General features: G+C 57.1%; 44 protein-coding genes. 24 read left to right on the forward strand and 20 right to left on the reverse strand.

What is annotated here, in order from left to right:
- Together TH5_RS25700 and TH5_RS21815 are read left to right on the forward strand one after the other, a co-directional pair.
- Positions 1–812: hypothetical protein (locus TH5_RS25700; RefSeq protein WP_114123650.1), on the forward strand; the 812-nt coding region annotated here is incomplete at its 5' end.
- A gap of 98 nt (positions 813–910) precedes the next feature.
- Positions 911–1,444, forward strand: a complete 534-nt coding sequence (locus TH5_RS21815) for a polysaccharide biosynthesis/export family protein (RefSeq protein WP_114109929.1) — start codon at positions 911–913, stop codon at positions 1,442–1,444.
- A gap of 42 nt (positions 1,445–1,486) precedes the next feature.
- Here TH5_RS21815 and TH5_RS21820 read toward each other — a convergent pair whose 3' ends face one another.
- The 4 genes from TH5_RS21820 to TH5_RS21835 form a co-directional block, all read right to left on the reverse strand.
- A complete protein-coding gene (locus TH5_RS21820) occupies positions 1,487–2,260 on the reverse strand; it encodes a metallophosphoesterase family protein (protein WP_167443627.1) in 774 nt (257 codons plus the stop codon).
- A gap of 83 nt (positions 2,261–2,343) precedes the next feature.
- Complete coding sequence (locus TH5_RS21825) at positions 2,344–3,147, reverse strand: SH3 domain-containing protein (RefSeq protein ID WP_114123652.1); 804 nt, start codon at positions 3,145–3,147, stop codon at positions 2,344–2,346.
- Positions 3,148–3,218: 71 nt separating this feature from the next.
- The gene (locus TH5_RS21830) at positions 3,219–3,638 is read right to left on the reverse strand and encodes an H-NS histone family protein (RefSeq protein ID WP_114123653.1); all 420 of its coding nucleotides are present in this window, start codon (positions 3,636–3,638) and stop codon (positions 3,219–3,221) included.
- A gap of 245 nt (positions 3,639–3,883) precedes the next feature.
- On the reverse strand, positions 3,884–5,383 hold the full coding sequence (locus tag TH5_RS21835; RefSeq protein ID WP_114123683.1) for a CoA-acylating methylmalonate-semialdehyde dehydrogenase: 1,500 nt from the start codon (positions 5,381–5,383) through the stop codon (positions 3,884–3,886).
- Between the two features lie 146 nt (positions 5,384–5,529).
- Here TH5_RS21835 and TH5_RS21840 point away from each other — a divergent pair, with 146 nt between their 5' ends.
- A complete protein-coding gene (locus tag TH5_RS21840; protein WP_114123654.1) occupies positions 5,530–6,417 on the forward strand; it encodes a LysR family transcriptional regulator in 888 nt (295 codons plus the stop codon).
- Positions 6,418–6,435: 18 nt separating this feature from the next.
- Here TH5_RS21840 and TH5_RS21845 read toward each other — a convergent pair whose 3' ends face one another.
- Positions 6,436–6,972 carry a 4'-phosphopantetheinyl transferase family protein gene (locus tag TH5_RS21845; RefSeq protein ID WP_147250161.1) on the reverse strand — a complete coding sequence of 179 codons (537 nt, stop codon included), beginning with the start codon at positions 6,970–6,972 and terminating at the stop codon, positions 6,436–6,438.
- Between the two features lie 140 nt (positions 6,973–7,112).
- On the opposite strand from TH5_RS21845, the gene TH5_RS21850 reads away from it, so the two are divergent.
- From TH5_RS21850 to TH5_RS21935, 18 genes are read left to right on the forward strand one after another with little or no spacing between them, the layout of a single operon-like run.
- Positions 7,113–7,514 (forward strand): hypothetical protein, encoded by a 402-nt coding sequence (locus TH5_RS21850; protein ID WP_063094806.1) that lies wholly within the window; start codon positions 7,113–7,115, stop codon positions 7,512–7,514.
- 8 nt (positions 7,515–7,522) lie between these two features.
- Positions 7,523–8,281, forward strand: a complete 759-nt coding sequence (locus TH5_RS21855; protein WP_114123656.1) for a beta-ketoacyl synthase chain length factor — start codon at positions 7,523–7,525, stop codon at positions 8,279–8,281.
- Positions 8,274–9,101: a lysophospholipid acyltransferase family protein gene (locus TH5_RS21860; RefSeq protein ID WP_114123657.1), complete on the forward strand. Its 828-nt coding sequence runs from the start codon at positions 8,274–8,276 to the stop codon at positions 9,099–9,101. Before TH5_RS21855 ends, TH5_RS21860 begins: the two co-directional genes overlap by 8 nt.
- Positions 9,076–9,339, forward strand: coding sequence for a phosphopantetheine-binding protein (locus TH5_RS21865; protein WP_007090636.1), 264 nt, complete (start codon positions 9,076–9,078; stop codon positions 9,337–9,339). Before TH5_RS21860 ends, TH5_RS21865 begins: the two co-directional genes overlap by 26 nt.
- A 2-nt stretch (positions 9,340–9,341) precedes the next feature.
- Complete coding sequence (locus tag TH5_RS21870) at positions 9,342–9,590, forward strand: acyl carrier protein (protein WP_062953537.1); 249 nt, start codon at positions 9,342–9,344, stop codon at positions 9,588–9,590.
- A complete protein-coding gene (locus tag TH5_RS21875) occupies positions 9,571–10,170 on the forward strand; it encodes a COG4648 family protein (RefSeq protein ID WP_114123658.1) in 600 nt (199 codons plus the stop codon). The genes TH5_RS21870 and TH5_RS21875 overlap by 20 nt, the downstream gene beginning before the upstream one ends.
- Entirely contained in the window at positions 10,167–11,855 is a 1,689-nt protein-coding gene (locus TH5_RS21880; RefSeq protein ID WP_114123659.1) for an ApeI family dehydratase, read from the forward strand. The genes TH5_RS21875 and TH5_RS21880 overlap by 4 nt, the downstream gene beginning before the upstream one ends.
- Positions 11,852–13,573 carry a glycosyltransferase family 2 protein gene (locus TH5_RS21885; protein ID WP_167443628.1) on the forward strand — a complete coding sequence of 574 codons (1,722 nt, stop codon included), beginning with the start codon at positions 11,852–11,854 and terminating at the stop codon, positions 13,571–13,573. The genes TH5_RS21880 and TH5_RS21885 overlap by 4 nt, the downstream gene beginning before the upstream one ends.
- A complete protein-coding gene (locus TH5_RS21890; protein WP_114123661.1) occupies positions 13,566–15,128 on the forward strand; it encodes an HAL/PAL/TAL family ammonia-lyase in 1,563 nt (520 codons plus the stop codon). The genes TH5_RS21885 and TH5_RS21890 overlap by 8 nt, the downstream gene beginning before the upstream one ends.
- Positions 15,125–15,532: an acyl-CoA thioesterase gene (locus TH5_RS21895; protein WP_114123662.1), complete on the forward strand. Its 408-nt coding sequence runs from the start codon at positions 15,125–15,127 to the stop codon at positions 15,530–15,532. Before TH5_RS21890 ends, TH5_RS21895 begins: the two co-directional genes overlap by 4 nt.
- Positions 15,529–16,164 carry a LolA family protein gene (locus TH5_RS21900; protein WP_114123663.1) on the forward strand — a complete coding sequence of 212 codons (636 nt, stop codon included), beginning with the start codon at positions 15,529–15,531 and terminating at the stop codon, positions 16,162–16,164. Before TH5_RS21895 ends, TH5_RS21900 begins: the two co-directional genes overlap by 4 nt.
- Positions 16,164–18,485 carry an MMPL family transporter gene (locus TH5_RS21905; RefSeq protein ID WP_114123664.1) on the forward strand — a complete coding sequence of 774 codons (2,322 nt, stop codon included), beginning with the start codon at positions 16,164–16,166 and terminating at the stop codon, positions 18,483–18,485. Before TH5_RS21900 ends, TH5_RS21905 begins: the two co-directional genes overlap by 1 nt.
- Positions 18,485–19,723, forward strand: coding sequence for an NAD(P)/FAD-dependent oxidoreductase (locus TH5_RS21910; protein ID WP_208638515.1), 1,239 nt, complete (start codon positions 18,485–18,487; stop codon positions 19,721–19,723). The genes TH5_RS21905 and TH5_RS21910 overlap by 1 nt, the downstream gene beginning before the upstream one ends.
- A gap of 56 nt (positions 19,724–19,779) precedes the next feature.
- Positions 19,780–20,358 carry a DUF3261 domain-containing protein gene (locus TH5_RS21915; protein WP_167443629.1) on the forward strand — a complete coding sequence of 193 codons (579 nt, stop codon included), beginning with the start codon at positions 19,780–19,782 and terminating at the stop codon, positions 20,356–20,358.
- A gap of 2 nt (positions 20,359–20,360) precedes the next feature.
- Entirely contained in the window at positions 20,361–21,590 is a 1,230-nt protein-coding gene (locus TH5_RS21920) for a beta-ketoacyl-[acyl-carrier-protein] synthase family protein (RefSeq protein ID WP_114123667.1), read from the forward strand.
- Positions 21,587–22,090: a hotdog family protein gene (locus tag TH5_RS21925; RefSeq protein ID WP_114123668.1), complete on the forward strand. Its 504-nt coding sequence runs from the start codon at positions 21,587–21,589 to the stop codon at positions 22,088–22,090. The genes TH5_RS21920 and TH5_RS21925 overlap by 4 nt, the downstream gene beginning before the upstream one ends.
- The gene (fabG, locus tag TH5_RS21930) at positions 22,087–22,812 is read left to right on the forward strand and encodes a 3-oxoacyl-ACP reductase FabG (protein ID WP_114123669.1); all 726 of its coding nucleotides are present in this window, start codon (positions 22,087–22,089) and stop codon (positions 22,810–22,812) included. The genes TH5_RS21925 and fabG overlap by 4 nt, the downstream gene beginning before the upstream one ends.
- The gene (locus tag TH5_RS21935) at positions 22,809–24,059 is read left to right on the forward strand and encodes a beta-ketoacyl-ACP synthase (protein WP_114123670.1); all 1,251 of its coding nucleotides are present in this window, start codon (positions 22,809–22,811) and stop codon (positions 24,057–24,059) included. Before fabG ends, TH5_RS21935 begins: the two co-directional genes overlap by 4 nt.
- A 48-nt stretch (positions 24,060–24,107) precedes the next feature.
- Here the strand turns inward: TH5_RS21935 and TH5_RS21940 are convergent, their stop codons facing one another.
- The 15 genes from TH5_RS21940 to TH5_RS22010 all read right to left on the reverse strand — a co-directional run bounded on the left by TH5_RS21940 (position 24,108) and on the right by TH5_RS22010 (position 38,873).
- Entirely contained in the window at positions 24,108–24,518 is a 411-nt protein-coding gene (locus tag TH5_RS21940; protein WP_114123671.1) for a RidA family protein, read from the reverse strand.
- Positions 24,511–24,942 (reverse strand): acyl-CoA thioesterase, encoded by a 432-nt coding sequence (locus tag TH5_RS21945; protein ID WP_114109895.1) that lies wholly within the window; start codon positions 24,940–24,942, stop codon positions 24,511–24,513. The genes TH5_RS21940 and TH5_RS21945 overlap by 8 nt, the downstream gene beginning before the upstream one ends.
- A gap of 1 nt (position 24,943) precedes the next feature.
- Positions 24,944–25,633 carry an ABC transporter ATP-binding protein gene (locus tag TH5_RS21950; protein ID WP_007090653.1) on the reverse strand — a complete coding sequence of 230 codons (690 nt, stop codon included), beginning with the start codon at positions 25,631–25,633 and terminating at the stop codon, positions 24,944–24,946.
- A gap of 2 nt (positions 25,634–25,635) precedes the next feature.
- A complete protein-coding gene (locus TH5_RS21955) occupies positions 25,636–26,385 on the reverse strand; it encodes an ABC transporter ATP-binding protein (protein WP_114123672.1) in 750 nt (249 codons plus the stop codon).
- Entirely contained in the window at positions 26,378–27,364 is a 987-nt protein-coding gene (locus tag TH5_RS21960; protein ID WP_114123673.1) for a branched-chain amino acid ABC transporter permease, read from the reverse strand. Before TH5_RS21960 ends, TH5_RS21955 begins: the two co-directional genes overlap by 8 nt.
- Position 27,365: 1 nt before the next feature.
- Entirely contained in the window at positions 27,366–28,283 is a 918-nt protein-coding gene (locus TH5_RS21965) for a branched-chain amino acid ABC transporter permease (RefSeq protein WP_114123674.1), read from the reverse strand.
- A 95-nt stretch (positions 28,284–28,378) separates the two neighbouring features.
- The gene (locus TH5_RS21970) at positions 28,379–29,518 is read right to left on the reverse strand and encodes an ABC transporter substrate-binding protein (RefSeq protein ID WP_114123675.1); all 1,140 of its coding nucleotides are present in this window, start codon (positions 29,516–29,518) and stop codon (positions 28,379–28,381) included.
- A 132-nt stretch (positions 29,519–29,650) separates the two neighbouring features.
- Positions 29,651–30,520: a tryptophan 2,3-dioxygenase gene (gene kynA, locus TH5_RS21975; protein WP_208638516.1), complete on the reverse strand. Its 870-nt coding sequence runs from the start codon at positions 30,518–30,520 to the stop codon at positions 29,651–29,653.
- Positions 30,517–31,710: a kynureninase gene (gene kynU, locus TH5_RS21980; RefSeq protein WP_114123676.1), complete on the reverse strand. Its 1,194-nt coding sequence runs from the start codon at positions 31,708–31,710 to the stop codon at positions 30,517–30,519. The genes kynA and kynU overlap by 4 nt, the downstream gene beginning before the upstream one ends.
- Positions 31,707–33,341: an AMP-binding protein gene (locus tag TH5_RS21985; protein ID WP_114123677.1), complete on the reverse strand. Its 1,635-nt coding sequence runs from the start codon at positions 33,339–33,341 to the stop codon at positions 31,707–31,709. The genes kynU and TH5_RS21985 overlap by 4 nt, the downstream gene beginning before the upstream one ends.
- 19 nt (positions 33,342–33,360) lie before the next feature.
- On the reverse strand, positions 33,361–34,518 hold the full coding sequence (locus TH5_RS21990; RefSeq protein ID WP_114123678.1) for an acyl-CoA dehydrogenase family protein: 1,158 nt from the start codon (positions 34,516–34,518) through the stop codon (positions 33,361–33,363).
- On the reverse strand, positions 34,518–35,330 hold the full coding sequence (locus TH5_RS21995) for an enoyl-CoA hydratase family protein (protein WP_082832698.1): 813 nt from the start codon (positions 35,328–35,330) through the stop codon (positions 34,518–34,520). The genes TH5_RS21990 and TH5_RS21995 overlap by 1 nt, the downstream gene beginning before the upstream one ends.
- The gene (locus TH5_RS22000) at positions 35,323–35,814 is read right to left on the reverse strand and encodes a MarR family winged helix-turn-helix transcriptional regulator (protein WP_244205002.1); all 492 of its coding nucleotides are present in this window, start codon (positions 35,812–35,814) and stop codon (positions 35,323–35,325) included. Before TH5_RS22000 ends, TH5_RS21995 begins: the two co-directional genes overlap by 8 nt.
- Positions 35,815–35,816: 2 nt before the next feature.
- Positions 35,817–36,575, reverse strand: coding sequence for an SDR family NAD(P)-dependent oxidoreductase (locus TH5_RS22005; protein WP_114123680.1), 759 nt, complete (start codon positions 36,573–36,575; stop codon positions 35,817–35,819).
- 3 nt (positions 36,576–36,578) lie between these two features.
- Positions 36,579–38,873: a bifunctional salicylyl-CoA 5-hydroxylase/oxidoreductase gene (locus TH5_RS22010; protein ID WP_114123681.1), complete on the reverse strand. Its 2,295-nt coding sequence runs from the start codon at positions 38,871–38,873 to the stop codon at positions 36,579–36,581.
- Positions 38,874–38,978: 105 nt separating this feature from the next.
- On the opposite strand from TH5_RS22010, the gene TH5_RS22015 reads away from it, so the two are divergent.
- The 3 genes from TH5_RS22015 to TH5_RS22025 all read left to right on the forward strand — a co-directional run.
- Positions 38,979–39,683 (forward strand): HNH endonuclease, encoded by a 705-nt coding sequence (locus tag TH5_RS22015; RefSeq protein ID WP_208638517.1) that lies wholly within the window; start codon positions 38,979–38,981, stop codon positions 39,681–39,683.
- A gap of 77 nt (positions 39,684–39,760) precedes the next feature.
- Entirely contained in the window at positions 39,761–40,597 is an 837-nt protein-coding gene (locus tag TH5_RS22020) for an alpha/beta hydrolase (protein ID WP_114123682.1), read from the forward strand.
- Positions 40,597–41,473: enoyl-CoA hydratase/isomerase family protein (locus tag TH5_RS22025; RefSeq protein ID WP_147250162.1), on the forward strand; the 877-nt coding region annotated here is incomplete at its 3' end. The genes TH5_RS22020 and TH5_RS22025, both read left to right, overlap by 1 nt.

A 41,473-nucleotide genomic window follows, 5' to 3' on the forward strand; every position in this document is an offset into this window, starting at 1 on the left:
CCGGGGCACTTGCCGTGGGCGTTGCTGCCGCAGCGGCCATCGGTGTTGCGGTCGCCATCGCCAGTAACAATAACAATCCTGGTGCCACCGACGGCAGTTATCTTACTCAGGATGAAAAAGATCTGATTGACAAGGCAACGGATGCAGCATCGCTGGCAAATGCCATTCAGCAAGTCACACAAGGTCGGATGGACGGCGCTAGCAGTGCGCAGAGCACGCGTGACAGCGCAATTGCCGAGGCCGTATCACGCGCGATCAAACGCAACCCGGCAGCAGCTGCAACAATTACAACCGTCGCGATCGGCGTTGCAAACGGTTCAAATGTAAGTATCGATGAACAGGGCAACATTGTTGTGACAGTTGTTGCCGCAGCAACGGCTTCTGCACCGGATCAGGCAGGTGCCGTCACAACCGCTGCCGTCTCGGTATCGCCTGCACTGGCTGCGGCCATTGCACAATCCGCTGCAACCGCGGCCCCGGATCGCGCAGCTGATATCACAACCGCCGCAATCCGGGTTAACCCGGGCCAGGCCGCAGCAATTGCAAAAGGTGCCGCAACTGGTGCCCCCACACAGGCAGCAGCCATCACCACGGCCGCAGTTGTCGCGGCACCGACGCAATCCACCGCCATCACCAGTCAGGTTTCAAGCGTAAGTGGCGTTAATGCAGCAGCTGTCCAGCAGGCCGCAACAGCCGCCCAAACCACCCAGACCGCTTCGAACAACACCAATGACGGTCAGGATCAGGATATCGGCAACACGATCAGCGTTGTGACAGAAGAAAACCCAGTTCCGGATGCCAGCCCAAACTAACCCGGGTTTTATCTGAGGCAATGCTGGCTACTGCTCTCTATAATGCTATAATCCTTTCGGGTTCCACCCGGAGGGATTTACGTTCTAAAGGTTTTATGATGCTGCGTTCTGTCGGTTTTCTTCTGTTGGCTCTATTCGCCCTGCTGGTATCGCAGGATGTCTATGCACAACAGCCAGTCTATACTCTTGGTTCGGGCGATAAACTTCGTGTAACCGTATTTGGCGAAGAAGACCTGTCGGGGGAATTTGAGGTCAGCGGCAATGGCCAGATCTCTCTACCGCTGATCGGAGAGGTCGACGCAGGCGGCAAAAACTTGCGTGCGCTTGCCGATGTGATCGAAGACAGGCTTCAGGAAGGCTATCTCAAGGACCCGAAAGTCAGCATTGATGTCCTCAACTATCGCCCCTTCTATATTCTGGGGGAGGTCAAGGAACCAGGCAGCTATCCCTATGTCAGCGGCATGAGCGTGCTTAACGCGGTCGCCCTGGGGGGGGGGTTCACTTACCGCGCGGACAAGGAAGACATCCTGATTATCCGGGGGGGGGATGAAAGCCGCAAACCGGAAAAAGCCACACCTGAAACCGTCGTTCTGCCGGGCGATATTGTTCGCGTTGAAGAACGGTTCTTCTAAGGCGCCCTGATTTTCCCAAAAGCCCGGTCAGTACCGGGCTTTTTACATGATTGAATATTTCTTTCCCTGCAATCGCAGGCATGTCAGGCGACCACTATAATAGGCCCCTGTGTCAATCCCTATGCGGTTTGGCCGAAATTCAGGTTCATCCGTGATCGTATGACCATGCACGATAATCTTTTCAAAGCCGCCTGCATGCGTCAGGAACGGCTCCCGTATCCATCGCAGGTCTTTGGGTAACTGTTTTTCCAAAGAGCAATCCGGATTTATACCCGCATGAACAAAGCAATAATCACCAATTGTCACGGCATCCTCAAGCTGCTGCAAAAAGACCAGATGCCCGCTCTCTTCCATCCGGGATCGAAGGTCCTCGGCGACTTTTGCAAGCTTCCCGGCTGAAAGCACGCCTGCAGGCATACCAACCCCGTAACTCAGCAGCGTCTCTGCCCCCCCATAGGATAGCCAGGACGTACCTTCTTCCGGATTATCAAGAAAACGCAGCAGAAATTCTTCGTGATTGCCGATGATTTTTGTCTGTATGGCACCGGCATTGTCCATCTCCCGAATAATATCAATCACTTTGCGGCTTTCGGGACCACGGTCAATATAATCGCCCAGATAAACAATTCTTTTCGCGATACCGCTATCGACCGGGTCCCGATGAATTGCAACAAGACACTTCTCGAGAAGATCCGCCCGTCCGTGAATATCGCCGATCGCGTACACGACAATGTTATCCGGTATCGATGTTTCTCCCAGAAAGACCGATTGCGACCTTTCGTCGCCCTTTTTCTTTCTGGCAAACCAGGAAAACACTATTTCCTCCCAAAGATTTTTATATCGCCCTGCCAGATAAATCAGGCGTTCATATCGTGCCATGAACGCCTGACAGTAAAAGCCTATCTGCTTTCAACCAGGGTCATAGCGATCCAGACACTGTAAATCTTGCCATTCGGGCCCGTGTAAGAAAACAGTCCCCACCCGTCCTGCTCCTCAAGAAGCTTCAATGGCGTTGCGGACGGCATCTGAAACGCAATCTTGTAATCTGTACCCGGTCCGATACGGGCGTTAACCGTATCAGAAGTACTGTACCAGATTTTCACTTCGTCATCGGGAAGGGGAACCGTTTTTCCGCCCGCCACACTTGCGACTTCTGTCACGGCGTCCGCATCATTTGCATTCTCGGAACCCGTTTCAGCTTCTTGCGGGTCGGAGGATGTTTCTGATGCCCCGACCTTATCATCGGCAGAAAATCCGGCGGCAACCTGTTCAACGGTTTCAACAGCTCCTTCTTCTGCCGTTTCGCGTTCGTTCAGGCCCTGCGCACCCCCCGAAATTCGCTCGATCGTACGCCCGTTAATGAGCAACTCATCCAGCCGCCAGCAATAACTCTGCGGATTATCTTCACAAACATAGGTAACCCGCCCGTAAAATGGCGGAGATACATTTTCTTTGCCCAGCGTGCCGCGAAAATCCCACTCGAATTCGCCAAGCCGGTTGCCAGGTACCAGCATCGTCAAACCATATCCATGCACATCAAGGGTCGGCTTCACGGCTTCGATAATACCGGCATAAATATCAGCCGGACTTGGAGAAAACTGGCCTTCCTGCTGTTTTTCCAATTCCAGTCGATGCTGATAATAGCCCCATCCCCCTGCCCCCGCGATGGCCAGAAGGATTAAAATGAATATCAGTTTCTTCATAAACTTGAACTCAACCCGCGTGCGCAATTAGAACGTCAGTAACATCAAAAGCTTCGTCGAGGCATGCGATGCTACTTCGAAAGTTCCTGCTTGTGCGTTTCATATTTCGGGTGATCAGGGTTCAAAAACGCGACATCATTTTTGATGTCATCAACACTGATGTTTCTGTCCTCGGCAATACGCAAAACCCAGTGAATTACCCGTCCGCGGCCTGTCCAGGTTTCTTCTGCATTATCGGGATTACGGTATTTCGGTACAACCTGCTGCTTTTCTACAGCTTCACGTTCCACTACTTTGGCAACGCGGTTTTTCGATAACTCGGGATAAAGATCATAAATAGAAAGACCTGCATCAAAAAGCTTCTGATCAATCTCTCCACGCAGATCGGAAATAAACTGGGATTTACGATTTTCGACTTCTCGTTCTGCGTCTTCCATCAAACGCTTTAATTCGGCATATCCAAGCTTGGAAATATCAATCCCGCTGATCATAAAATTTCTCACCTGTCAGGTTTTATTGGTCAAAGCAAAATACTCCGACCATTCGATTTACAATTTATATCGAAATTCAGATAAAACTACAAACAGCTGACTTATCAAATCCGCGCTAAATCAAAAAAATTTCCGGAATGAAAATCTGGGTCGGTTATTCATTCCAAACCGAATTGAATAATCCGGCAGCAGCCTCTCAGAGCCACCACCGGATCATTTTAATCATCAGTCAATTCTGAAAGAGATCACTTCATCGTCGGCATGACGAATTCCGCACCCTTGCGAATGCCCGTCGGCCAGCGCGAGGTGATGGTTTTAAGACGGGTATAGAACCGCACCCCTTCCATGCCATGCATGTGGTGATCGCCAAACAGCGATGCCTTCCAGCCACCAAATGAATGGAACGCCATCGGAACCGGGATCGGCACATTGATGCCGACCATGCCAGTCTGGGTGCGGTTGGCAAATTCGCGCGCGGTGTCGCCATCGCGGGTAAAGATCGCGGTACCATTGCCATATTCATGGCTATCAACAAGATCGGCAGCAGTTTCAAAATCATCGGTCCGCACGATCGACAGGACCGGGCCGAAAATTTCTTCCTTATAGATCGTCATGTCGGGTGTGACATTGTCAAACAGGGTCCCGCCAACGAAATAGCCGTCTTCATAGCCCTGCAAACGAATGTCCCGGCCATCGACAACCAGCTTCGCACCTTCTTCGACGCCCTTGTTGATATAACCGACAACCTTGTCGCGGTGCTGCGCGGTCACAAGCGGCCCCATTTCGGCTGCCGGATCTGTCCCCGGTGCAACGCGAAGCTCGTTAATGCGCGGGACAAGCTTTTCGACCAGCGCATCGGCCGTCGCCTTGCCGACCGGCACCGCAACCGAAATCGCCATGCACCGTTCACCGGCCGATCCATATGCCGCCCCCATCAAGGCATCAACCGCCTGATCCATATCGGCATCCGGCATCACGATCATATGGTTTTTCGCACCACCCAATGCCTGGCAACGCTTGCCCTGCGCGGTCGCTGTTTCATAGATGTATTTCGCAATCGGGGTCGAACCGACAAAGCTGATCGCGCTGACATCCGGATCAAACAGCAACGCATCAACCGCTTCCTTGTCACCCTGCACAACGTTAAAAACGCCGTCCGGCAAACCGGCTTCGCTCAGCCATTCCGCCAGCAGAAGCGACGCAGACGGATCGCGTTCGGATGGTTTCAGGATGAAACAGTTGCCACATGCAAGCGCAACCGGGAACATCCACATCGGCACCATGGCCGGGAAGTTAAACGGCGTAATACCGGCCACAATGCCAAGCGGCTGACGCACGGAATGGCTGTCAACCTTGGTACCGACATTCTCGGTGAACTCGCCCTTCAAAAGCTGCGGCGCGCCGGTGGCAAATTCAACAACCTCGATCCCGCGGGTGACTTCACCCAGCGCGTCCGAAAGCACCTTGCCATGCTCGGCGGTAATGGCTGCCGCCAGTTCTTCCGAACGGCTTTCAAGAATACCCAGGAATTTGTTGAGGATACGGGCCCGGCGAAGCGGCGTGGTATTGGCCCATTCGGCGGCTACCGACCGTGCGCTTTCGACAGCACTTCGAACTTCGGCCTTGGACGCAAGGTCAACGGTTGCACTCTGCTGACCGGTGGCCGGGTTGAACACGGCCGCTGTCCGGCCGGAAGTTCCGGCGACGCGTTTGCCGTTAATGTAATGGGTGATCTGGCTGGACATTCGGCTTCTCCCGATAATCGTGATGATCTTTTGTTGCGGATCATAGAAAACCGTCCGCAAAGTAAGTCGATTATGGATATGCATATGGATGCACATCAATTACCATTATTGCAAATTCGATGTGCAAATTTTAAAGTCGATAGATCATGGATTGGGACCGCATTCGTATCTTTCTGGCCGTCGCACGACAGGGGCAAATCCTTTCGGCTGCCCGTCAGCTTGGTCTGAACCATGCCACGGTCGGTCGGCAACTCACCGCGCTTGAACAGGAACTGGGCACCAAGCTTGTCGAACGGCGCACCACCGGCTCCGAACTGACCGAGGCCGGCAAGGCCTTAATGGGTGCCGCCGAAGCCGCTGAATCCGCGTTTCTTAAAGTCGGCACCGCCTTCCCCAGCCGCGCAGAAGGCATAGCAGGCACCGTGCGCGTTGGCGTTCCCGACGGGCTTGGCAACTATTTTCTGGCCCGTGAACTCGCGGGCTTTGCCGCGGGGCATCCCGATCTGGTGATCCAGCTGGTGCCACTGCCGCGCACCTTTTCCCTGTCCCAACGCGAGGCAGACATCGCCATCACCCTTGATCGCCCCAAACAGGGGCGGCTGGTGATCAAAAAACTGACCGACTACACGCTGAGCGTCTATGCATCCCAAAGCTACATCAAAAACTATGGCGCCATCCGGTCCGAACGCGACCTGACGGATCGGCTGTTTGTCACCCATATCGAAGACCTGATTTACAGCCGCGCCCTTGATTACGCTGCACGTCTGGGCAAACTGATGAAACGGCGTTTCGAATGCGGCAGTGTCGTGGCCCAGATGGAAGCGGTGCGCAACGGGCATGGCATTGGCATCCTGCATGATTACGCCACCCATGATGTGCCCGACCTGATCCGCCTGCTGCCCGATATCCGCTTTACCCGGAATTACTGGATGCTGCTGCATCCCGATACCAAGGACACCCGCGGGGTGGCTGCGGTCGCAGACCATATCAGTCGGGTCGTACGTACCGCACGCGACCTGTTCGTTGCGAACTAGAATCTGCTTCCGGGTGTGTCAAACCCGCGCCAGCGCCCCGGAAAATTCTTCGATGGTTTCAATCGCGATCAATGTGGCCTGTGACTGCATCACCGGGTCGGTTTCGCCCGTTGCCTTGAAGGCCGCCTCGTAATCACACCAGCCCTGATAAAAATCCCGGCCATCGGCATCGCCGTCAAACAGCCATCTTGACAGGGCCTTGATATCACGCTTGGGGTCGCGATATTCGATATCGATGCCGATCATGACATCCGGGTCTTTGGCAATCGCCACCGCCACAAGGTCGCGGCTGTGGCTGATGCTGGCACAATGGATCACGCCATTGACGATCAAGCCGGGCTGCCCCGAACTTTGCCGCACGGTTTCATATGTCCCATCCCCGTCTATATCCGGCCAGACATACCGTCCAAGATCGCCCAAAATCTGCCACGCTTGGGCCGAGCTTTGGCGGCGCTTTTCCGCGCGATCCCCCTTCAGATCATCGATCCGCTGCCAGCACCATAAAACGTCGCCCCCGAACGCGGTCTTGACATCGATGATTGCGTTTTTTTTCATATATCTGGCAAGTTTTGGTTGTGTTGTTGGCGACGGCTTCATTAAATCAGGGACGTCTGCCCGGCTCGGGCAATAAAAACGCGATAATTGATCCGATCAACCGGATCAATCGGATAATATCAATAAAAGGCAGGTTGGATATGCGCAGTTTGAAATTTGCAGTCGTCGGTTTGCTGGCACTTGTTGTTGCCGCGTGCCGCACCGCCCCGGTTCAGAATGTCAGCAGTCAGCCCTTCCCGGCTGATGCGTCAAAACTCAGCATGGCACAGATCGAAGAAAGCATCATCAAGGCCGCTGGCGAACGTGAATGGATCGTTCAGCGCAAGGCCGAAGGTGAACTGATCGCGACCTATTCTCCGCGTGATCATCTGGCCAAGGTTGAAATCGATTTTGACCAGTCCGAATTTTCCATTTCCTATGTCGACAGCACCAATCTGAACTATGATGGCACTTCGATCCATTATAATTACAATCGCTGGGTCAACAATCTGAGACAGGATATCTTGCGCGAGGTATCGGCAAAGGCCGTACTCGCGAACTAGGTTTGGATATGAGTTTGCTGCACGCCAGAATTTCGCACTGGGCGTTCTGGGAAGACCGCGATGATCGCGCGGTCCTGAAATCCGGAACAGCCGGGCATACCGAAATCCCGCATACCGCAATCCCGATTGACGATATGACCGGAGCCAATCTGGCGCGCAGCCTCAAACCCGTCTGGCGGCGGCGCCTGGACCTCTATGGTCGCGCCGCCGCCGAGGTGCTCGGCCACACCATCCGTGATGGCGATAATCCGCATATCGTTTTTGCCTCCCGCCACGGCAATATTGATCGCACGCTGAAACTCCTCCATCAGGTCGCAACAAACGAAACCCTCTCCCCCGCCGATTTCAGCATGTCGGTGCATAACGCGCTTGTCGGCGTTGCCTCGATCAACTGGTCGATCACCCAAAGCCACACCGCAATCTCGGCCGGGAATGACAGCCTGATCGCAGCGCTCACCGAAACATTATGCCAACTCACCAGCGAAGATGGCCCGGTCATCCTGTGCTATGTCGATCTGCCGCTGCCCGGCATCTATCAGGATCAGGACCCGGACGACATTTCCGGCACCGCCCTTGCCATCCGCTTTGACCAGCCATCGGAACCAGATGGCAAAATGTTCTGGTTCGATCCGATCCCCGATCATGATCCCGCCGTTCAGCCCCACCGGCAGGCACGCGCGATTGCCGCCTGTCTGGGGGCATCGTCAAAAGCCGGCCTGAACCTGCCGGGTCAATCCGGTGGCTGGGCAATGCAACCGCATGGCTGAAACACGGGAACGGCCGACAACGCCGTCAAAGGGCTTTAACTGGTACTGGCGATTGCTGGCGACCGGGTTTGCCTTTTCGGCGTTTGGTCTGGGCGGGCTTTTGATGGCCATCACCATCTTCCCGGCCATGATGATCATCCTGCGCAACCGCGCCAAACGCCGCAATTACGCCCAGTTTGTCATCTGTCGCGGTTTTCGTGTTTTCACATGGATGCTTGATGTCACCGGCGTGGCCGTCGCCCAGACCGAAAATATCGAACATCTGCGATCCGCGCGTGGTGCACTGATCATCGCCAATCACCCGACCCTGCTTGATGTCGTGATGATCCTGGCCCAGATGGATCGCTGCCAGTGTGTCGTCAAACACGAACTGTTTCGTAATCCGTTCATGGCCGGTGTGGTACGTGCGGCCGGTTTCATTCGCAATAATGATGATCCCGAAAACCTGATTTCACAGGCGCGCGATCATCTCGCAAACGGTGCCTGTATCCTGATTTTCCCCGAAGGCACGCGCACACCCAGCCGCCGCAAACTGGGCCAATTGCAACGCGGGGTAGCGAATATCGCGATAGAAACACAAGTCGACTTGATTCCTGTGGTTGTGCACTGTAATCACGATACCCTGAAAAAGGGGGTACCGTGGTATCGCATTCCGCCGTCGAAAATCCGTTTTCGCCTCGTGGTCGATGCACCGCTATCATTTGGGGACATTGCTGATCCGACATTAAGCCGTGCCAGACAGGCGCGTTTGCTGACCCGGATCATCAAAGATTATTATCTGGACAGACTGACGCATGACTTCGCTGGAAACAGAACTTAAAGCCTTCATTATCGAGACGCTTAATCTCGAAGACATAAGTGTCGAGGATATCGACAGCGAAGAAGCCCTGTTTGTCGACGGGCTGGGCCTTGATTCCATCGATGCCCTTGAACTTGGCGTTGCGATCCAGAAAAAATACGATGTCCGGATTGATGCCAAGAACGAAGATGTCAAAACCCATTTTGCATCGGTGCGCAATCTGGCGAAATTCATTCAGGCATCGGGCAAGGAGGGGTAATCATGCAAAGTCGCCAGGACGTTTATCAGCAGCTTCACGATTACCTTGTTGAACTTTTCGAAGTCCCGTCCGAGGATATCACCCCGGACGCCCGCCTGTTCGAAGACCTTGACCTCGACAGCATTGATGCCGTCGACCTGATCGTCAAATTCCAGGAAATCACCGGCAAGAAAATCCCGGCCATGGAATTCCGGTCTGTCCGCACCGTCGATGACGTCGTCGAGAAGATCCATGACCTGGTCAGTTCCTAAACGGATCGCGACCATCCTGCTTGCCATACTGGGTATCATCTATCCGGTTCTGGTTTATTTCGGACTGACGGTTTTTTCCCCGCAGATCATCCTGATCGGGCTTCTGATCCTCGTTCTGTTGCGTGCTGCTTCATTTGCGTTGCAAAAGCGTTATGGGGCGGCGGGTCTTGCGGTTCTGGTCGCAGTCATTGTCGCCGCAGGCGGAATCGCAAGCGAACTGGTTGCCATCCGGTTTTATCCGGTGATCGTCAGCCTGACCATGGGCACGATTTTTACCGTCACGCTGTTTACCGAACGCCCAATGGTCGAGCGCCTCGCCCGGCTTAAAATGCCTGATCTTGATGCCTATTCGGTTGCCTATACGCGCAAACTGACCAAAGTCTGGATCGGATTTTTCGCGCTCAACGCGATGATTGCCACATGGACGGCACTTTATGCGAGTATGGAAATCTGGACGCTTTATAATGGGCTTCTGTCCTATGGCCTGATCGGCATCCTGTTCATTGGCGAATGGCCGGTCCGCCGTTTCTTGCGCGCCCGCCATGATCGCAAAACCGGAAACAATATCGAAACCCCATGACCGGCTTTATCGCAAACCTGCATGATCCGAAAAACGCCGCCACCGCCCTTTGCGTCGAAGGCGGCCGGGTCTTCTGTGCGGGTGATATTCTGGCCGATATCGACCGGCTTTGCCCCACCTTGTGCCAGTCTTCGCGCATCGCCATCCATTGCCAGTCGGCCCGTCTGTTCCTGATTGCGATCACCGCGGCATGGCGGGCGGGGGCCACCGTGATTTTCCCGGCAACCGACCGCCCCGCCTATCTTGATGGTATCAGCAACCAGTTCGATCTGTATCTGGATGACGCCGCGATCCGCGAAAGACTTGCCTCGGCCACTGCGACCAATACCGGCAGCCACATGACATTGCCCGCCGCATCGGACTGCCGGGCGGTGTTCTTTACCTCCGGCTCGACCGCGGAACCCAAACCGATCCCTAAAACACTGGCCCTGATCGAAGCCGAAATCACCATACAGGAACCGCTTTGGCAGAAGCACATTCCAAACGGTGCGCGAATTGTCGGGCTGGTATCGCATCAACATATCTATGGCCTGATTTTCCGCATCGTCTGGCCGGTGATGACCGGGCGCATCTTTACCGCCGATCCCGCCCCCTATTGGGAAATGATGCAGGGCGATATCGGGGCGGGCGATGTCCTGATCACAAGCCCCGCACATCTTAAAAACCTGCATCCCGATCTGGCAGATGTGCCGCGCCCATCGCTGATCTTTTCATCGGGTGGCCCGCTTGATCTTGCCGCCGCAACCGAAACCACCGCCATGCTCGGCACCTGTCCGACCGAAATTTACGGCAGCACCGAAACCGGTGGCATCGCCCATCGCCAGCAGACCGGCGATGACTGCCCGTGGCGTCCCCTGCCGGGGGTCAAAGTGGCGCTGAATGATTCCGGATGCCTGCGCGTGCGTGCCGCCCATATTGCAGGCGATGACTGGTATCAGACCGAAGACATCGCCGTGATTGATGACGCAACCGGCACCTTCACCCTGCATGGCCGGGCCGACCGGGTGGTCAAGGTCGAAGGCAAACGCATTTCGCTGGGTGCTGTCGAACGCCATCTGCGCCAAAGTCATCTGGTCGAAGACGCCCTTGCACTCATCCCCGATGAAAATGACCGACGCCTCGGCGTGGTCGCCGTCCTGTCGCCCGCGGGCCGCGAAATGCTGTCCGATATTGGGCGGTTTCGCATGGGGCGGCAATTGCGGCGTGAAATCGCAAAATTCGAAGACGACGCTGCTTTGCCGCAACGTTGGCGCTTTGTCGATCGGTTACCATCCGACAGTCAGGGCAAACGCCCGCTTCATTTGCTGCGCGCGCTTTTTGCCGATATGGAACCCGTGACACCTGAAATCGTTATACAAAATCGCGATGATGACCTCGTCAATCTGGCGCTGCACCTGCCCAAGGATCTGTTTTATTTCCGTGGCCATTTTCCAGGCATGCCGATCCTGCCCGGCGTGGTGCAACTGCACTGGGCCGTGGATCAGGCCGCAGCGCTTTTTGACGTACCGGTCACCATCGGCGAAGTGACACAACTTAAATACCGAAAGCCGATCACACCCGGATCGACCGTGATGCTGGAACTTGATTGCGACCGCGACAAAGCAAAAATCAAATTCCGTTATCATTCCGACGCCGAAGGCGATCACAGCTCCGGTATTCTGAAATGGCGCGAGGCTGCCTCATGAAAATCTGTGCCGTCATCCCCACCCATAACCATCATGATGTCCTGGCTGATGTCGTGGCGCGCATCCGCGAATATGATCTGCCGGTGATCATCATTGATGACGGCTCGAACGTGCAAACGCATGATGTTGTGGCAGCCCTGCACGATCCCGAAAACGGGGTTACCTGTCAGCATCTCGATGAAAATGGCGGCAAGGGTGTGGCGGTGATGGCGGGCCTTGCCATGGCTGAACGCGCCGGTTTCACCCACGCCATTCAGGTCGATGCCGACGGGCAGCACAATCTTGACCGGATCGAAGAAATGATCCGCATCGCCCGCGAAGACCCGGCTGCCCTCATCACCGGCCTTCCGGTCTATGACGACAGCATCCCGGAAAAACGCCGCATCGGGCGCTGGATTTCCCATGTCTGGGTCTGGATCGAAACATTATCGACCCATATCCGCGACAGCATGTGCGGCTTTCGCGTGTATCCGGTATCCGAAAGCCTCGCGGTCTGGCGCGAAGAAGGCTGCGGCCATAAAATGGATTTCGACACCGAACTGATGGTGCGCCTTTACTGGCGCGGTGTCCCGATCCATCACGTTCCGACCGAAGTCACATATCCCGAAAACAACACATCGAACTTCCGCATGTGGAAGGACAATGTCCTGATCAGTTGGATGCACACCCGGCTGTTCTTTGGCATGCTGGTGCGCCTGCCGGGCTTTATCGCGCGTGGCGGTCACTTCGGGCAGAAACACCGCACCGGTATTGATCCCGAAAAACATCCTGAAACCGGGGGAAAATCCGCCCGGCACTGGTCGGAAATTGATGAACGCGGCATGTATTGGGGCATCCGGTTCCTTGGCATGGTTTACCGTTATGGCGGGCGGCGACTTTGCATGGTGGTGATGTTTCCGATCATTGCCTATTTCTTTGCCACCGGGCGGATTGCAAGGCGGGCTTCGCAGGATTTCCTGACCCGGATTGCCGCCATCACCGGCCACCCCAAACCGGGCCTGCGTGACAGTTTCCGCCATTTCATGAATTTCGGCGAAAGCGCGCTGGATAAGATCGCCGCATGGTCAGGCGAATTGAAGATCGATGATCTTGACCTGCCCGATCACGCCGAAAGCCTGTTTGACTATATGCCGCGTGATCAGGCCGTCATCCTGTTCGTATCCCATTTCGGCAATATCGAACTGGTCAGGGCGATTGCCAGCCGCGACCGCGATTTTCGTGTCAATGTGCTATTGCATCAAAAAAACGCTGCCCGCTTTGGCCGTGTCCTGCAAAAATTCGCCCCCGAAAGCCAAGTTGATCTGATCGAGGTCACCGAAATCGGCCCCGATACCGCGATGCTGCTGCGTGAAAAGGTCGAACGCGGCGAATGGATCGTGATTGCGGCTGACCGCGTTGCCATTGGTGCGCGTGATAAATCGGTAAGTGTCCCGTTTCTGGGCGATCCGGCTCCGTTCCCGCAGGGGCCGTTTGTTCTGGCCCATCTGCTGCAATGCCCGGTTTACATGGCCGCCGCATGGCGCAACGGAAACCGGTTTGAAATCGCGTGGGAAAAACTGGCCGATAAAATAACCCTGCCGCGTGCCAACCGGGTCGGTAAAATCACCGAATATGCCGAACAATATGCAGGCTGGCTTGAAAAGCTTGTTGTGACGCGGCCGCTGCAATGGTTCAATTTCTATGACTTCTGGGCGAATAAAAAGGACAACAATGAATAACAGCCGCACCACTGTCCTGTTTGGCGAGGAAAACCTGCGCATCGAAGATATCGTTGCCCTTGCCGAACAACGCGCCCTGCCCGTCCTCTCATCCGACCCGGAGTTCACCAGCCGCATTCAGGCCGGGGCCGATTTCCTTGATCGGGAATTGCGCGATCACGGCCATATCTATGGTGTCACCACCGGCTATGGCGATTCCGTATCGCGCCGTGTGCCGCCCGAGCTGGTCGCCGAACTGCCGCTTCATCTCAGCCGGTTTCACGGTTGCGGCCTTGGCGATATCCTCAGGCCCGATCAGGCGCGCGCCGTCCTTGCCGTCCGCCTTGCATCGCTGTGCACCGGCTATTCCGGCGTCAGCCTTGATCTTTTGCGCCAGCTTGCCGGTCTTCTCGAACATGACATCACGCCGCTTATCCCCGAAGAAGGATCGGTCGGCGCCAGCGGCGATCTGACCCCGCTTTCCTATGTGGCTGCCGCCCTGATCGGTGAACGCGACGTGCTGTATCGCGGCCAGAAAATGACCGCCCTTGATGCGCTTGGCGCGTCCGGGTTAACGCCGTTAACGCTGCGTCCCAAGGAAGCATTGGCGATCATGAATGGCACATCGGTCATGACCGCCATGATGTGTCAGGCCTTTATGCGTGCGGATTACCTCTGCCGCCTGACCGCACGCATCACAGCACTTGCCTCTATCGGGTTGCTCGGCAATCCGGCCCATTTTGACAAACGCCTGTTTGCTGCAAAACCCCATCCGGGGCAGGCCCGCATTGCGTCCTTTATCGAAACCGACCTTGCCGATCTGGGCGCGGATTATGCCCCCGCCCGCTTGCAGGATCGTTATTCGCTGCGCTGTGCACCGCATGTCATCGGTGTTCTTGCCGACATGATGCCGACCTTCCGCGCGACGCTCGAAACCGAGCTTAACAGTGCGAATGACAACCCCCTGATCGATGTCGAAGGCGAAACCATCCTGCATGGCGGTCATTTCTATGGCGGGCATGTTGCCTTTGTCGCCGATGGCATGAAAACCCTGATCGCCAATCTCGCTGACCTGATGGACCGGCAGATGGCGCTTCTGGTCGATACCAAATTCAATCATGGCCTGCCATCGAACCTGTCGGGGTCGGATGCCGATCGCGCTTCGATCAATCATGGGCTGAAGGCCGTGCAGATCGGCGTTTCCGCCTGGACGGCAGAGGCATTGAAAAACACCATGCCCGCCAGCGTCTTTTCCCGTTCGACCGAATGCCATAACCAGGACAAGGTCAGCATGGGAACGATTGCCGCCCGTGATTGCCTGCGCATCCTGCAACTGACCGAACAGGTCGCGGCTGCCAACCTGATTGCCGTCAAACAGGCGATCACGCTGCGCCTTAAAAACGGCGATCTCAAAACCAATCAGCTTGGCAGTGATATCACCGCCTTCCTTGATGCGCTTGGCAACGACATCCCGTTCATCGCCGAAGACCAGCCGCTTGAATCCACACTCCGCCTTCTGATCGGCCGCATTCAATCGCGTCACTGGGCGCTTTATGACGGGGGTCTGGCATCATGATCAGTGCGTCGGTCACCGAAACGGTTCAGTTCTATCACCTTGATCCGATGAATGTCGTCTGGCACGGCAATTACGTGCAGTTCTTTGAAAATGCCCGCTGCGCGCTGCTGGATCGGATCGACTACAATTATCCGCAAATGGATGCGTCGGGCTATGTCTGGCCGGTGGTGGATATGCGGGTCAAATATGTCCGCCCTTGCACCTTCGGGCAAAACATCACGATCACCGCGACGCTTCGCGAATATGAAAACCGGCTTAAAATCGACTATCTGGTCAGCGACAGCAAAACCGGTGAAAAACTGACCAAGGGCTTCACCATTCAGGTCGCGGTCGAAAAATCCAGCGGCGAAATGCTCTATCGCAGCCCCGATTTCTTCATCGCAAAGATGGAGGCCCTTGTTTGATCCCGATCCGCCGCCTGATCGCATCCGTCGCAACCGTCGCCCTGCTGACTTCCAGTATGACCGGCACCGCACGGGCGGATGATATTCCGGCCCCGGCCACCATCGGCACCGAACAATATCTCGGCGGCTCCTTCACCATGGACCGCCATCTTGACGGCTTTGATAAACCGCTCACCTCGAACGGCGATTTCGTCCTGTCCCCGACCAAGGGACTGGTCTGGCGCACCCTTGCCCCCTTCCCCGGCACCACGATCCTTGATGATCACGGCATCACCCGGATCGATGATCAGGGCAACCGCGATGAACTCGCCCGCGGTGATCAGTTCCGCCAGTTTGTCGAATTGATTTCAGCCGTCCTTGCCGGAAACTGGCAACCGCTGGAACAGCATTTTGACATCGCGAGGGACACAACCGAAAGTAACGCATGGCAGGTCATCCTGACGCCAAAGGACGGCAGCACCATCCAAAACCAGATCAGCAAAATCACCGCCACCGGTACCGATTTTGTCGAAAATGTCCGACTGGAAAAACCGGCGGGCGATCATGATGCCATTGCGCTTTCCGGTCAGTCATTGCAAAGCCTGCCGCTGCCGCCCGAATTTGCCAACTTACTGACCGGCGCGGGTCAGTAATGGCATTGCGCGCAATCCTCTGGGCCCTGTGCCTGATCGCGATGGCGGCTTTTGCCACTTGGCAATTGCGCGGCGGCCATACCGGGATCGATGCCGATATCCTGTCGCTGATCGGGCAGGAAAATGCAGACCCAAACGGCCCGCAAAGCGACATCGCCACCGTCCGTCATCTGCTGGCAAATGATGGTCGGCAGGCGATCTTCATGCTCTCGCATTCTGACCGAGACACACTTGAAACCGCCGCCACTGATTTCGCGGACCGGATCGCCGCCCTTGATGGCACGCAGGCCATCACCCTTCCCGGTCACAACAATGATCGCTTTGCCGATCTGATGGCGCTTTATAGCCCGCACGCCAACAGCCTGCTATCCCCCTCTGATCGCGAAGAACTGACAGATGGCAACGCCGAAACCCTTTATCGCCGCGCCATCCAGAACCTCTATTCCCCGGCAACGACCCTAAGCAGCCAGTCGCTAAAACAGGACCCGTTCGCCCTTCTGCCCGCCTTCCTGTCTGACCTTGGTGCAAAGCTTGGCACCGGCAATGACGTAATCGCGCAGGGCGGGCAATTTTACCTGCCGGTGATGGCAAGCCTGTCACCCGATCTGCGAAGCTCTGGCAACGATCAACGCTGGGTTACCGGGGCCAACGCCGCCCTGCAATCCATCACCGATGCCACCCCCGGCCTAAGCGTTGCCAAAACCGGCCAGATTTTCTTTGCCGTGGCGGAAGCCAGCCGTGCGCAATCCGATGTGCAACGCATCGCGATCATCGCGACCATCGGTATCCTTGTGATGATCGGGCTGGTGTTCTACTCCCCCCTCCCGCTTTTCGGTGCGCTTCTGGTCGTCGGCAGCGGCCTTCTGGCGGGCCTTGCCGCCGTGGTCGCGATCTTCCCGGCGATCCATGCGATTGCACTAGTGTTTGGCGCGACCATGATCGGCATTTCGGTCGATTATGCCCTGCATTACCTTGTGCTCCGCTCCGATGCCGGGTCGCCAGTTGATCGGCTGCGTAAAATCAGACCGGGGCTAAGCCTTGGCCTTCTGACATCCGTGATCGGCTTTGGCGCGCTGTCGTTAAGCCCCACGCAATTGCTGTCCCAGATCGCGGTTTATTCGGTTGCCGGTCTGGTGGCCGCCTATTGTTCCGTGCTGTTCCTGCTGCCCCTGATCCCGGCCCGCGATGTCCGGCCATCCTCGCCGATCCTCAAACTCCATGACGGGTTGCAAGCTATCCTTGGCAAAACATTCGCCCCGATCCGCGTGCGGCTGATCGCAAGTGCCGCGATCATCATCACACTTGCCCTTTCGGCCTTCCTGATCCCCGGCAATAACGATATCCGTCAGTTCGGCCACGGCAATGACGCGCTGATATCAGACGCCGGTAAAATCGCCGATATCCTTGGCCTTGGCGGCAGCCCCGTCTTCATCCGCATTGATGGCACCAATCCGCAAGACCGTCTTGAAACCGGCGAAGCGGTGCGCGATGCCCTGACACCGCTGATCGCCGATAACCGGCTTGGCGGCATGATCGGCCTGTCCGATCTGATCCCGTCCATCACCCGGCAAACCGAAAACCGCGATCTGGTCACAACCGGCCTTTATGATCGCTTTGGCACCGCCCTGTCCGATCAATTGCCGGTCACTATCACCGCGCCGGATAAGGCCGCCGATTACCTCATCCCCGATGACAACACGGCAAGGGCATTGCCCGAAATCGCCCGCCTGCATTCCAACGGTTCGGACATCATCCGGCTTCGCAACGCCACCGATATTGACGCCATCAGCACCGCCCTTGGCGATATCGAAAACGTCACCCTGATCAACCCGCCCATCGCGATCAGCAACCAGTTTGCCGCCTATCGCCTGTGGGCATGGATTGCCTTGGGGGGCGCGCTTTGTGTTGCCGCCATCCTTGCCGTTCTGCGATACGGGCTTAGCACCGGCATCTGCGTTTTTGCCGCCCCCGCCGGGGCGATCCTGTTTGCCGTGCTGGGCGGTTATGCCTTTGGCATCGCCCAAAGCTTCTTTACCACCATGGCGCTGTTTCTGGTCTTTGCCATTGGCGCGGATTACGTGCTGTTTCTGGCCGAAAGCCGCAACGGTCCACATGATGACGACACCCGCCTTGCGGTGTTGCTGTCGCTGATCAGCAGCGTGCTGGCCTTTGGCCTGCTTGCCACATCATCCGTGCCGCTGGTGCGCGATATCGGATCGGTGATTGCAATCGGCCTGATCGGGGCGTGGTTCCTGGCCTTCTGGATGACCGCACCAACGAAGAATAACACCCAAACCCAAAACCAGCGGGGACAGGAATAGTGAGACCCGATTGCGATATCGCCATCATCGGTGCCGGGCCTGCCGGATCGGTCATTGCCAAATTCCTCCATGATGCCGGCATGGCTGTTACCGTGCTCGAAGCCGAAACATTCCCGCGCTTCGTGATTGGCGAAAGCCTGCTGCCCAACTGCATGAATGTGCTGGAACGCGCCGGGCTTCTGGATGCCGTGACCGATGCCGGGTTCCAGTTTAAAAACGGTGCCGTCTTCGAATGCGGCCCCCAATATATGTCGATTGATTTCCGCCAGAATTTCGAACCAGCCGATTGCTGGGGCACCACGTTTCAGGTCAAACGTGCCCGCTTTGACCAGATTCTCGCAACCGAAACCGCCCGCGCCGGGGTCGATATCCGCTTTGGCCATCGCGTCACGTCGGCACATCTTTCAGACGGTGATTGTCGCCTTGGCTTTACCGATGAAAACGGCAATCCCGGTGAACTGCGCGCCGGGTTCGTGGTCGACGCCAGCGGCTATGGCCGCGTCCTTCCCCGGATGCTCGGCCTTGCCCGGCCCGGCAAGTCGATTGAACGCCGTGCCCTCTTCACCCATATGCGCGATCACATCACCGATCCCGGCTATGACCGCGAAAAAATCCTGATCACGGTGCATCCGACCCGTCATGAAATCTGGTACTGGCTGATCCCGTTTTCCGATGGCACCGCGTCCGTTGGTACGATATATCCCGACAACGATCCGGCCTTTGCCGGCATGTCTGATCAGGACATTTTCAATCAGCTGATCAATGACACACGTCTCGGAAGCCTTCTGGCCAACGCCGAACCGATCCGCGATCTCAATTCCATCGCCGGATATAGCGCGCAGTCGGAAAAACTTTTTGGCGATGGTTATGTGCTGCTCGGCAATTCGGCGGGCTTCCTTGATCCGGTCTTTTCATCGGGGGTCACCATTGCCCTGCATTCCGCCGAACTGGCCGCCAAGGCCTTGATCGCGCGTCATAATGGCAATGCTGTCGACTGGAACATGGATTTCGCCGAACCGCTGTCAAAGGGGGTCGATACGTTCCGGGCTTACGTCGATGCATGGTATGACGGACGGTTACAGACGATTATTTTCAATCAGCCCGATGACGATTCACAACTGAAACGTATGGTCGTTTCGATCCTTGCAGGTTATGCATGGAATATGGAAAACCCGCTGGTCGCCAAAACCGAACGCTATCTTGAGATGTTGCACGATCTATGCGCTCCGTCGTCGTAAAAACCCTTTTCGCTGGCATGCTTGCCACGGGCCTGAGCGCCTGTGAAACAATGAACATGCCCGATCTGACAATGCCCGACTTTTCCATGCCGGACGTCTTCACATCAACACCGGCGCAAACCGTGACGCTTGACGAGGGTTACCAATTCACCCTGCCTGAACAGCCATGGACCGATGATGACGCCATCGACGTCACCCAGCAGGTCACCGCAGGCTGGAAAAACGGCAGCAGCACCGAAACCGGCACCTTTCAGGCCCGGCTGTCCCTTGAACGCGATCACGTCCGCATCGTCATGATCGATGATCTGGGCCGTCGTGCGATTGATATCGACTGGACGACCGATGCCCTGTCGGTTCAAACCGCCGACTGGCTGCCCGCAACGCTCGATGCCAAACGCATGCTTGCCGATATCATCATGGTCTATTGGCCGCTCGATGTCGTGCGCGATGCCCTGCCGGGCAATATGTCGATCCGTGAAACCATGGGCGAACGCATGCTTCGCATGGATGACAGCGGCCGCGCCTACGCCCGGATCGAACGCCCGATCCGCGATGTCTGGCAGGGCGTTGCAAAGCTGCGCAATGAACGGTTCGGCTATGCCATCACGATCCGTTCACAACGGACCGGATCGTGATCATGACGCCGGGTTCGCTCTATCTTTCCGCCCTTGGCATCGTATCGGCCCTTGGCAGCGGGATCGATGAAAGCCGCACGACCCTGTTTGGGGATCGCCCGGCGGATATGATCGCGCGCGACGGCTTCCTGCCCGACCGTGCCACGATCCTTGGCACCGTCACGCATGATCCCGAACCGCTACCCGAAAACCTTGCCCGTCACGATACCCGCAATAACCGCCTGCTCTGGGCCGCAACCCGGCAGATCGAAACCAACATCACCAATCTGATCGCCGATATCGGCCGCGACCGCATCGGTGTCATCATGGGCACCAGCACATCGGGCATCGAAGAGGGCACAAGCGATTACGAAGCCGCCCTTGATGGCGGTGCCTTCCCCGAAACGTTCCTGTATAGCCATCAGGAAATCGGATCGCCCGCCGATTTCCTGCGCGACGCCTTTGATCTTGGCGGACCGTCTTATGCGATTTCAACCGCCTGCTCGTCGAGTGCCAAGGCCTTCGCCGCCGGGGCGCGCCTGATCAGTGCCGGTCTGTGCGATGCGGTTCTGGTTGGCGGCGTCGATAGCCTCTGCCGTCTGACCGTGCGCGGTTTTGATGCTCTGCAATCGGTCTCAAGCGGCATTTGTAATCCCATGAGCATCAATCGCGACGGCATCAATATCGGCGAAGGGGCCGCGATTTTCATCCTGCGCCGCGATGCCAATCCGGGTGTCGATGCCATCGAACTGCTCGGTGTCGGTGAAAGCTCCGACGCCCATCACCCCAACGCCCCGCATCCCGATGGCCGGGGGGCCGCCATGGCAATGCAAAACGCATTGGCAAACGCCAAACTCACCCCCGCCGACATCGCCTATATCAATCTGCACGGCACCGCGACCCCGCTTAATGACGGCATGGAAGCCCGTGCGGTCTGTGATGTTCTGGGCGCCACCGTCCCGGCAAGTTCCACCAAACCCATGACCGGTCATACGCTGGGTGCTGCGGGCGCCATCGAAGCCGCAATGCTGTGGCTCTCGCTTTGCGATGCTGCCAATGGCGCGCCCCTGCCGCGTCATATCTGGGATGGTGCGACTGATCCCGAAATTCCCGACATCAATCTGGAGACCAAACCGGGCTCCAAATTGGCGCCCGCGGATCGGCTGGCGATGATGAGCAACTCGTTCGCCTTTGGCGGCAGCAACGTCTCGGTCATTCTTGGCCGGGGCTGGAACCGGGGGGACCGCGCATGAATGCGTCTGTAAAACCCGCCTTCCCGCCAGCCTTCCCCCCGGTCGAAACACTGGTGCCGCACGCGGCCCCGATGCTTCTGATCGACCGCATTCTCGCCGCCGATGCCGAAAGCCTGACCGCCGAAGTCCGCATCACCAAAAACAGCCTTTTCTTCACCCCCACGCATGGCGTCCCCGCCTATGTCGGGATTGAATATATCGCCCAGTCGGTCGCCGCCTATAGCGGCTGGCGCGCCCAGTCTGCCGCCCCCGGCACAGCCCCCAAAATCGGCTACCTGCTCGGCACGCGCAAAATGACCATGGTGTGCGACGGCTTTGCCGATGGCGATGTGCTTGTCATCCATGTGAAAAACATTTTCGAAGACGGCGAAATGGGTGTGTTTGACGGCGAAGTCCGCAAGGGCACCGAAACCCTTGTGACCGCGCGCATCAATGTCTATCAGCCAAATGACGCCGCATCCGAAACCCCAACCAGCAACCAAGAAACGACAAAGCCATGACAGAAACCATTCTGGTAACAGGTGCAAGCAAGGGGATCGGTGCCGCCACCGCGCGCCGTCTTGCAAGGGACGGTTTTGATATCGTCGTCCATTATCATTCCGATCTGGCCGGGGCCGAAGCCGTCCGTGATGATATCATCGCCCTTGGCCGCACGGCCCGCCTGATCCAGTTCGATATCGCTGACCGTGATGCCACGCGCGCGGCACTTGAGGCCGACATTGCCGATCATGGCGCCCCCTATGGCGTGATCCTCAATGCCGGGCTGACCCGCGACGGACCGTTCCCTGCACTCGAAGACGACGATTGGGACCGGGTTCTGCACACCAATCTGGATGGCTTTTACAATGTGATCAAACCGCTGATCATGCCGATCATTCAACGGCGCAAGGGTGGACGTATCGTGGCGCTCACCTCCATCGCCGGGATCGCTGGCAATCGCGGGCAGGTGAATTATGCGGCGTCAAAGGCCGGGATCATTGGGGCTGTCAAATCGCTTGCCCTTGAACTCGCCAAGCGCAAAATCACCGTCAACGCCGTCGCGCCCGGCGTGATCGAAACCCAGATGACCGGCGACCTGCCAGAGGACGAGGTCAAGGCGATGATCCCGATGCGCCGCTACGGCACAACGGATGAAGTCGCCGCCACCATCGCGTTTCTATGCAGTTCCGATGCGTCCTACATCACCCGCCAAGTCATCAGTGTGAATGGGGGCATGTTATGAGCCACCCCAACACTACCTCCACCCGTCGGGTTGTCGTCACCGGCATGGCGGGCATCACCGCCCTTGGTGATAACTGGGAAACCATTTCATCGCGCATGGCATCTGGCGAAACCGGCATCCGGCGCATGGATGACTGGGATGGCAAATATGATCTGCGCACCCGCCTTGCCGCCCCCGTGCAGGATTTCACGCTCAAGGGCAAATTCAGCCGCAAACAGCTCCGCAGCATGGGCCGTGTCGCCCAGATGTCAGTCGATGCCACCGACAAGGCATTGGAAATGGCCGGCCTTCGTGATGATACCGCCATCCTGCAGGGCGGGCGTCTTGGCATTGCCTACGGCTCGTCATTTGGCAGCACCCCGCCCGTTCTCGGCTTTACCCGCCTGATGGAACATGGCGACAGCAACGCCATCACCGCCACCAGCTACATCCAGATGATGAGCCACACGGCAGCCGTCAATATCGGCGTGCTCTATGGCATTTCCGGGCGCATCATCCCGACCTCGACCGCCTGCACATCGGGCAGTATGGGCATCGGTTACGCCTACGAGGCGATCAAATTCGGCATGCAGGATCTGATGATCGCGGGTGGGGCCGAAGAACTCTGCCCCACCATGGTCGCCGTGTTCGATACCCTGTTTGCCACCAGCACCGCCAACGACGCCCCGGAACTCTCGCCGCGTCCTTACGATGCGCGGCGCGATGGTCTGGTGATCGGCGAAGGGGCCGGAACGCTGATCCTCGAAGAATACGAACACGCCAAGGCCCGCGGGGCGACCATTTACGGTGAAATCGTCGGCTTCGCCAGCAATTCGGACGGCGCACACATCACGCAGCCCGCGGCGGACAAAATGGAAGTGGCGCTCCGTAAATCGCTTGAAACTGCCGGGCTGTCACCCTCCGATATCGATATCGTCAATGGCCACGGCACCGCCACCGATCACGGCGACCTCGCCGAAAGCAAGGCGACCCGTGCGGTGTTTGATCGCGCCATTCCGATGCACACCCTAAAGGGCCATTTCGGCCACAGCCTTGGCGCATGTGGTGCCATCGAGGCATGGCTTGGCCTTGAAATGATGCGCGAAGGCAAATTTGTCGCCACCGCCAATCTTGAACAGGTCGATCCGGAATGCGCTGAACTTGACTACATCTTTGGCGACGCCAGAAGCATTTCAGCCGAACATATGATGAGCAACAATTTCGCCTTTGGCGGCATCAATACATCCCTGATCTTCCGGCAAATCTAGGGTTGCCCATCCCAACAAAAAACCCCGGCATCTGCCGGGGTTTTGTATTTAGGCCGCGTTTCTATCCGCTGGGACCGATGCCGTTGCCTCGATCTCGATCAGGGCTTCGTCTTCGACAAGGGCGCTTACCACAACCATCGTCATCGCCGGGAAATTCTTGCCAAGCACGCGGCGATACGCTTCGCCGACCTCGCGCTGTTTCGCAAGATATTCCTTCTTGTCGACCACATACCATGTCAGCCGCGTCAAATGTTCCGGCCCGCCACCGGCGGCCTCCAGCACATCGACGATATTGCGCAGCGCCTGTTCCATCTGACCGACGAAATCCTTGGCGACAAAGACCTGATCAGCGTTCCAGCCGATCTGCCCGCCGATATAAAGCGGTACCCCGTCGGCCAGCACGCCATTTGCGTAACCCTTGGGCGGTTTCCATCCGTCTGGCTGAATGATTTTATGCATCTTTTTCTACCATTTCATTGATTTCGTTGTCGATTTTGGCACGCAAATCATCGGGCCACGGCACCGATTTCCCGGCACCCCTTCTGGTAAAGACCAGCGTCGCTGTCATCGAAAGGCGTTGCTCGTCGCCACAGACAGCCGTGATTTCAAGATCAAGGCTGGACCGCCCCAACCGTTTCGGCACTAGCCGAAATTCAAGCATCTCGCCAAGGCGGCTTGGCGCGGTAAAGCTGATCTGAAGCCCTGCGGTCGGCACCGCCACCTCGTCAACCCCATGCATCTGCGCAAAGCTGAACCCGATACGGGCCTCGAACCATTCTTCGACCGTGGCATTGATCATTTCGAAATAGCGCGGATAAAAAACGATCCCCGCCGGGTCGCAATGCTGGAACAGGACTTTCTGGGCATAGGTGAATGTCGTCATCTCACACCCCCAGATACCGGTCGGCAAGTTCATCACTCAGATCACCGACCGCGCCGGTCCATGCGGTAACGCCCTTTTCGACCACCACATAACGGTCCGCGACACCCGATAATTCCTTTAGCGACTTATCAACGACAAGGATCGAAAGGCCGGATTGTTTAAGCCGGTTGATCGCAGCCCAGATTTCCTGCCGCACCACCGGAGCCAATCCTTCGGTCGCTTCATCAAGGATCAGAAGCCTTGGGTTGGTCATCAATGCCCGCCCGATGGCAAGCATCTGCTGCTCCCCCCCCGAAAGCGTCATCGCTTTCTGATCGCGCCGTTCGGCAAGCCGTGGGAAAAGGTCCGCCACCCGGTCAAAATCCCATTCACCGGCCCGTGCCGCCGCCATCAGGTTTTCCATCACGCTTAACCGGGCAAAGCACCGCCGCCCTTCGGGCACCAACCCGATGCCAAGCCGTGCTGCCTTATGCGATGGCAGTTTCGCAAGATCGGTATCGGCAAAGCGGACCTCGCCATCCCGGTGGCTCATCATCCGGCAGATGGTCTTGATCGTCGTGGTCTTGCCCATGCCGTTGCGCCCCATAAGCGCAACCGCCTCGCCCTCATTCACGATCAGATCCACGCCAAACAGCGCCTGTGATGCACCATAAAACGCGGTGATGCCTGATACTTCCAGAAGTGCGCTCATGATCAGGCTTCCTCCCCCAAGTACGCCCGCTTGACGTCTTCATTGCCACGAATATCGTCAACCGTGCCGGTCGCAATCACCCGCCCATAGACCAGAACCGAAATCCGGTCGGCCAGCGCAAAAACCGCGTCCATATCATGTTCGACCAGAAGGATCGGCGCTTCTGCCCGCAATCCGTCCAGGAACCCGGTCAAACGTTTGGACCCTTCCGGCCCCATGCCCGCCATCGGCTCGTCAAGCAGGAAGGCACGCGGTTTAAGTGCTAACGCAACCGCCATTTCAAGCTGCCTGCGTTCACCGTGCGAAATGTCGGCGGCCCGCATATGGGCCCGGTCGGCAAGGCCAACCCGTTCCAGCTGCGCCATCGCCGGTTCAAGAAGCGACGCATCGCTCAGAACCGGCTTGAAAAACCGGAAGATTTTACCGCTGACCGATTGCTGCGCCAGAACGACGTTTTGCAGGACGGAGAATTCCGGCATCAAAGATGACACCTGAAATGTCCGCGCCAACCCCATACGGGATCGTTCCACCGCGCTCAGATCATTGATATCGCGCCCGGCAAAACGGATGTCGCCGCTATCAGGTTTGATCTCGCCCGCGATCTGCTTGATCAGGGTGGATTTCCCCGCCCCGTTCGGCCCGATCAGGGCATGGATTTCACCGGGCAAAAGGTCCAGCGACACATTGTCACTGGCCAGCAACGCGCCGAACTGCTTGGTGACATTGGATAGTGAAAGAATGGCTTCAGGCATGTTTGCGCTCCCCCGCCAGAAGGCCGATCAGGCCACCGCGTGCAAACAGCACCACCACCAGCAACAGAATACCCAGCGGCAATTGCCAATATTCAAACATGCCGCCCAGAAGATGTTCCAGAAGGATGTAAAGTGCCGCCCCCGCAACCGGACCAAACAGCCGCCCGACCCCGCCAAGAATGACAAACACCATGATTTCGCCTGACATATGCCATGACAGCATCGACGGGCTGACAAACCGGTTCAGATCGGCATAAAGCGCACCGGCCCATGCGGTAATCATCGCCGAAATCACGAACGCCACCAGACGCACCCGAAACGGCGCAATACCAATAGCCATCATGCGCTGGCTGTTTTGCCGCGCCCCATGCAGGGCCAAACCAAACCGCGACCGGATCAGCACCGCCGAAAACGCAATCGCAATACCCAGCATCGCCGCACACAGCGCAAAGAAGCTGATCGGATCAAGCGTGTTCAGCCCCGGGAAGCTGTTGCGCACATAGATCGAAAGCCCGTCTTCCCCACCGTAAGCAGGCCAGGAAATCGCGAAATAATAGATCATCTGCGCAAAGGCCAGCGTGATCATGATGAAATAGACCCCACTGGTCCGAAGCGTGATCGCCCCGATCAGAAGCGCCACCAAAGCGGATGCAATCAATGCCACGATCCAGATGACAATCATCTGTGTCGTACCGTTGATCTCAAACGGGGCCTCCATGATCGGCTCGTAATTCAACGCATGGCTGGCAAGGATACCGGCGGCATAACCCCCGATCCCGAAAAACGCCGCATGGCCAAACGATACAAGCCCGCCATAGCCAAGTGCGATGTTAAGCCCGACCCCCGCCATGCCAAGGATCGCAACCTTGGTCGCAAGGGTGATGATAAACGGCTCGCCCATGATCTGTGCGATCACCGGCACCGCAATCAGCAACGCCGCCAGAACGATATTAAGGATGGTTTCGCGGTTCATGCTCATATCAGGCTTCCGTCCCGAACAAACCGCTTGGCCGCAGGAAAAGCACCAGCGCCATAACGATATAAATCAGCATCGATGCAAGTGCGGACCCAATCGCCGTCGCACTTGCCGGATCGAAAAATGCCTCGAACCCGATGGGCAGCAAAAACCGCCCCATCGTGTCGGTAAAGCCCACCAGAAGCGATCCGATAAGTGCGCCTTTGATCGACCCGATCCCGCCAATCACGATAACAACGAATGCCAAAATCAGAACCGGTTCGCCCATGCCGACCTGTACCGATTGCGTCGTGCCGACAAACGCCCCCGCCAACCCGGCCAATGCCGCACCAAGGGCGAAAACAACCGTGTAAAGCCGGTCGATATTGATCCCCAGTGCCGCAATCATTTCGCGGTCGGCTTCACCGGCGCGAATGCGCGTGCCAAGCCGCGTCTTGCCAATCAGGGCAAAAAGACCCGCCGCCACGATCAGACCGGCAACAATAATCGCCAGCCGGAAAATCGGATATTGCGATCCGCCGGGGATCGTCACCGTGCCCGAAAGGGCTTCGGGGACATTTAAAAACAGCGGGAAGGACCCGAAAATCCAGCGGGTGCCTTCGGAAAAAATAAGAATAAGCGCAAATGTCGCCAGCACCTGATCAAGGTGGTCACGTTTATAAAGCCTGCGGATCACCAGCATCTCGACCAGCGCGCCTGCAAGGGCGGCCGCCATCAAACTCGCGACAAGGCCAAGCCAGAATGAACCGGTCCATGCCGCAACGGCCGCGCACGCAAACGCGCCCACCATATAAAGCGACCCGTGCGCCAGATTGATCAGCCCCATGACACCAAAAACAAGCGTCAGACCCGATGCCATCAGAAACAGCATGACCCCCGACTGAAGGCCGTTCAGAAGCTGCTCCAGAAATAAAGAAAACATAAAGGAAAACTCCGTCGCAAGATGGCGGGCATCAGCCCCGGAAACCGGGCACAAATGCCCGCCGAACTTGCCAGTCTATGAAACAGACTTCGTCGTTACATCGCACATTCCGACGCATAGGCATCGGCATGATCGATAAGGGCTGTGCCAATGATCTTGTTGGTCAGAACGTCGCCTTCCTTCACCACTTCACGGACATAAATGTCCTGGATCGGATGCTGGTTCGGGCCAAAGATGAACTTGCCACGGACGGAATTGAAGTCCGCCGCACGCAGCGCATCACGGAATGCGTCGGCATCCTTGACGTCTGCCTTGCCCATTGCCGACAGCAACAGATTGGCGGTGTCAAAGCCATATGACGCATAGATCGACGGCAGGCGGCCATATTCCGCCTGGAAGGTTTCGACAAACGCCTTGTTGGTGTCGTTGTCGATGTCCTTGGACCAGTTGGCGGTGTTTTTGATGCCAATCGCCGCATCGCCAATCGCGCCCAGAATGCCCTGATCAAGCGAGAATGCCGGACCGATCAGCGGAATATCCACACCCGACTGGGCATACTGTTTCATGAACGCAATGCCCATGCCGCCCGGCAGGAAGAAGAACACGCTATCCGCGCCCGATGCACGGATCTGTGCGATTTCGGCGGCATAGTCGGTCTGACCAAGCTTGGTGTAAACCTCGCCCGATACATCCCCCAGATAGAAACGCTTGAACCCGTTGATGGAATCTTTGCCCGCCGGATAGTTCGGCGCCATCACAAAGGTTTTCTCGTAACCGGCACTGGTCGCATAACCGCCTGCGGCTTCATGCAGGTTGTCGTTCTGATACGAAACGCTGAAGTAATTCTTGTTGCAGCCCTTGCCCGCCAATTGCGACGGCGCGGCATTGACCGAAAGATAAAACTTGTCCTGTGCCACGGCTGACGGCACCACCGCCATCGCCAGGTTCGACCAGATAATACCGGTCAGTACATCGACCTTCTCGCTCTGGATCATTTTATCGGCAAGCTGAACCGCGATATCGGGTTTCTGCTGATCGTCTTCGATCACAACCGTCAGGTCCGGGTTATTGGCCTGCTTGACCGCCAGCATGAAACCATCCCGCGCGTCGATGCCAAGCCCCGCACCGCCACCCGAAAGGGTCGTGATCATGCCAACCTTGACCGGCTCGGCCTGTGCCGCCCCCGCCATCAAAAGCGCAGCCAAAGCTGCGATTGTCGTCTTAGTGCCCTTCATCAAAGCCTCCGTGTTTATGTTTTTATCTACTCAGCAACATCGGCATTCCGTGACTTTCTTGTTTTTTGTCACGGACTTATCGACCTGATGCCTGCCCCTGATTTTGCAGTGTTCCATCAGGCCCGTCCATCCTCAAAGCGTGGTTCGCACCCGCCAGAGTTCCGGAAACAGTTCAACTTCCAGCATTTTTTTAAGGTAACTCACCCCGCCGGTCCCCCCGGTCCCGCGTTTGAAGCCGATGACGCGCTCCACCGTGGTCACATGGTTGAATCGCCAACGCCGGAAATAATCTTCAAAATCCACAAGCTTCTCGGCCAGCTCATAAAGCGGCCAATGCTTTTCCGGCGCGCTGTAAACCCGATGCCATGCCGCAATCACATCGTCATGCGCCTCATATGGCGCGCTGACATCACGTGATAAAACCGCGTCTGGCACCGCGATGCCTTCACGCGCCAAAAGGGCCAGCGCCTCGTCATAAAGGCTGGGCGTTGCCAATTCGGCGTTGAGCATTTCGGTAATGTCGTCGCGGTGCGCATGCGGGCGCAACATCGCATGGTTGCGATTGCCTAACATAAACTCGATCTGGCGATACTGGTATGACTGGAAGCCCGACGACGGGCCCAGCGCATCGCGAAATGTCGTATAATCGCTTGGCGTCATGGTCCGCAAAACGTCCCACGCATTGTTCAATTGCTCGAATATGCGCGATACCCGTGCCAGCATCTTGAATGCCGGTTGCAGACGACCTTCGCGGATGGCATCGCGCGCGGCGGTAATTTCCCGGATCGCAAGCTTCATCCACAATTCGGATGTCTGATGCTGAATGATAAACAGCAACTCATCCTGCGCATCGGTCAAGGGATGCTGCGCTGTTAATACCGCATCCAGTGCCAGATAATCGCCATACGACATCTGATCGGAAAAATCGGTGCGCGCACCCTCGGTGCTGGGGTCATAGGGCTGGTTCATCGGGCAGCCGGTATTTTTGGCTTTATCGCTCATGTCACGGCATTCCTTTTGTGGAATTCCGGCTTGTCCCAGGCGCACGTTTCCATGATCTCGGCCAGAATCTTCACCGCGCCATCAACATCGTTGTTGTCGATATAAAGCGGGGTAAAGCCGAACCGGATGATATCAGGTGCCCTGAAATCACCAATCACACCGCGCGCAATCAAGGCCTGCATCACCGCATAGCCATTTTCAAACCTGAACGATACCTGCGATCCGCGCTTGTTGGCATCGCGCGGGCTTGCCAGTTCCAGCATCGGGCAACTTGCCTCGACCCCGGCGATGAACTGATCGCAAAGCTCAATGCTGCGCGCCCGGATATCGGCCATCTCGACCCCATCCCACGCCTTCATTGCTTCTTCCAGAACCGTCATCTGAATGACCGGCGGGGTTCCAACCCGCATCCGCGAAACATCGGGGGCCGGGCTGTATTCAAGGTCAAAGGCAAACGGGGCCGCATGACCCAACCATCCCGACAATGCCGGGCGCACGGTCTTCGCATGATCGGGCCTGACATAAATGAATGCCGGCGCACCGGGGCCGCCATTGAGGTATTTATAGGTGCACCCCACCGCAAAATCGGCCTCGCATCCCGCAAGGTCGACCGGAACCGCCCCCGCCGAATGCGCCAGATCCCAGATCACAATCGCGCCCGCCTCATGAGCCAGCGTGGTGATCCGTTTCATGTCATACATCCGCCCGGTGCGGTAATCGACATGGGTCAGCATCAGAACCGCCAAGTCCTCTTTGATCAGGCTTTCGACATCTTCCGGGTTGGGCGTCTTTAAAACATGGCCCTTATCAAGGCTTTTGATCAAGCCATCGGCGATATAAAGGTCGGTCGGGAAATTGCCATTGTCCGATACCACCACCTTGCGATCCGGGTTCATTTCAAGCGCACTGGCCAGCGCCTGATAAACCTTGATCGACAAAGTATCGCCCATCACCACCGTACCCGGTGCCGCCCCGATCAGACGCGCGACCAGATCGCCAACGCGTTTGGGCTGCTCCATCCACCCGGCATCGTTCCAGCCGCGAATAAGCATCTCGCCCCATTCATCACTGATCATGGATTTGGCGCGCGCGGCCGCACTTTTCGGCATCGCGCCCAATGAATTACCGTCAAGGTAAATCACCCCGTCAGGGATATGGAACAAGGCTTTGGTGGCGGCAAAGTCAATCATGCAGACATTTCCTGTTTCAGGCGGAATCGCTGGATTTTTCCAGTCGCGGTTTTCGGTAACGCGTCGATAAACAGGATCGAACGCGGATATTTATAAGGTGCAATCGTCGCCTTGACATGATCCTGCAAAAGCTTCGCCATTTCGGGTGACGGATTGGCATTCGGGGTCAATACCACATGCGCCTGCACGATATAACCGCGTTCCTCGTCGGCGGCTGCCACCACCGCACATTCCGCCACATCCGGGTGTGCAAGCAACGCTGCCTCGACCTCAGGCCCGGCAATGTTGTAACCGGACGAAACGATCATATCGTCATTGCGCGCGGCAAAATGGAAATAGCCGTCACTATCGACAAAAAACGCATCCCCCGTCAGGTTCCAGCCATCGCGCACATAACCATGCTGCCGATCATCGGCCAGATACCGGCACCCGGTCGGGCCACGCACCGCAAGCTTGCCAATCGTGCCAACCGGAAGCTCGTTCATTTCATCATCAACGATCCTGGCTTCATATCCGCCAACGGGGCGCCCGGTGCAGGCCGGGTGACTGTCGCCAAACCGGTTGGAAATAAAGATATGCAGCATCTCGGTCGCACCAATGCCATCCAGCATCGGCTTGCCGGTCTTTTCCATCCATGCCTTGTAAACCGGTGCGGGCAATGTCTCGCCCGCCGAAACGGCAGCGCGCAGCGACGATAAATCCGCCCCGTCTTCCATCGCCGCCAGCATCGCCCGATATGCCGTCGGTGCGGTAAAGCACACGGTTGCCTTATAGGTTTCGATGATTTCAATCATGTTGGGCGGCGATGCCTTTTCAAGCAATGTCGCCGTTGCCCCGAACCGAAGCGGGAAAACGGCAAGCCCACCAAGCCCAAAGGTAAAGGCAAGCGGCGGCGATCCGACAAACACATCATCGGGTGTCACATTCAGGACTTCCTTGGCATAGCCATCGGCAATGATCAGAAGATCACGATGGAAATGCATGGTGGCCTTGGGCTCCCCCGTCGTACCCGATGTAAAGCCCAGCAACGCCACATCATCGCGCCCGGTCTTGACCGCCTCATATTTCACCGATTTGGTCAGCGCAATGCGATCAAGCTCCGCGTCATGATTGGCGGTACCGTCAAAGCCGATGACTTTCTTAAGGAACCTGCTGTCCTTGGCACACGCCACCAGCTCGTCCATCAGCCGCGTATCGCAAAGGGCAAATTCGATCTCGGCCTTGTCAACGATCTGCGCCAGTTCACCGGCACGCAGCATCGGCATGGTATTGACGACAACCGCGCCCGCCTTGGTCGCCGCCAGCCAGCAGGCCACCATCGCCGGATTATTGGCCGACCGGATCAAAACCCGGTTGCCGGGCTTGACCCCATAATCCTCGGCCAGCGCATGGGCAATGCGGTTGGTCCAGTCGGATAATTCCTTGTATGTCCGCTGGCGGCCATTGCCGATCAGGGCGGTATTATCGCCAAATCCCTGTTCGACCATCCGGTCGGTCAGCTCGACCCCGGCATTGAGATATTCGGGATACTGAAACTTTTCGAGGTTAAAGACCGGCCAACTTTCGACCGGTGGCAGATTGTCCCTTGCGAACGTATCGCTATGTGCGGTCGGACCCAGAACGTGCGACATGGTTAAGCCCCTGATACAGCTATTTTTGTGCCAGCGTTTGCCGTGCAATGATTATTTTTTGGACGTCTGACGCGCCTTCATAAATCCGAAGGGCGCGAATTTCCCGATACAGCGTTTCAACGATGTGACCAGAACGCACACCATCGCCGCCATGTATTTGTACCGCCTTGTCGATGACGGTTTGGGCATGATCGGTTGAATAAAGTTTTGCCATCGCGGCCTCGCGCGACACCCGCGCTGCCCCGCTGTCTTTCAGCCACCCGGCGCGATACACCAGAAGCGCACTGGCATCGACATCAAGCGCCATGTCGGCCACATGCCCCTGCACCATCTGCAAATCAAAAAGCGGCGCACCAAACAATTCGCGGGACTGAACGCGGTTGATGGTTTCATCCAACGCCCGACGGGCAAAGCCGAGTGCAGCCGCGGCAACAGTCGAGCGGAACACGTCCAGAACCGACATCGCGATTTTGAACCCTTCACCCGGAAGGCCAATCAGGGCCGTCGCCGGAATGCGGCAATCGCTGAATTTCAATCGCGCCAACGGATGCGGCGCAATGGTTTCCAGCCGCTCGGCAATCGAAAGCCCCGGTGTGTTGGCGGGCACCAGAAAGGCCGAAAGCCCCTTGGCCCCCGGTGCCTCGCCGGTCCGCGCAAACACGCAATAAAAATCGGCGATCCCGCCATTGGAAATCCAGGTCTTCTCGCCATTCAGGACAAAATCGCTGCCATCCGCGCGGGCTTCAAGCGCGATATTGGCAACGTCCGATCCCGATTGCGGTTCGGTCAGGGCAAAGGCCGCAATCGCCTTGCCGGATCGTACTTTCGGCAGGATCTCCGCCCGCTGTGCCTTGGTGCCAAACAGCGAAATCGCCCCGCTGCCAAGCCCCTGCATGGCAAAGGCAAAATCGGCCAGCCCGTCATAGCGCGCCAGCGTCTCCCGGATCAGGCAAAGCGACCGGACATCAAGCTTCGCGCCGTCCTGATCGGGGTCAATCGCCGCATGTTTAAGCCACCCGCCATCGTTAAGCCGCGCCACCAAATCGCGGCACGCCGCATCGACATCATGATGATCGATACCGTCAAGATTGGCCGCCGCCCACGCATCAAGCCGTGCGGCAAGGTCGCGGTGCCGGTCTTCGAAAAACGGCCAGTCAAGATAGGACGTATCAGCCATCAGTTCCCCTCGAACACCGGTTTTTCCTTGGCGACAAATGCCTTATAGGCGCGATTGAAATCCTCGGTCTGCATGCAGATCGCCTGCGCCTGCGCTTCGGCCTCAATCGCCTGTTCGATCCCCATATTCCATTCCTGCGCCAGCATGGTTTTCGTCATCATGTGGCCGAAATTCGGGCCTTCGGAAATCCGGGTCGCAAGCGCAATCGCCTCGGCCTCCAGAACATCCCCCTCGACCAGCCGGTTATAGAACCCCCACCGCTCGCCCTCATCGGCACTCATGGACCGTCCGGTATATAAAAGCTCGGCTGCACGCCCCTGCCCGATGATGCGCGGCAGGATCGCACATGCCCCCATGTCACAACCCGCAAGCCCGACACGGGTAAACAGGAACGCCGTTTTCGATACCGGGGTCGCGATGCGCAAATCGGATGCCATCGCAATGATCGCCCCGGCACCAACGCAAATGCCATCGACGGCCGCAATCACCGGCTTGCCACAGCCAATGATCGCCTTGACCAGATCACCGGTCATGCGGGTAAATTCCAGAAGCCCCTTCATGTCCTTGTCGATCAGCGGGCCGATAATGTCGTGCACATCCCCGCCCGAACAGAAATTGCCGCCGTTCGATCCAAACACCACCGCCTTGATATCATCGGCATAAACCAGATCGCGGAACGTATCGCGAAGCTCGGCATAGCTCTCGAAAGTCAGCGGGTTTTTGCGTTCCGGCCGATCCAGCGAAATGACCGCAACATCGCCTTCCATGCGCCAGTTGAAATGCTTTGGCGTGATGTTTGCCATCTTAGTCATGGTGCGCCTCGTTATGATGATAAACAGTCCGAAGGATACGGATCAGGGCATCGGCATCACTGGCCGACAGATCGGAAAACAGCTCGGATACCCAGCCCTCATGCACAAGCGCGCGCTCGGCAAAGTCCTTTTCGCCCGCCTCCGTCAGGCGAACGATGGATGCCCGACGATCATTTTCAACCGGCACCCGGACCAGCATCCCCTCGGTGACAAGCCGGTCAACAATCCCGGTGACATTGCCGTTTGATACCATCAACGCGCTTGAAAGCTCGCTCATCCGCATGCCATCGCGGGATCGGTAAAGGGCTGCCATCACGTCAAAGCGCGGCAAGGTGGACCCGAATTCAAGGCGCATCTTCTCGCGAAGCTCGCCCTCGATCTTGCGCGACACTTTCAGGATTTGCAGCCACGCCCTAAGGCGCGCCTTTGAGATATCCGATGTTTCGTTTGGCGGCATATCGGGGTCGCGGACTGTTTTATCCATATTCATATCTCTCCTCCCGATACCGAAATCGCCTGCCCGGTGATCGATGCGGCCTGGCTGCTTGCCAGCCACATCACGGTCTCGGCAACTTCTTCGGGTTGGATGAACCGGTTCTGCGGATTGATCTTCGCAAGGCTTGCGCGTGCGTCTTCCGCACTCATGCCGGTTTTCCCAACGATATTGGCAACCGATTGTTCAAGCATCGGCGTTTCCATGAAACCGGGGCACACCGCATTAACCGTGATCGGCGTCGCGGCCAACTCGGTCGCAAGGCTTTTGACAAGCCCGACCACCGCATGCTTTGCCGCGCAATAGGCGGTGACATAGGCATAACCCTTAAGCCCCGCCGTCGATGCTATCGAAATCAACCGCCCCGGCCTGGCGCGATCCATCACATTCAACCCTTCGCGGAACGTCAAAAACGTCCCCGTAAGGTTCACATCCATCGTGCGCTTCCAAAGATCGATGGATGTTTTGCCAAATGGCGCGCTTTCGGCCATGCCCGCATTGGCAATCACCAGATCGGGCGCGCCGATCACATCGCAAAACGTGCCAAACATCGCGCGCACCGATGCCTCGTCCGTCACGTCGGCGGGAATGGCGGTGATATTGGGATGTTTTGCCACCTCGGCCAGCATCTCAGGCCGACGGCCGGATACCGCGACCTTCACCCCGGCATCGGCCAGCATACGGGCCATCACGGCCCCCACCCCCGTCCCGCCGCCGGTAATCAATGCTGTGCTGATGGCAAGGTTTCCCATGGGTTACACCTTCCCGGTCATGACGTCGGACCGTTCCGCCAGACGCCACATCTGATCACGCCCGGCATGGTATGGTTCCGGCCAGTTTTCCGTCCGGTTGCCAAGCCCGGCTGCGGCATGCAGGGTCCAATACGGATCGGCCAGATGGGGCCGCGCAAGGCAGACAAGGTCCGCCCGTCCCGCCATCAGGATCGAATTGACATGATCGGGTTCGTAAATATTGCCAACCGCCATGGTCGCCATATGTGCTTCGTTCCTGATCCGGTCGGAAAACGGCGTCTGGAACATGCGGCCATAGACGGGCCGTGCGGCCTTGGTCGTCTGACCGGCGGATACGTCACAGATATCAACAGCATGGGCCTGCAACATCCGGGCGATCTCGACCGCTTCTTCGGGTGTCACGCCATCATCCCCGACCCAGTCATTGGCCGAAATACGCACCGATAACGGCTTGTGCGCCGGCCATGCGGCGCGCACCGCATCAATCACTTCCAACGGATAGCGCATCCGGTTTTCAAGCGACCCGCCATATTCATCATCGCGCGTATTGCTGACCGGGCTGATGAAGGATGAAAGAAGATAACCATGCGCCGCATGGACCTCGATCATGTCAAAGCCCGCCCGATCCGCCATTTCGGCAGCCCCGACGAACTGATCACGCACCCTATCCATATCGTCGCGCGTCATCGGTTTTGGCGTCTGGTTGCGATCCGACCACGCAATATCGGATGCCGACAGTAACGGCCAGTTACCCGATTTCAGCGGCGCATCCATTTCCTCCCAACCCAACTGGGTCGAACCCTTGCGCCCGGAATGGCCGATCTGCGCACAGATTTTGGCATCCGTTTCGGAATGGACAAAATCAACAATCCGTTTCCATGCCGCCTCATGCGATGGCGCGTAAAAACCGGGGCAACCGGGCGTGATCCGGCCCGTATCGGAAACGCAGGTCATCTCGGTATAAACCAGCCCCGCACCACCCTTGGCGCGCTCCGCATAATGCACCAGATGCCAGTCGGTCGGGCAGCCATCCACCGCCTTGTACTGCGCCATTGGCGACACCACGATGCGGTTTTTCAGTTTCATGTCACGCAATGCAAACGGCACGAACATCGGGTGACGGACTTCGTCATTTGCCGGAATGCCCGCCTTGCGCTGGAACCATCCTTCGGCATCCTTAAGCCACTTGGCATCGCGCATACGCAGGTTCTCATGGCTGATGCGCTGCGATCTGGTCAAAAGGGAATAGGTGAACTGCACCGGATCGAAATGAAAATACCGTTCGATCTCCTCGAACCATTCCATCGAATTGCGCGCTGCTGATTGCAGGCGCAAAACCTCCAACCGGCGTTCGTCTTCATATTTGGCAAAGGCGGATGGCAAATCGGCCTCGGAATGCAGGTAATTGGCAAGCCCGATGGCACTTTCAAGGGCCAACTTGGTGCCCGATCCGATGGAAAAATGCGCGGTTGCCGCCGCATCACCCATAAGGACGATATTCTCATGCGACCATGTTTTGCAAAGAACCCGGGGGAAGCTCAACCACGCCGAACCGCGCACATGATGCGCATTGCTGATCAACGCATGACCGCCAAGATGGTCCTTGAAGATTTCCTCGCAGGTGGCGATCGACTCTTCCTTGGTCATGTCGCCGAAACCATAGGCGTCCCAGGTCGCTTGCGAGCATTCGACGATGAAAGTCGCGGTCTTGTCATCAAACTGATAGGCGTGCGCCCAGACCCAGCCCTTGTCGGTTTCCTCGAAAATAAAGGTAAAGGCATCATCGAATTTCTGATGCGTACCCAGCCAGACAAACTTGCATTTCCGCGTATCGATATCGGGCTGGAATTTATCGGCAAACTCGGTGCGGGTTTTGGAATTAAGCCCGTCGGACGCGACGACAAGGTCGAATTCCTTGGCATAATGCGCGGCACTTTGCGCCTCGGTCTCGAACCGAAGATCAACACCCAATTCGCGGGCGCGCTGCTGCAACAGGATCAAAAGCTGCTTGCGCCCGATGCCACAAAAACCATGCCCGGTCGATACGGTCTTTTCGCCGCGATACAGAACCGCAACATCATCCCAATATGAAAAATGCGCCCGGATCGCCTCGGCACTTTTGGCATCATTCTGCGCCAGATTGGTCAGCGTCTCGTCCGACAGGACAACGCCCCAGCCAAACGTGTCATCGGGCTTGTTGCGCTCGATCACCACGACCTCATGGCCGGGATCGCGCAATTTCATCGAAATCGCAAAATAAAGCCCCGCAGGACCGCCACCCAAACAAGCTATTCTCACCTGATTTTCCCTTCTTGATATGGGGGTCTTTGCCCCGGTTGTTTTGGGAAACTCCAAAAACGGTACGCCTGCCGGAAATTTATTTCAAGCATAAAATATTTGGGTTTGAAATATATCGATTTTCCCCTAGAATCCCCGAAACAAGATGATGCAAGTTGCTTCAAACAAGCCAACAACAAGGTATCTCTAATGTCCGACCTGCGGTCATGTTTCCGCGAGCCAATCTCTGAAATTGCGATAGCGGCTCAGTATTTGGATGCTGCGGTAACTGCGCATCTAAAGGGGGAACATGAACAGGCTGCAACGCTGATCAAACGATCAGATATGCCGATCATCCGGGACTGGACGGAATCAATCTGGGGCAAGAACAGCCCCTACGTCTCCTCTGGCGGGGTTTCTGGCGCGGCACCTGTTCTGACCAAAGAACAGCGGGTTGCGGCCCGGATGCCAAATGCATTGGAAAAAAAGCATCTCCATGAACGGGATGCTTTCCATTGCCGTTTTTGCGGCATTCCCATCATTCGCAAAGAAGTCCGTGCGAAATTGGCAGTGCTCTACCCGGAATCCTTAAAATGGGGCCGGAAAAACACCGAACAGCACGCCGCATTTCAAGCGATGTGGCTTCAATATGATCACGTGATCCCCCACGCAAGGGGCGGCAACAACGAACTCGATAATCTGGTGATTACGTGCGCACCTTGTAACTTTGGGCGCATGAACTTTCTGATCGAAGAAGTCGGGCTCCTTGATCCCAGAACCAGAGAACCTTTGCGTAGCTCTTGGGACGGGCTGGAACGATTGATGACGTGATTCGATACCGAAGGACCTGACGAAGTCTATTGCGGGCTTATACAAAAACCCGCACTCCAAAAAGGGAACGATAAAAAATGATCACCAACTGGGACGACGCATACGCCAATGGCGACCATATCAGGGGTGCGGCGGAATTTCCCGGCATGTGGGCCAAACTGGCATCGGCCTTCCGCGATGAAATGGCGGCGTCAGGCCGGGTGGAACTCGATATTGCCTATGGCAATGCCGAGCGTGAAAAATACGACCTGTTCCTGCCCGAAGGCACGCCAAAGGGTTTGGTCGTTTTCGTGCATGGCGGCTATTGGAAGGCGTTTGATAAATCGACATGGTCGCATCTGGCCCGCGGTGCCGTTGCGCGCGGCTGGGCGGTCTGTCTGCCAAGCTATATTTTGGCCCCCGACGCCCGCCTTTCGGAAATCACCCGCCAGATCGGGGCGGCGATTGATCATGTTGCCAATTGCATTTCTGGCCCGATCCACCTGACCGGTCATTCGGCCGGCGGCCATCTGGTCAGCCGGATGAATTGCGTCTCCTCACCCCTGTCACCGGCAACGCAGGCACGCATCAAAAACACCGTTTCGATCAGCGGCCTGCACGATCTGCGCCCGCTTCTGAAAACCGCGATGAATGATGTGCTGAAACTCGACGAAGACGAGGCGGTTTCCGAAAGTGCCGCACTGACCCGCCCGCATCTGCCATGCTCGATCACCTGCTGGGTCGGCGCGGATGAACGGCCGGAATTTGTCCGCCAGAACGATCTTCTTGCCAATATCTGGACCGGGCTTGGTGCCTCGACCCGCGCGGTCGAGGCACCCGAAAAACACCATTTCGACGTGATCGCCGATCTGGCCGATCCGGACTCTGATCTCGTCGCCTGCCTGCTTCATCCGATCGAGCCGGAGGACGCATAATGTCGACAGTCTCCCCCATCAGCCTCACCACCGAAAACGACATCGCGATCATCACGATTGATCATCCGCCGATCAACGCCACCAGCCATGCGGTCCGTCTGGGAATCTGGGATGCGATCGATCAGATCAACCGCGATGACGCCGTCCGCGCTGCGATCCTGACCTGCGCCGGGTCAACCTTTATCGCCGGGGCCGATGTTACCGAATTTGGCAAACCGCCGCTGGACCCGATCCTGCCCGATCTGATCCTCAAACTCGAACAATCGACCAAGCCACTGATTGCCGCCATTCACGGCAATGCGCTTGGCGGCGGGCTTGAGGTCGCACTCGGCTGTCATTACCGCATCGCCACCGCCACCGCCAAATTGGGCCTGCCCGAGGTCAATCTTGGCCTGATCCCCGGTGCCGGTGGCACCGTGCGATTGCCGCGTCTGATCGCGGTTGAAAACGCGATTGCCATAATCACCGGCGGCAAACCGGTAACGGCCACCACCGCCCATGATTACGGCCTGATCGACGAAATTGCGGACGGTGATGTGCGGGCCGCCGCAATCGCCTTGGCCGAACGGATCAAAAGCTATCCCTGCCCGACCGCCCTGATTGACCGCGCCCCGGCCAATGCCCCGGATGCCGATGCTTGGGATGCAACCCTTGCCGGGATCAGCAAAAAGGCCCGTGGGCAGGATGCCCCGGTGATTGCCGCCCAAACCATCCGGGCCGCCGTGACCGGCGACGCCAAAGCCGCCCTTGGGCTTGAGCGCGAAAACTTCGTCCGCCTTCGCGACAGTGACCAGTCAAAGGCGCTGCGCCATATTTTCTTTGCCGAACGATCGGTTGCCAAGCTGCCCGAACTGGCCGGGGTCGCCCCCCGCCCCG

The organism is Thalassospira xianhensis MCCC 1A02616, assembly GCF_003326475.1.
In the GTDB taxonomy this organism is placed as follows: domain Bacteria; phylum Pseudomonadota; class Alphaproteobacteria; order Rhodospirillales; family Thalassospiraceae; genus Thalassospira; species Thalassospira xianhensis.

Coding starts and splice junctions, on each gene's coding strand:
- TH5_RS21815 (WP_114109929.1), top strand. CDS start 911: ATGCTGCGTTCTGTCGGTTTTCTTCTGTTGGCTCTATTCGCCCTGCTG.
- TH5_RS21825 (WP_114123652.1), bottom strand. CDS start 3,147: ATGAAGAAACTGATATTCATTTTAATCCTTCTGGCCATCGCGGGGGCA.
- TH5_RS21830 (WP_114123653.1), bottom strand. CDS start 3,638: ATGATCAGCGGGATTGATATTTCCAAGCTTGGATATGCCGAATTAAAG.
- TH5_RS21835 (WP_114123683.1), bottom strand. CDS start 5,383: ATGTCCAGCCAGATCACCCATTACATTAACGGCAAACGCGTCGCCGGA.
- TH5_RS21840 (WP_114123654.1), top strand. CDS start 5,530: ATGGATTGGGACCGCATTCGTATCTTTCTGGCCGTCGCACGACAGGGG.
- TH5_RS21845 (WP_147250161.1), bottom strand. CDS start 6,972: ATGAAAAAAAACGCAATCATCGATGTCAAGACCGCGTTCGGGGGCGAC.
- TH5_RS21850 (WP_063094806.1), top strand. CDS start 7,113: ATGCGCAGTTTGAAATTTGCAGTCGTCGGTTTGCTGGCACTTGTTGTT.
- TH5_RS21855 (WP_114123656.1), top strand. CDS start 7,523: ATGAGTTTGCTGCACGCCAGAATTTCGCACTGGGCGTTCTGGGAAGAC.
- TH5_RS21860 (WP_114123657.1), top strand. CDS start 8,274: ATGGCTGAAACACGGGAACGGCCGACAACGCCGTCAAAGGGCTTTAAC.
- TH5_RS21865 (WP_007090636.1), top strand. CDS start 9,076: ATGACTTCGCTGGAAACAGAACTTAAAGCCTTCATTATCGAGACGCTT.
- TH5_RS21870 (WP_062953537.1), top strand. CDS start 9,342: ATGCAAAGTCGCCAGGACGTTTATCAGCAGCTTCACGATTACCTTGTT.
- TH5_RS21875 (WP_114123658.1), top strand. CDS start 9,571: ATGACCTGGTCAGTTCCTAAACGGATCGCGACCATCCTGCTTGCCATA.
- TH5_RS21880 (WP_114123659.1), top strand. CDS start 10,167: ATGACCGGCTTTATCGCAAACCTGCATGATCCGAAAAACGCCGCCACC.
- TH5_RS21885 (WP_167443628.1), top strand. CDS start 11,852: ATGAAAATCTGTGCCGTCATCCCCACCCATAACCATCATGATGTCCTG.
- TH5_RS21890 (WP_114123661.1), top strand. CDS start 13,566: ATGAATAACAGCCGCACCACTGTCCTGTTTGGCGAGGAAAACCTGCGC.
- TH5_RS21895 (WP_114123662.1), top strand. CDS start 15,125: ATGATCAGTGCGTCGGTCACCGAAACGGTTCAGTTCTATCACCTTGAT.
- TH5_RS21905 (WP_114123664.1), top strand. CDS start 16,164: ATGGCATTGCGCGCAATCCTCTGGGCCCTGTGCCTGATCGCGATGGCG.
- TH5_RS21915 (WP_167443629.1), top strand. CDS start 19,780: ATGCCCGATCTGACAATGCCCGACTTTTCCATGCCGGACGTCTTCACA.
- TH5_RS21920 (WP_114123667.1), top strand. CDS start 20,361: ATGACGCCGGGTTCGCTCTATCTTTCCGCCCTTGGCATCGTATCGGCC.
- TH5_RS21925 (WP_114123668.1), top strand. CDS start 21,587: ATGAATGCGTCTGTAAAACCCGCCTTCCCGCCAGCCTTCCCCCCGGTC.
- fabG (WP_114123669.1), top strand. CDS start 22,087: ATGACAGAAACCATTCTGGTAACAGGTGCAAGCAAGGGGATCGGTGCC.
- TH5_RS21935 (WP_114123670.1), top strand. CDS start 22,809: ATGAGCCACCCCAACACTACCTCCACCCGTCGGGTTGTCGTCACCGGC.
- TH5_RS21940 (WP_114123671.1), bottom strand. CDS start 24,518: ATGCATAAAATCATTCAGCCAGACGGATGGAAACCGCCCAAGGGTTAC.
- TH5_RS21945 (WP_114109895.1), bottom strand. CDS start 24,942: ATGACGACATTCACCTATGCCCAGAAAGTCCTGTTCCAGCATTGCGAC.
- TH5_RS21950 (WP_007090653.1), bottom strand. CDS start 25,633: ATGAGCGCACTTCTGGAAGTATCAGGCATCACCGCGTTTTATGGTGCA.
- TH5_RS21955 (WP_114123672.1), bottom strand. CDS start 26,385: ATGCCTGAAGCCATTCTTTCACTATCCAATGTCACCAAGCAGTTCGGC.
- TH5_RS21960 (WP_114123673.1), bottom strand. CDS start 27,364: ATGAGCATGAACCGCGAAACCATCCTTAATATCGTTCTGGCGGCGTTG.
- TH5_RS21965 (WP_114123674.1), bottom strand. CDS start 28,283: ATGTTTTCTTTATTTCTGGAGCAGCTTCTGAACGGCCTTCAGTCGGGG.
- TH5_RS21970 (WP_114123675.1), bottom strand. CDS start 29,518: ATGAAGGGCACTAAGACGACAATCGCAGCTTTGGCTGCGCTTTTGATG.
- kynA (WP_208638516.1), bottom strand. CDS start 30,520: ATGAGCGATAAAGCCAAAAATACCGGCTGCCCGATGAACCAGCCCTAT.
- kynU (WP_114123676.1), bottom strand. CDS start 31,710: ATGATTGACTTTGCCGCCACCAAAGCCTTGTTCCATATCCCTGACGGG.
- TH5_RS21985 (WP_114123677.1), bottom strand. CDS start 33,341: ATGTCGCACGTTCTGGGTCCGACCGCACATAGCGATACGTTCGCAAGG.
- TH5_RS21990 (WP_114123678.1), bottom strand. CDS start 34,518: ATGGCTGATACGTCCTATCTTGACTGGCCGTTTTTCGAAGACCGGCAC.
- TH5_RS21995 (WP_082832698.1), bottom strand. CDS start 35,330: ATGACTAAGATGGCAAACATCACGCCAAAGCATTTCAACTGGCGCATG.
- TH5_RS22000 (WP_244205002.1), bottom strand. CDS start 35,814: ATGGATAAAACAGTCCGCGACCCCGATATGCCGCCAAACGAAACATCG.
- TH5_RS22005 (WP_114123680.1), bottom strand. CDS start 36,575: ATGGGAAACCTTGCCATCAGCACAGCATTGATTACCGGCGGCGGGACG.
- TH5_RS22020 (WP_114123682.1), top strand. CDS start 39,761: ATGATCACCAACTGGGACGACGCATACGCCAATGGCGACCATATCAGG.